56 protein-coding genes and 2 tRNA genes (2 of these 58 cut by a window edge) are annotated in these 55,927 nt (G+C 62.2%); 34 read left to right on the forward strand and 24 right to left on the reverse strand.

The features are described from left to right. From clpP to NR193_RS10825, 4 genes are all read left to right on the forward strand, one after another. On the forward strand, positions 1-191 hold the 3' portion of the coding sequence (gene clpP / locus NR193_RS10810; protein WP_256750838.1) for an ATP-dependent Clp endopeptidase proteolytic subunit ClpP. It extends 439 nt beyond the left edge of the window; 191 of the gene's 630 nt are visible here — the last part of the coding sequence; the start codon falls outside the window, past its left edge; it ends in the stop codon at positions 189-191. A 295-nt stretch (positions 192-486) separates the two neighbouring features. Further along, positions 487-1,761 (forward strand): ATP-dependent Clp protease ATP-binding subunit ClpX, encoded by a 1,275-nt coding sequence (clpX, locus tag NR193_RS10815; RefSeq protein WP_023759839.1) that lies wholly within the window; start codon positions 487-489, stop codon positions 1,759-1,761. Between the two features lie 306 nt (positions 1,762-2,067). Next, on the forward strand, positions 2,068-4,479 hold the full coding sequence (lon, locus tag NR193_RS10820; protein WP_256750839.1) for an endopeptidase La: 2,412 nt from the start codon (positions 2,068-2,070) through the stop codon (positions 4,477-4,479). Positions 4,480-4,675: 196 nt separating this feature from the next. Next, positions 4,676-4,948, forward strand: coding sequence for an HU family DNA-binding protein (locus NR193_RS10825; protein WP_023798342.1), 273 nt, complete (start codon positions 4,676-4,678; stop codon positions 4,946-4,948). Between the two features lie 88 nt (positions 4,949-5,036). Here NR193_RS10825 and NR193_RS10830 read toward each other — a convergent pair whose 3' ends face one another. Next, positions 5,037-6,059 carry an aldo/keto reductase gene (locus tag NR193_RS10830; protein WP_256750840.1) on the reverse strand — a complete coding sequence of 341 codons (1,023 nt, stop codon included), beginning with the start codon at positions 6,057-6,059 and terminating at the stop codon, positions 5,037-5,039. Positions 6,060-6,164: 105 nt separating this feature from the next. Between NR193_RS10830 and NR193_RS10835 the strand changes: the two genes are divergently transcribed. Together NR193_RS10835 and NR193_RS10840 are read left to right on the forward strand one after the other, a co-directional pair. Beyond that, on the forward strand, positions 6,165-6,791 hold the full coding sequence (locus NR193_RS10835) for an SIS domain-containing protein (RefSeq protein ID WP_256750841.1): 627 nt from the start codon (positions 6,165-6,167) through the stop codon (positions 6,789-6,791). 3 nt (positions 6,792-6,794) lie between these two features. Then, positions 6,795-7,538, forward strand: coding sequence for a creatininase family protein (locus NR193_RS10840; protein ID WP_256750842.1), 744 nt, complete (start codon positions 6,795-6,797; stop codon positions 7,536-7,538). Here NR193_RS10840 and NR193_RS10845 read toward each other — a convergent pair. The 4 genes from NR193_RS10845 to NR193_RS10860 form a co-directional block, all read right to left on the reverse strand. After that, entirely contained in the window at positions 7,535-7,849 is a 315-nt protein-coding gene (locus NR193_RS10845; RefSeq protein ID WP_256750843.1) for a hypothetical protein, read from the reverse strand. The genes NR193_RS10840 and NR193_RS10845 overlap by 4 nt on opposite strands. Further along, entirely contained in the window at positions 7,846-8,763 is a 918-nt protein-coding gene (locus NR193_RS10850) for a carbohydrate ABC transporter permease (RefSeq protein ID WP_091578215.1), read from the reverse strand. Before NR193_RS10850 ends, NR193_RS10845 begins: the two co-directional genes overlap by 4 nt. Positions 8,764-8,775: 12 nt before the next feature. Then, on the reverse strand, positions 8,776-9,897 hold the full coding sequence (locus tag NR193_RS10855; protein ID WP_256750844.1) for a carbohydrate ABC transporter permease: 1,122 nt from the start codon (positions 9,895-9,897) through the stop codon (positions 8,776-8,778). 96 nt (positions 9,898-9,993) lie between these two features. Continuing rightward, positions 9,994-11,658, reverse strand: a complete 1,665-nt coding sequence (locus NR193_RS10860; RefSeq protein WP_256750845.1) for an ABC transporter substrate-binding protein — start codon at positions 11,656-11,658, stop codon at positions 9,994-9,996. A 289-nt stretch (positions 11,659-11,947) separates the two neighbouring features. Between NR193_RS10860 and NR193_RS10865 the strand changes: the two genes are divergently transcribed. The 4 genes from NR193_RS10865 to NR193_RS10880 are packed head-to-tail and all read left to right on the forward strand — an operon-like array spanning position 11,948 to position 15,250. After that, positions 11,948-13,006, forward strand: a complete 1,059-nt coding sequence (locus NR193_RS10865; protein ID WP_256750846.1) for an ABC transporter ATP-binding protein — start codon at positions 11,948-11,950, stop codon at positions 13,004-13,006. Between the two features lie 27 nt (positions 13,007-13,033). Then, complete coding sequence (locus NR193_RS10870) at positions 13,034-13,486, forward strand: RbsD/FucU family protein (RefSeq protein WP_256750847.1); 453 nt, start codon at positions 13,034-13,036, stop codon at positions 13,484-13,486. A 4-nt stretch (positions 13,487-13,490) separates the two neighbouring features. Next, complete coding sequence (gene rbsK / locus NR193_RS10875; RefSeq protein WP_256750848.1) at positions 13,491-14,420, forward strand: ribokinase; 930 nt, start codon at positions 13,491-13,493, stop codon at positions 14,418-14,420. Positions 14,421-14,464: 44 nt separating this feature from the next. Then, positions 14,465-15,250: a hypothetical protein gene (locus NR193_RS10880; RefSeq protein ID WP_256750849.1), complete on the forward strand. Its 786-nt coding sequence runs from the start codon at positions 14,465-14,467 to the stop codon at positions 15,248-15,250. A gap of 193 nt (positions 15,251-15,443) precedes the next feature. Here the strand turns inward: NR193_RS10880 and NR193_RS10885 are convergent. Further along, positions 15,444-15,520, reverse strand: a tRNA-Asp gene (locus NR193_RS10885). A gap of 217 nt (positions 15,521-15,737) precedes the next feature. Here NR193_RS10885 and NR193_RS10890 point away from each other — a divergent pair. After that, positions 15,738-15,813: transfer RNA gene (locus NR193_RS10890), tRNA-Val, on the forward strand. Positions 15,814-15,844: 31 nt separating this feature from the next. Here the strand turns inward: NR193_RS10890 and NR193_RS10895 are convergent. The 6 genes from NR193_RS10895 to NR193_RS10920 form a co-directional block, all read right to left on the reverse strand. Continuing rightward, a complete protein-coding gene (locus tag NR193_RS10895; RefSeq protein ID WP_256750850.1) occupies positions 15,845-16,069 on the reverse strand; it encodes a hypothetical protein in 225 nt (74 codons plus the stop codon). 187 nt (positions 16,070-16,256) lie between these two features. Beyond that, a complete protein-coding gene (locus NR193_RS10900; RefSeq protein ID WP_256750851.1) occupies positions 16,257-17,027 on the reverse strand; it encodes an SDR family NAD(P)-dependent oxidoreductase in 771 nt (256 codons plus the stop codon). A 13-nt stretch (positions 17,028-17,040) separates the two neighbouring features. Continuing rightward, the gene (locus tag NR193_RS10905) at positions 17,041-18,036 is read right to left on the reverse strand and encodes an ABC transporter permease (RefSeq protein ID WP_256750852.1); all 996 of its coding nucleotides are present in this window, start codon (positions 18,034-18,036) and stop codon (positions 17,041-17,043) included. 126 nt (positions 18,037-18,162) lie between these two features. Beyond that, complete coding sequence (locus tag NR193_RS10910; protein ID WP_256750853.1) at positions 18,163-19,203, reverse strand: sugar ABC transporter substrate-binding protein; 1,041 nt, start codon at positions 19,201-19,203, stop codon at positions 18,163-18,165. Between the two features lie 39 nt (positions 19,204-19,242). Beyond that, entirely contained in the window at positions 19,243-20,007 is a 765-nt protein-coding gene (locus NR193_RS10915) for an ATP-binding cassette domain-containing protein (protein ID WP_256750854.1), read from the reverse strand. After that, positions 20,004-21,170 (reverse strand): ROK family transcriptional regulator, encoded by a 1,167-nt coding sequence (locus NR193_RS10920; RefSeq protein ID WP_256750855.1) that lies wholly within the window; start codon positions 21,168-21,170, stop codon positions 20,004-20,006. The genes NR193_RS10915 and NR193_RS10920 overlap by 4 nt, the downstream gene beginning before the upstream one ends. A gap of 215 nt (positions 21,171-21,385) precedes the next feature. On the opposite strand from NR193_RS10920, the gene NR193_RS10925 reads away from it, so the two are divergent. Beyond that, on the forward strand, positions 21,386-22,093 hold the full coding sequence (locus NR193_RS10925) for a class I SAM-dependent methyltransferase (RefSeq protein ID WP_256750856.1): 708 nt from the start codon (positions 21,386-21,388) through the stop codon (positions 22,091-22,093). 109 nt (positions 22,094-22,202) lie between these two features. Here NR193_RS10925 and NR193_RS10930 read toward each other — a convergent pair whose 3' ends face one another. Both NR193_RS10930 and NR193_RS10935 read right to left on the reverse strand, forming a co-directional pair. Then, positions 22,203-23,507, reverse strand: coding sequence for a M23 family metallopeptidase (locus NR193_RS10930; RefSeq protein ID WP_256750857.1), 1,305 nt, complete (start codon positions 23,505-23,507; stop codon positions 22,203-22,205). A 151-nt stretch (positions 23,508-23,658) separates the two neighbouring features. Then, positions 23,659-24,126, reverse strand: a complete 468-nt coding sequence (locus NR193_RS10935) for a peroxiredoxin (RefSeq protein WP_256750858.1) — start codon at positions 24,124-24,126, stop codon at positions 23,659-23,661. Between the two features lie 95 nt (positions 24,127-24,221). Here NR193_RS10935 and NR193_RS10940 point away from each other — a divergent pair, with 95 nt between their 5' ends. Further along, positions 24,222-27,602, forward strand: a complete 3,381-nt coding sequence (locus NR193_RS10940) for a DUF3971 domain-containing protein (protein WP_256750859.1) — start codon at positions 24,222-24,224, stop codon at positions 27,600-27,602. Positions 27,603-27,608: 6 nt separating this feature from the next. On the opposite strand, the gene tyrS is transcribed toward NR193_RS10940, so the two are convergent. After that, a complete protein-coding gene (tyrS, locus tag NR193_RS10945) occupies positions 27,609-28,862 on the reverse strand; it encodes a tyrosine--tRNA ligase (protein WP_256750860.1) in 1,254 nt (417 codons plus the stop codon). A gap of 144 nt (positions 28,863-29,006) precedes the next feature. Further along, entirely contained in the window at positions 29,007-29,198 is a 192-nt protein-coding gene (locus tag NR193_RS10950) for a hypothetical protein (RefSeq protein ID WP_256750861.1), read from the reverse strand. Here NR193_RS10950 and NR193_RS10955 point away from each other — a divergent pair. From NR193_RS10955 to NR193_RS10970, 4 genes are all read left to right on the forward strand, one after another. Next, positions 29,176-29,910 carry a glycosyltransferase family 2 protein gene (locus NR193_RS10955; protein ID WP_256750862.1) on the forward strand — a complete coding sequence of 245 codons (735 nt, stop codon included), beginning with the start codon at positions 29,176-29,178 and terminating at the stop codon, positions 29,908-29,910. The genes NR193_RS10950 and NR193_RS10955 overlap by 23 nt on opposite strands. Next, a complete protein-coding gene (locus NR193_RS10960) occupies positions 29,903-30,238 on the forward strand; it encodes a lipid-A-disaccharide synthase N-terminal domain-containing protein (protein ID WP_256750863.1) in 336 nt (111 codons plus the stop codon). Before NR193_RS10955 ends, NR193_RS10960 begins: the two co-directional genes overlap by 8 nt. 40 nt (positions 30,239-30,278) lie before the next feature. Next, complete coding sequence (locus NR193_RS10965; protein ID WP_256750864.1) at positions 30,279-31,928, forward strand: glycosyltransferase family 39 protein; 1,650 nt, start codon at positions 30,279-30,281, stop codon at positions 31,926-31,928. 111 nt (positions 31,929-32,039) lie between these two features. Next, on the forward strand, positions 32,040-32,792 hold the full coding sequence (locus NR193_RS10970) for a phosphatase PAP2 family protein (protein ID WP_256750865.1): 753 nt from the start codon (positions 32,040-32,042) through the stop codon (positions 32,790-32,792). A 20-nt stretch (positions 32,793-32,812) separates the two neighbouring features. On the opposite strand, the gene NR193_RS10975 is transcribed toward NR193_RS10970, so the two are convergent. Both NR193_RS10975 and NR193_RS10980 read right to left on the reverse strand, forming a co-directional pair. Beyond that, a complete protein-coding gene (locus tag NR193_RS10975) occupies positions 32,813-33,463 on the reverse strand; it encodes an FMN-binding negative transcriptional regulator (protein WP_256750866.1) in 651 nt (216 codons plus the stop codon). A gap of 21 nt (positions 33,464-33,484) precedes the next feature. Beyond that, positions 33,485-34,159, reverse strand: a complete 675-nt coding sequence (locus NR193_RS10980) for an alpha/beta hydrolase (RefSeq protein WP_091578247.1) — start codon at positions 34,157-34,159, stop codon at positions 33,485-33,487. 240 nt (positions 34,160-34,399) lie between these two features. Between NR193_RS10980 and NR193_RS10985 the strand changes: the two genes are divergently transcribed. The 8 genes from NR193_RS10985 to sufA all read left to right on the forward strand — a co-directional run bounded on the left by NR193_RS10985 (position 34,400) and on the right by sufA (position 41,988). Beyond that, positions 34,400-35,578, forward strand: a complete 1,179-nt coding sequence (locus NR193_RS10985) for a cysteine desulfurase family protein (RefSeq protein WP_256751023.1) — start codon at positions 34,400-34,402, stop codon at positions 35,576-35,578. A 188-nt stretch (positions 35,579-35,766) separates the two neighbouring features. Continuing rightward, on the forward strand, positions 35,767-37,284 hold the full coding sequence (gene sufB / locus NR193_RS10990) for a Fe-S cluster assembly protein SufB (RefSeq protein ID WP_256750867.1): 1,518 nt from the start codon (positions 35,767-35,769) through the stop codon (positions 37,282-37,284). 27 nt (positions 37,285-37,311) lie between these two features. Next, positions 37,312-38,067 (forward strand): Fe-S cluster assembly ATPase SufC, encoded by a 756-nt coding sequence (gene sufC, locus NR193_RS10995; RefSeq protein ID WP_056562278.1) that lies wholly within the window; start codon positions 37,312-37,314, stop codon positions 38,065-38,067. Positions 38,068-38,086: 19 nt separating this feature from the next. Next, entirely contained in the window at positions 38,087-39,355 is a 1,269-nt protein-coding gene (sufD, locus tag NR193_RS11000; RefSeq protein WP_256750868.1) for a Fe-S cluster assembly protein SufD, read from the forward strand. Positions 39,356-39,360: 5 nt separating this feature from the next. After that, complete coding sequence (locus NR193_RS11005; RefSeq protein ID WP_256750869.1) at positions 39,361-40,605, forward strand: cysteine desulfurase; 1,245 nt, start codon at positions 39,361-39,363, stop codon at positions 40,603-40,605. 5 nt (positions 40,606-40,610) lie between these two features. After that, positions 40,611-41,003, forward strand: coding sequence for an SUF system Fe-S cluster assembly protein (locus NR193_RS11010; protein ID WP_256750870.1), 393 nt, complete (start codon positions 40,611-40,613; stop codon positions 41,001-41,003). 18 nt (positions 41,004-41,021) lie between these two features. Next, positions 41,022-41,522 carry a DUF4375 domain-containing protein gene (locus NR193_RS11015; protein ID WP_256750871.1) on the forward strand — a complete coding sequence of 167 codons (501 nt, stop codon included), beginning with the start codon at positions 41,022-41,024 and terminating at the stop codon, positions 41,520-41,522. An 85-nt stretch (positions 41,523-41,607) separates the two neighbouring features. Then, the gene (sufA, locus tag NR193_RS11020; protein ID WP_256750872.1) at positions 41,608-41,988 is read left to right on the forward strand and encodes a Fe-S cluster assembly scaffold SufA; all 381 of its coding nucleotides are present in this window, start codon (positions 41,608-41,610) and stop codon (positions 41,986-41,988) included. 154 nt (positions 41,989-42,142) lie between these two features. Here the strand turns inward: sufA and NR193_RS11025 are convergent, their stop codons facing one another. Beyond that, complete coding sequence (locus NR193_RS11025) at positions 42,143-42,640, reverse strand: GFA family protein (RefSeq protein WP_256750873.1); 498 nt, start codon at positions 42,638-42,640, stop codon at positions 42,143-42,145. Between the two features lie 90 nt (positions 42,641-42,730). Here NR193_RS11025 and NR193_RS11030 point away from each other — a divergent pair, with 90 nt between their 5' ends. Continuing rightward, the gene (locus NR193_RS11030; protein ID WP_091578257.1) at positions 42,731-43,054 is read left to right on the forward strand and encodes a TfoX/Sxy family protein; all 324 of its coding nucleotides are present in this window, start codon (positions 42,731-42,733) and stop codon (positions 43,052-43,054) included. 11 nt (positions 43,055-43,065) lie between these two features. Here NR193_RS11030 and NR193_RS11035 read toward each other — a convergent pair whose 3' ends face one another. Both NR193_RS11035 and NR193_RS11040 read right to left on the reverse strand, forming a co-directional pair. After that, complete coding sequence (locus tag NR193_RS11035) at positions 43,066-43,983, reverse strand: pseudouridine-5'-phosphate glycosidase (protein WP_256750874.1); 918 nt, start codon at positions 43,981-43,983, stop codon at positions 43,066-43,068. A gap of 75 nt (positions 43,984-44,058) precedes the next feature. Further along, entirely contained in the window at positions 44,059-45,003 is a 945-nt protein-coding gene (locus tag NR193_RS11040) for a carbohydrate kinase family protein (RefSeq protein ID WP_256750875.1), read from the reverse strand. A 281-nt stretch (positions 45,004-45,284) separates the two neighbouring features. Here NR193_RS11040 and recA point away from each other — a divergent pair, with 281 nt between their 5' ends. Together recA and alaS are read left to right on the forward strand one after the other, a co-directional pair. Further along, positions 45,285-46,382 (forward strand): recombinase RecA, encoded by a 1,098-nt coding sequence (gene recA / locus NR193_RS11045; protein ID WP_010909075.1) that lies wholly within the window; start codon positions 45,285-45,287, stop codon positions 46,380-46,382. Positions 46,383-46,657: 275 nt separating this feature from the next. Continuing rightward, complete coding sequence (gene alaS, locus NR193_RS11050; protein WP_256750876.1) at positions 46,658-49,324, forward strand: alanine--tRNA ligase; 2,667 nt, start codon at positions 46,658-46,660, stop codon at positions 49,322-49,324. A 36-nt stretch (positions 49,325-49,360) separates the two neighbouring features. Here the strand turns inward: alaS and NR193_RS11055 are convergent, their stop codons facing one another. Both NR193_RS11055 and NR193_RS11060 read right to left on the reverse strand, forming a co-directional pair. Then, positions 49,361-49,987: a glutathione S-transferase family protein gene (locus NR193_RS11055; RefSeq protein ID WP_256750877.1), complete on the reverse strand. Its 627-nt coding sequence runs from the start codon at positions 49,985-49,987 to the stop codon at positions 49,361-49,363. 12 nt (positions 49,988-49,999) lie between these two features. Beyond that, positions 50,000-51,211, reverse strand: coding sequence for an NADP-dependent isocitrate dehydrogenase (locus NR193_RS11060; protein WP_256750878.1), 1,212 nt, complete (start codon positions 51,209-51,211; stop codon positions 50,000-50,002). Between the two features lie 216 nt (positions 51,212-51,427). On the opposite strand from NR193_RS11060, the gene NR193_RS11065 reads away from it, so the two are divergent. The 3 genes from NR193_RS11065 (at position 51,428) to NR193_RS11075 (ending at position 53,396) form a co-directional block, all read left to right on the forward strand. Then, the gene (locus tag NR193_RS11065; protein ID WP_256750879.1) at positions 51,428-52,348 is read left to right on the forward strand and encodes an RNA methyltransferase; all 921 of its coding nucleotides are present in this window, start codon (positions 51,428-51,430) and stop codon (positions 52,346-52,348) included. Further along, entirely contained in the window at positions 52,341-53,141 is an 801-nt protein-coding gene (gene murI, locus NR193_RS11070; protein WP_256750880.1) for a glutamate racemase, read from the forward strand. The genes NR193_RS11065 and murI overlap by 8 nt, the downstream gene beginning before the upstream one ends. A gap of 66 nt (positions 53,142-53,207) precedes the next feature. Continuing rightward, complete coding sequence (locus NR193_RS11075; protein WP_256750881.1) at positions 53,208-53,396, forward strand: DUF3008 family protein; 189 nt, start codon at positions 53,208-53,210, stop codon at positions 53,394-53,396. A gap of 148 nt (positions 53,397-53,544) precedes the next feature. Here the strand turns inward: NR193_RS11075 and NR193_RS11080 are convergent, their stop codons facing one another. Further along, the gene (locus tag NR193_RS11080; RefSeq protein ID WP_256750882.1) at positions 53,545-53,751 is read right to left on the reverse strand and encodes a hypothetical protein; all 207 of its coding nucleotides are present in this window, start codon (positions 53,749-53,751) and stop codon (positions 53,545-53,547) included. A 379-nt stretch (positions 53,752-54,130) separates the two neighbouring features. Here NR193_RS11080 and rpsD point away from each other — a divergent pair, with 379 nt between their 5' ends. The 3 genes from rpsD to NR193_RS11095 all read left to right on the forward strand — a co-directional run. Continuing rightward, positions 54,131-54,748 carry a 30S ribosomal protein S4 gene (gene rpsD, locus NR193_RS11085; protein ID WP_256750883.1) on the forward strand — a complete coding sequence of 206 codons (618 nt, stop codon included), beginning with the start codon at positions 54,131-54,133 and terminating at the stop codon, positions 54,746-54,748. Between the two features lie 131 nt (positions 54,749-54,879). Next, complete coding sequence (gene ttcA / locus NR193_RS11090) at positions 54,880-55,773, forward strand: tRNA 2-thiocytidine(32) synthetase TtcA (protein ID WP_256750884.1); 894 nt, start codon at positions 54,880-54,882, stop codon at positions 55,771-55,773. Beyond that, positions 55,763-55,927, forward strand: the start of a protein-coding gene (locus NR193_RS11095; RefSeq protein WP_256750885.1) for an inositol monophosphatase family protein. It continues 663 nt past the right edge of the window; 165 of the gene's 828 nt are visible here — the first part of the coding sequence; it begins with the start codon at positions 55,763-55,765; the stop codon falls past the right edge of the window. The genes ttcA and NR193_RS11095 overlap by 11 nt, the downstream gene beginning before the upstream one ends.

The raw sequence follows: 55,927 nt of genomic DNA on the forward strand, positions 1-55,927 counted from the left end.
ATGCCCAGGACATCATCAAGCTGAAGCGTCGCCTCAACGAGGTTTATGTCAAGCACACCGGCAAGAGCTACGAAGAGATCGAGAAGACGCTCGACCGCGACCATTTCATGACCGCCGACGAAGCCAAGGATTTCGGCCTCATCGACAAGGTCATTTCGTCGCGCGAGGCGGCTGAAGGAGCTGTGGCATAAGGGCTTGTTGGCAGTTGGATGGCACCATCACGCGCTTTTGGCGCGTCTTGCGGCATTTCGGCCACAATTGGCTGTTCCCTCGGCGGACAGGATTGCCTACGTTAAGGCTATGTTGAGTTTCGACGGCTTAGCTTCAGGCGGGGTTGTCGCGAATCATTGCCACGTTTTCTGATTTGTGTTTCGTACGGAATGCGTTGCGGGAGCCGGGATACTGGCGGCGGCGGATTCCCGCGATAGATAGAGTATGCGCCCTTTCAGCCAGACCATCGGCGGGCGGCCATGAAAGGACATGAAAATGAGCAAGGTCGGCAACAACAGCGGCGATTCCAAGAACACGCTTTATTGCTCGTTTTGCGGCAAAAGCCAGCACGAAGTGCGCAAGCTGATCGCCGGTCCGACGGTCTTCATCTGCGACGAGTGCGTCGAGCTCTGCATGGACATCATCCGCGAGGAGAACAAGACCTCGATGGTGAAGTCGCGCGAGGGTGTGCCGACACCGCAGGAGATCCTCAAGGTTCTCGACGACTATGTCATCGGCCAGCCCTACGCCAAGCGCGTGCTGTCGGTGGCGGTTCACAACCACTACAAGCGCCTCGCTCATGCCGGCAAGAACAACGATGTCGAACTGGCGAAGTCGAACATCCTGCTGATCGGCCCGACCGGTTGCGGCAAGACGCTGCTTGCGCAGACGCTGGCCCGCATCATCGACGTGCCGTTCACCATGGCTGACGCGACGACGCTGACCGAGGCCGGTTATGTCGGCGAGGATGTCGAAAACATCATCCTGAAGCTGTTGCAGTCGGCCGACTACAATGTCGAACGCGCCCAGCGCGGCATCGTCTACATCGACGAAATCGACAAGATTTCGCGCAAGTCCGACAATCCCTCGATCACCCGCGACGTGTCGGGCGAGGGCGTGCAGCAGGCGCTGTTGAAGATCATGGAAGGCACGGTCGCCTCCGTGCCGCCGCAGGGCGGCAGGAAGCATCCTCAGCAGGAGTTCCTGCAGGTCGACACCGCCAACATCCTGTTCATCTGCGGTGGCGCCTTCGCGGGCCTGGACAAGATCATTTCGGATCGCGGCAGAAAAACCTCGATTGGCTTCGGCGCCATCGTTGCTTCGCCCGAGGATCGCCGCACCGGCGATGTTTTCCGCCTGGTCGAGCCCGAGGATCTGCTGAAATTCGGTCTTATTCCTGAATTTGTCGGCCGTTTGCCGGTTCTGGCGACCCTTGAGGACCTTGACGAGCCGGCGCTGATCCAGATCCTGACCGAACCGAAGAATGCGCTGGTCAAGCAGTATCAGCGTCTGTTCGAGATGGAGAATGTCGACCTGACATTCCACGAGAACGCCTTGTCGGCGATCGCCAAGCGCGCCATCGAGCGCAAGACCGGCGCGCGTGGCCTGCGCTCGATCATGGAAGCGATCCTGCTCGACACGATGTTCGAACTTCCGGCGCTCGAAGGCGTGCGCGAAGTGGTGATTTCGGAAGAGGTGGTGACCGGCAGCGCCCGGCCGCTCTACATCTACTCCGAGCAGAAGGAAAAGAAGGGCAATGTCAGCGCCTGACATGAGCCTGCAGCGGAATTTTGAAACGGCGCCGCAAGGCGCCGTTTTGCTGTCGCGCAGGGTTTCGCGGCTGCGCGCGGTTTTGCCGTCGCAAATGTGTCACTTGCGGGCAAGTCGGAGGGGTGGATTTGTACCTGCCCCTTGATCTTTGTGGGTCGTGCATCCAACTAAACGGAGAAGGCCGAGGTGCCCGATTTCTGTGCTATAAAACTCCCGTCACAAACGGTGGTAGGCGGAACGATCCCCGGTCGTTAATATGAGATTCGCGGTTGGCCGATTGGCGATCGCGACATGAAAGGTTGGACAATGGCCAAAATATCCAAGGCTCCCAGCGACGGCGTCTTCGCGGTCCTCCCGTTGCGCGACATCGTGGTGTTCCCGCATATGATCGTTCCGCTCTTCGTCGGGCGTGAGAAGTCGATCAAGGCGCTGGAAGAGGTGATGGGTCAGGAAAAGCAGATCCTGCTTGCCACCCAGATGAATGCCGCCGACGACGATCCCGAGCCCGATGCCATCTTTGACATCGGCACGCTCGCCAATGTGCTGCAATTGCTGAAGCTGCCAGACGGCACCGTCAAGGTTCTGGTCGAGGGTGCCACGCGCGCGAAAATCGTCTCGTTCACCGACCGCCCCGACTTCCACGAGGCCCGTGCCACGGCGCTGGTCGAGCCGGAAGAGGAAGAGGTCGAGGTCGAGGCGCTGGCCCGTTCCGTCGTCACCGACTTCGAGAATTACGTCAAGCTGAACAAGAAGATCTCGCCTGAAGTGGTGGGTGCCGCCAGCCAGATCGACGACTATTCCAAGCTCGCCGACACGGTTGCCTCGCATCTCGCCATCAAGATCCCCGAGAAGCAGGAGATGCTGGCCACGCTCTCGGTCAAGGAGCGGCTGGAAAAGGCGATGGGCTTCATGGAAGCCGAAATCTCCGTCCTGCAGGTGGAGAAGCGCATCCGCTCGCGCGTCAAGCGCCAGATGGAGAAGACGCAGCGCGAGTACTACCTCAACGAGCAGATGAAGGCGATCCAGAAGGAGCTCGGCGAGGGCGAGGATGGCCGCGACGAGGCCGCCGAGATCGAGGCGCGCATCAAGAAGACCAAGCTCTCCAAGGAGGCCCGCGAAAAGGCGGAAGCCGAATTGAAGAAGCTGCGGACGATGTCGCCGATGTCGGCTGAATCGACCGTCGTGCGCAACTATCTCGACTGGATTCTGTCGATCCCGTGGGGCAAGAACTCCAAGGTCAAGCAGGACCTGGCCTTCGCGCAGAACGTGCTCGACACCGATCATTTCGGCCTCGACAAGGTTAAGGACCGCATTGTCGAGTACCTTGCCGTGCAAAGCCGCCAGAAGAAGCTGAAGGGGCCGATCCTGTGCCTCGTCGGCCCTCCCGGCGTCGGCAAGACCTCGCTCGGCAAGTCGATCGCCAAGGCGACGGGTCGCGAATTCATCCGCATGGCGCTGGGCGGCGTGCGTGACGAAGCCGAGATCCGCGGCCACCGGCGCACCTATATCGGCTCGATGCCCGGCAAGGTCATCCAGTCGATGAAGAAGGCGAAGAAGTCCAACCCGCTCTTCCTGCTCGACGAGATCGACAAGATGGGCCAGGATTTCCGTGGCGATCCGTCGTCGGCGCTGCTTGAGGTGCTCGATCCGGAACAGAACTCGACGTTCATGGACCATTATCTCGAGGTCGAATACGACCTGTCGAGCGTGATGTTCGTGACGACGGCGAATACGCTGAACATCCCTGCGCCCTTGATGGACCGCATGGAGATCATCCGTATCGCCGGCTACACCGAGGACGAGAAGATCGAAATCGCCAAGCGGCACCTGATGCCGAAGGTGGTCCGCGATCACGCGCTGCAACCGAAGGAATTCTCCGTCGGCGAGGACGCGATCCGCGCCATCATCCAGACCTACACCCGTGAAGCGGGCGTCAGAAGTCTGGAGCGCGAGCTGATGAAGCTCGGGCGCAAGGCGGTGACCGAGATCCTGAAGACGAAGAAGAAGACGGTCAACATCACGGCGGCGAACCTCGCCGATTACCTCGGTGTTCCACGCTTCCGCTTCGGTCAGGTCGAGGCTGACGATCAGGTCGGTGTCGTTACCGGGCTCGCCTGGACGGAAGTCGGCGGCGAATTGCTGACGGTCGAAGGCGTCATGATGCCCGGCAAGGGCCGCATGACGGTGACCGGCAACCTGCGCGACGTGATGAAGGAATCGATTTCGGCGGCGGCCTCTTATGTCCGCTCGCGCGCCATCGATTTCGGCATCGAACCGCCGCTGTTCGACAAGCGTGACATCCACGTCCACGTGCCGGAGGGTGCCACGCCCAAGGACGGACCGTCGGCTGGCGTTGCGATGGCGACAGCGATCGTCTCCGTGTTGACCGGCATTCCGGTCAAGGCCGATGTCGCCATGACCGGCGAGATCACGCTGCGCGGCAGGGTGCTGCCCATCGGCGGCCTCAAGGAGAAGCTGCTCGCCGCATTGCGCGGCGGCATCAAGAAGGTGCTGATCCCGGAAGACAACGCCAAGGATCTGGCGGAGATTCCGGACAACGTGAAAAACGGCATGGAAATCATTCCGGTCGCACGGGTCGGTGAGGTGTTGCGCCATGCGCTGGTGCGTATGCCGGAGCCGATCGAATGGGTCGAGCCCGTCAATCCGCCGGCCGCAACGGACAGCGCCGATGATGCCAGCAAGACGCTTGCGCATTAGTAAAAGCTAAAGTTGCAGCGCACAAACAGAGAGCCGGGCTTCATGCCCGGCTTTTTCATGTGAAAAACCCCGGAATTCCGGGCTTTTTCCGCTTTTTTCCCGGCTTTTCGACTTGGTTGCGGGAACGCTTCTTTCTAAAGTCCGTTTCCTGCCGGATGAGTCGTTAGTTCCGGTGTTCTCATGGAAGGGAATTTTTATGAACAAGAACGAACTGGTGTCCGCTGTCGCCGACGCCGCGAGCATTTCGAAGGGTGACGCGCAGTCGGCGGTCGATGCGGTATTTTCCGTGATCACCGGCGAACTGAAGAAGGGCGGCGATGTCCGGCTTGTCGGCTTTGGCAATTTCACCGTGTCAAAGCGTGCGGCCTCGACCGGCCGCAATCCGCAGACCGGTGCCGAAGTGCAGATCCCGGCACGCACCGTGCCGAAGTTCTCGGCCGGCAAGGGCCTCAAGGACGCAGTCAACTAAGCGTTTCTTTTCTTTTCAGAGACCAGAAAAGCCGGGCTTGCCCGGCTTTTCATTTTTGTGCCCTACGGCAACGCGAACGGTCGTCGGGTTATGCGGTCGGCGCCTCAGTGCGCATCAGGCCTTCCTTCTTGAGATCGGCCCAAAGCGCTGCCGGCAGTTTCGCGTCGAGCAGCGACCGGTTGCTCTCGACTTCGCTTGGCCGCTGGCCGCCGGGGATCACCGAGACGACCGACGGGTGCAGCAATGGGAATTGCAGCGCCGCCTCGATCAGCCGCACGTCGTGGCGCTTGCAGACGGCCTCGATGCGCGCCACGCGGTCAAGCACGTCCTGCGGCGCTTCGGTGTAGTTATAGTAGGCGCCCGGTTTCGGGCCCGTCGCCAGGATACCGGAATTGTAGGGACCGCCGAGAACGATGCCGATGCCGCGCGCCTGGCAAAGCGGCAGGAAGGATGTCAGCGCCTCCTGCTCCAGCAGCGTGTAGCGCCCGGCAAGCAGGAACAGGTCGAAGTCTCCGCGCTCGGCCAGCGTCTGACAGACCTGCCACTCATTGATGCCGCCGCCGAACGCCTTGATGACGCCCTGGTCGCGCAGGGACAGCAGCCCGTAATAGCCCGAGCGCATGAACTCCTCGATGCGCCGGTCGGACGCCTCCTTGCTGCCATGGGTGAAGATGTCGACATCATGCACGAAGAGGATGTCGATACGGTCGACACCAAGCCGCTCCAATGAGGCCTCGAACGAACGCATGACACCATCATAGCTGTAGTCGTACACCTCGCGGCGCGACGGCGTGTCGAAGAACTTGCCGATGCCGGTGCGCTCTTCGGGGGGACAGGCGCGCATGATGCGGCCGACCTTGCTCGACAACACATAGTCGTCGCGTTTCTTGGAGCGCAGGAAGGGGTTGAGCCGCGTTTCCGACAGGCCGAGCCCGTAGAGCGGCGCAGTGTCGTAGTAGCGGCAGCCGGTCGCCCAAGCGGCCTCCAGCGTGGCATTGGCGTCCTCGTCCGAGACGGCACGGTAGAGGTTGCCGAGCGGCGCCGTGCCGAAGCCGAGCTCGGTAAAGCTGATGCCGCCATTGCCGATGCGGTCGAAATGCCGTGTCTTCATGTCTTGCAGTTTTCCTGGGTTGATTTGTCTGACATGACACTATCATGCCGGTGGCCCGGCAAAAGCGTCGCGGAGCGTTGGACACGCATTTTCGACGTTGCTAGCATGAACGAAATCAAGCTGTTCGTGGGAAAATCCCGGGATGATTTTGAGGGCGGGTTTGCGGTGAGCGAGCAGAGCGAGAACCTCTTCGGGACCGCGCTCGGCGAACTGGGCAGCGTGTTGGCTCACATCGACGGGAGTCGCATCGACACGGCTTGCAAGATGCTGGCCGACGCCAGGCAGATCGTCGTCTATGGCTGCGGCCGCGAGGCCTTGCAGGTCAAGGGTTTTGCCATGCGGCTTTACCATCTCGGCCTGCCGGTCTCGGTGGTCGGCGACATGACCACGCCGCCCCTGGGGCCGGGTGATGTCTTCCTGGCCAGCTCCGGGCCTGGCGAGACATCGACCGTGCTGACCTTGATGGGGGTCGCGCACGGTGCCGGCGCGACCAACCTCCTGCTGACCGCCCAGGCCGAGAGCAGCGCGGCAAGACAGGCCGATTTCACGCTGCTCATCCCGGCGCAGACCATGGCCGACGACCAGGGTTCGCGGAAGACATCGGTCCTGCCGATGGGCTCGGTGTTCGAAGGCGCACTGTTCCTGCTGTTCGAGGTGATGGTGCTGAAGCTCAGGGATCTGACCGCGGCGACACCGGAAGCCATGCGCGCCCGCCACACCAACATGGAATAGATCATGCGCTACGAACTGATGCTGCCACACCAGATCCGCAAGGCGATCGCCGAGAACTGGCCGGTGGCACTGCCGCTCGGCGTGCTCGAATACCATGGCGAGCACATGGCCGTCGGCATGGACACGCTGGCCGTCGTCAAGACGCTGGATCTGCTCGAGAAGGAGAGGGAGATTGTCATCCTGCCGCCCTTCTACTACGGGGCGGCAAGCTATGCGGTGGCGCCGCCGGAAGGCAGTGGCTCGGTGCAGGTCGGTGGCAATGCGCTGGCGCCGTTCGCGGAGGAGCTGTTCTACAGCCTGCTGCGCATCGGTTTTCGCAACATCCACGCCATCATCCACCACCAGACCGAGAATTTCGCCGCCGGCATGCCGACCGATCTCGCCTTCAAGACCGCCGGCCGCCAGGCGATCTTCCGTTTCCTCGAGAAGCAGCGCGGCGAGGGCTGGTGGGGTTCGGAGGCGATGGCCGACTACTATTCCGGACACGCTGCGGGCGAAAACTTCTTCAACTGGGTGCAGGTGCATCCGCTGATGCCGGCGGCAATGAATGGCAAGTACCCGTTCGACCACGCCGGCATTGGCGAGACGTCATTGATGTTGGCGCTATGCCCCGAAGCTGTCGATGCCGCTCACTTCGCCGACAATACGGGCTGGTACACGGCGAGCGCCAAGGAGGCATCGGCTGAGCTTGGAGAAGAGGGCGTCGCCATGATCATGGATCACCTGCGTACGATCCTGAGGGGCTAACGGCTGATTTTCTGCCGCTCTGCCCGGTAGTCGGCGATCGACTTGTTCGGATCGCTTTTCTTTGCCACGGCCCAAATGAACGTGCCGCCGCCGGCAATGGCAAGGATGGCAAAGAGCGCGATGCCAAGTGGAAACAGCTTGGTGTAGAGCACGATCAGCAGCATGGAGAGGCCGCCTCCCACCATCGCCAGTACAAAGCCTGCGATGACGGCCTGGCCTTGCCAGGCGACGGGCATGACGCCTTTGCCGTAGCGGTCGTAACCCTGGTGGCCCACGCGGATGTTGCGCGCGAACCAGTATCCGGTCGTCACTTCACTGCCCCGGCAGTCATGCCCATGATCAGATAACGTTCCAGCGCGATACCGATAACGGCAAGTGGCGCTATTGCCGCGGTGGCCAGCGCTGCCATCGACCACCAGTTGATGCCTTGCGAGCCGGTCTGGCTCGCCACCATGACGGGAATTGTCTTGGCGTCGGTCGAAGTCAGAAGTGCGGCGAAGAAATACTCGTTCCAGCACAGCACCATCGCCAGGATGAAGGCGGCGACCATACCCGGCAACGCGATCGGCATGACGATGCGCAGGAACGCCCCCCAGATCGAAAGCCCGTCGACCAGTGCCGCTTCCTCGAGCTCGACCGGGATCGAGTTGAACTGGTCGCGCATGATCCAGATGACGATCGGCAGCACCATCAGCGTGTAGAGCAGGATCAGCCCGATGCGCGTGTCGAGCAGCCCGACCTCCCGGTAGAGCACCAGGAAGGGCAGCGCTAGCACCACTGGCGGCAGGATCAGCTGTGACAGGAAGAAGAACGAGATGTCCTCGTTCTTGAACCAGGCGAAGCGGTAGCGATAGCGGGTGAGCCCGTAGGCCGCCAGGCTGCCGATGACGATGGCGAGGCTCGACGCGCCGACCGAGGTAATGACCGAGTTCATGAAGCGCTTGAAGAACTCATCGCGCACCGTGGAGGTCTGGAAGATCGAATCCGGCGACAGGCCGAGCGAACGCCAGCCCTTCCAGTCCGGCTGGAAGTCGACGAAGGGGATCAGGTGCCCCTGGGTGACATCGACCGCGGATTTGAACGAGGTGGTTAGCGTCCAGTAGATCGGGAACAGGCAGATGAAGGCCCAGAACACCAGCGCGCCATAGATGAAGACGCGGCTGGTGATGAAGCTCGCTGGAGAGCGGATTTCGGAAACGGTGTATTCGGTGGTTTGAACGCTCATGATTCCCACCGCTCAGTTAACGTTGCGCACGAAGCGGTTGGCGAATTTCAGCAGCCAGGTCACGAACACGACGATGATGATCAGATAAGCCATCGCCAGCATGGTGCCGTAACCGACATTCGAGCGGTCGCGGTATTCGCGGTAGATGAAACTGGAGACGGAATCGGTGGCGCCACCGGGCCCGCCCGAGGTCACCGTGATGATGATGTCGGCCAACTTCAGCTTGAAGATGATGCGCAGGATGACCGCCGTCACCGACACCGGCAGCATCAGCGGAAAAGTGACCTGCCAGAAGGTCTGCCACGCATTGGCACCGTCGACTCGTGCCGCTTCGAGGATCTCACGCGACATCGCCTGCAGGCCGGCGAGCAGCATGATCATCATGAACGGGATGAAGGTCCACGCATCCAGCACCATGATTGAGATGCGGGCAATGATCGGATCCGAGAAGAAGGCCGGGTTTTCCCAGCCGAGATGGCGCGCCAGTGTTGCTGCCGGCCCGAAGCGGTATTCCATCAGCGATTTGCCGACCATCCACGACACCGCGACCGGTGACAGCATCAGCGGCATCAGGAACACGACGCGGAAGAACTTTCGCGCGCGGATCTGCGCGTTGAGCAACAGCGCCAATCCGAATGCAATCACATATTCGACCAGCACGGCGAGCACATAGAGCACCATGTTGAACAGCGCATTGCGATAGTACGGATCGCCCAGCATCTGCCAGAAATTGTCGAGCCCGTTGAACCTGCGGCCGCTGAAGGAGCTGAGATTCCAGTCGGTGAGGGCGATGTAGAAGCCGAACAGGGTCGGGAAGATCACCATGGCGATGGTGAACAGCAGCGCCGGCAACAGGAACAGCGCACGCTGGCCGTCTTCACCTCGTGTCAGCACCTGGCCGATGCCGATTGCCACGCCCCACAGCACGTAGGCGTAGACGACCGGGCGCCACGTCTCGAAGCCGATCGTGTCGACCTCGCTCTTGTAAAGGATCTGGACAAGGATCGTTGCCAGCAGGCCGAGCGTGGCAGCAGCCATCAACGTCCAGCCCAGCCGTTTGCGGGCCGGTGAAATCAGGTCGTAAGGGGCGGCGTCTGCCGGCCACTGGCTCGCGGTCGAAGTCTGGTCAGCCACAAATATCGCCCATCCAGGGGCTCCGCGATGAGACGGAGCCGGTCAGTTGTGGTCCGGCGGCCTTTGCCGCCGGACCACGGGTTCACGTAAACCAGCCTACATGCCGAGCGAAGCCTTGTAGAGCTTGACCTGCTTTTCACGGCCGATCTGGTCGGTCAGCTTCTCCCAGGCCGCGGCTATGGCGTCGGCGCCTTCCTGCGCTTTCATCTTGCCCGCGAAGGTGTTGGCCAGAATGTCCTCGGCGGCGCTGTAGTACTGGAAGATGCCGGGGATGCGTGGCTCGATCGCCGCGTTCGGATGATTGTAGGAGTCGCCTTCCGACTTGAGGTAGGAGGTGATGAAAGCCTCGTCGTAGCCTGCCGCCACCCATTCCGGAATGTCGAAATGGGAATTGCGGTAGGGCTGGAAGCCCGACGGATACATCGCCGTCCAGATCGACAGGTCCTTGCCGCCGAGATGGGCGGCGGCGGACCAGGCCGCCTTCTTCTTTTTCTCGTCGGCATCGACGCGCGCCATCACATAGACGCCCCAGCCGAGATAGGCGCAGTTCGGCGCGTAGTTCGGCCCGCTGGCGAGCTTGTCCCACTTGCCGGTCTTGGAATTGTAGACGTCGTCGGAACCGGGCAGGATCGAGAAGCCAGTGACATCGCCAATGACCGAGGAATCGTTGGTCTTGACGTTGGAGCCGATGTCGCCCCACCAGGGGATCATCGAACCGGTGCCGGCCAGGAACTGCTGGAAGCCGGTGGTGTTCGGGTCAGCGTTGATCTGGTCCGCCGGTTCGGAAGGCAAGGCGTCGATGACGTCCTGGATTGCCCGCACCCAGGCCGGGTTGTTGATGCGCGGCTTCATCGTGTCGGCGTCGAACAGCCAGGCCTTGTCATCGGGATGCTTAGCATAGGCGCTGGCGCGGCTGCCAAGGAAGTAGAAGCCGAACCCGCCCCAGGGCTTGGGCGCATCGAGATAGCCGTAGACATCCTGGCCCTTGAACTTCTTGCCCTTGAGGAATTTGGTGACCGCCTGGACCTGTTGCCAGGTCTTCGGCACGCCCCACTCGCCTTCTCCGCCGCCATCCTTCCACTGTTTGGCGAGGTCGGCGTCGGCGAACACGTCGGTGCGGTAGTTGAAATTGTGCGCGTCGCCGTCAATGGTCACGCGATACTGCTTGCCGTCCCAGGTGCCGACCGGAGGCTTGAGATAGTTGACCAGATCGTCGAAATCGATCTGCTTCTTGACCCAGTCGGGCATTTCCGACGTGAGGCCCTTGCCGCAGACATCGCCTTCGAACGGCGCGCCCATCTCGATGATGTCGAAATCGACGGTGCCGGTGGCGATCGATTGCTGCAGGCGGGCGTTGTAGTCGGCCTGCGCCAGATCGATCCAGCTAATCTTGGCGCCGGTATAGGCTTCCCATGGCTTCAGGAAGCCGCGGAACAGCACATTGTGCAGGTTCTGGTTGTTGAGACCCATGAAGGTCAGCTCGACGCCGGCGAATTCGCCTTCCTTGACGTTGGCCTTGGTTGCTTCCAGGCAAAGCTCGCCGACCTTCTGGAAGTCGGCGTCGGTCGGCTGACCCTTGCCGACACCGGGGATCTGCAGGATTTTCGTGCGAAGCTCGCTGGCGGCGGAGGCCGGACGCGTCAACGCGCCAAGTCCGACGCCGGATGCTGCTGCGATAGCGGCCATGCTGGCCGCGCCCTTCAGGATGTCGCGCCTTGTGGCACCGGCACGGGCCAGCTTTTCGTAAAGATCTGTTCTCATGGACTATTCCTCCCAGAATATCAGTGTGAATGGATGTGGTCATTGTCGGACGCTGGAGCACCAGCGATTTTCCCGGCTCGGAAACGAATTACGCAGGACCCCACCCTGCGTCGATTGGATGTTCCGATTGCGGATCGGCCACCGACTTTGGACCAGCACCCACCACTATTCTCACAACCAACTGCCGTGTCAACGAGGACAGGTTTTTATCTATAAGAGACCGACTTGCCCTGGCCGGTCGCGTTGGTTAGCTTCTGCGCCTAAGGCCAATGGAGCCGATGGGGGAGACATGGCGCAAGTCGCAATCAGCAAGGTGGCCAAGGCGTTCGGAACCGTCAAGGTTCTGCACGAGGTCAGCGTCGACATTGCCGACGGACAGTTCGTGGTGCTGGTCGGTCCCTCCGGTTGCGGCAAGTCCACGCTGCTCAGAATGGTGGCCGGGCTGGAGACCGTTTCCGGCGGCACGATCGCCATTGGCGACCGCGTCGTCAATCATCTGCCGCCGGCCAAGCGCGACATCGCCATGGTCTTCCAGAACTATGCGCTCTATCCGCACAAGACGGTCGAGCAGAACATGGCCTTTGCCCTCAAACTGCGCAAAACCGATCCGGCCGAGGTCGCCGAGCGGGTCAAGCGCGCCGCCGACATCCTCGACCTCAATCCCTATCTGAAACGCTATCCCCGGCAGCTCTCCGGTGGCCAGCGCCAGCGCGTGGCGATGGGGCGCGCCATCGTGCGCAATCCGCAGGTGTTCCTGTTCGACGAACCGCTGTCCAATCTCGACGCCAAGCTGCGCGTGCAGATGCGCACCGAGATCAAGGAGCTGCACCAGCGGCTGAAGACCACCACCATCTACGTCACCCACGATCAGATCGAGGCCATGACCATGGCCGACAAGATCGTCGTCATGCGCGACGGCCGCATCGAGCAGGTCGGCGCGCCGCTGGAACTGTTCGACCGGCCGGCCAATCTTTTCGTCGCCGGCTTCATCGGCTCACCGTCGATGAACCTGCTCAAGGGCGTCATGCGCAAAGGCGCTAAGCCCGGCGTCGAAATCGCCGGCACACTGTTCCCGGTTGCCGCCGACAATGCCGCGCAGGACGGCCAGGCCGTCGTCTATGGCGTGCGGCCGGAGCATCTGGAAATCCATCCCGATGGCGTGCCGGCGAAGATTTCGGTGGTCGAGCCGACCGGCTCGGAAACGCTGGTGTTCCTGCGCTTCGGCGAGGGCGAGATGGTGGCGCTGTTCCGTGAGCGCCACGACTTCAAGCCCGGCGACACGCTCAAGCTCAAGCCAAGGCTCGACCAGATCCATCTTTTCGACGCCGAGACCGGCAAGCGTCTCTGATCTCAAACGGACTTCACGAGGACTATCATGCTCAAAGGCATCAATCCGCTGCTCAATGCCGACGTGCTCCAGGCATTGCGGGCGATGGGCCACGGCGATGACCTGATCATCGCCGACACCAACTTCCCGTCCGACTCGGTGGCGAAGCAGACGGTGCACGGCAAGCTGCTGCGCATCGATGCGTCGGCCGCGGAGGTGGTCAGGGCCGTGCTGTCGCTCTATCCACTGGATACCTTTGTCGATGACTCCGCCGCGCGCATGGAAATCGTCGGCAAGCCGGACGAGATCCCGCCGGTGCAGAAGGAAGTGCAAAAGGAGATCGACAAGGCCGAAGGCAAGGCCTGGCCGATGATTTCCGTCGAGCGCTACGCCTTCTACGAGCGCGCCAAGCAGGCCTATTGCGTGATCCAGACAGGGGAACGCCGCTTCTATGGCTGCTTTGCCTTCCGCAAGGGCGTCGTGCCGCCGGATGCGGAGTAGCAGCATGGTCTCCGGCAAGCCCGTCGTCATCCTGGGCGTCTTTGTCGCCGACACTGCCTATCGCGCCGAGCGCCAGCCGCGCATGGGCGAAACGATCCTCGGCAACTCCTTCAAGCTCGGCCCTGGCGGCAAGGGGTCGAATCAGGCGGTCGCCGCCGGCAAGCTCGGCGCCGACATCACGTTCCTGACAAGGCTCGGGGTCGATGCCTTCGCCGACATGGCGAAGCGAACCTGGCAGGATGCCGGCGTCAAGAGCGCCGTCATCGATACGCCCGACAGCTACACGGGAGCGGCCTACATCTTCGTCGAGGAGACGACCGGCAACAACGCCATCATCGTCAGCCCCGGTGCGGCCATGCTGATCTCACCAGCCGATATCGAGGCCAATGCCGAGCTGATCCGCGCCGCCGGCGTGTTTGTCACGCAGCTCGAACAGCCGATCGATGCCGCCATGCGAGCACTGGAGATCGCGCGTGGGGCAGGGGTGACGACCATCCTCAATCCGGCCCCGGCGGCAAAGCTTCCCGACCGCATCTACACGCTGTGCGACTATGTCACGCCCAACGAGACGGAGACGGAGGAATTGACCGGCATGAAGGTCTCCTCGGTCGACGACGCGCGCCGCGCTGCGGACAAGCTGCTCCAAAAGGGCGTCGGCACGGTCATCGTCACGCTCGGTGACAAGGGCGCGCTTCTGCACACGAAGGATCGCTCCGACCATGTCCCCGCCATCAGCGCGGGGCCGGTCGTCGAGACCACGGGGGCGGGGGACGCCTTCAATGGCGGGCTCGCCGCAGCACTTTCGCGAGGGGTCGAGCCGCTGCAGGCGGTGCGCTTCGCTTGCGCCGTCGCCGGCATTTCGGTGACCCGCCCCGGCACCGCGCCGTCGATGCCGACGCTGCAGGAGGTCGAGGCGCTGCTCGACGAGAGCTGAGCTGGGAGCATCGCCACCTGGTATCACGCCTGTCAGGACAGCCTTTGGCCGACACCGCACCATCATCGAGACATGCCGGTGGCTTGACCGTCGATTTCGAAACCAACTGTTACGAGAACGACTGGCCGATCGTGCTCGGAAGACATTATCTGCGCGTCGTCCTGGACCGTTGCGCCTATCCGTTTTCCAGACGCCGCCTGATCATCAACAACGTCAGGAAGCGTCGTCCGGTGGAAGCCGCGGCCAAGGCGGCAATCGCCCGCGGCCATCTCGACGAGTATTTATTCGTGGAAGATAACGCCGATGCCGCGTTGGATTTTTTCCAGGTCGACAGGGCGTCCCTTGGCCGTGGATACCTGTATTCGATCAGTGAACTGGTCGGCATCCACGCCAGCACAGCCGACTATCTGCTCTACTACAAGGGCGACTCATACCCGAACCGTCGTCATCGGTGGATCGACCCTGCCATCCAGCTCATGGAAGGCAGGAGCGATCTTGTCGTCGCGAATCTATGTTGGAACGACAGGTTTGACGAAGCAAGATCGGAAAGTTTCGACCGGGCGGGCGAGTTCCTTGTCGGCTACGGTTTCTCGGATCAGTGCTTTCTGGCAAAGATGTCGGTCCTTCGTGCGCCCATCTACAATGAGCAGAATCCCGCATCCGCGCGATATCCGGACTATGCCGGTGATTCGTTCGAAAAGCGGGCCGATGCCTACATGCGCAATCACGAGGCGAAACGCCTGACGCATGGCAGTCAGAGCTATACGCATAAAAATGTCCCGAAAGGCGGAATGGCGAGAATTCTGCGGCGGCTCAGACCGTTCGCGTAGAGAGCCTCTGCTCGGCCCTGGCAGGAAATGGCGCGCGTGGCGGGCTCGATCCAAAAGCGGATTTGCAGACCGATCCATGAGTGCTCGAACTCAGATCCGGAAAGACCTGAGTTGCTTCACGAAAGAAGACGTTTTTTGACATTCAATGTCGACATTTCTCTGAAGCCAAGGGCTTGTTATCCCTTGAGAGAAATGGCGCGAGTGACGGGGCTCGAACCCGCGACCTCCGGCGTGACAGGCCGGCACTCTAACCAACTGAGCTACACCCGCGCATTGACGAGCACGTGTCAGCCGTGTTCGTCGTTGGGCCGCTGGATAAGGGGTTCGCCACCGGGTGTCAAGCGCGGCAGGACAGCATAACAGCAATCAGGAGAAGGTTTTTTGACAGCCGGCGTTTTGTTGGCAAAACCGGCCTCCAGGGAGGGCGTCCAGCGCTCATTTGGCCTTGCGAAGCTGGTCCTGACCGCTTAAAGGTCCGGCCCGGAGCGGGCGATTAGCTCAGTTGGTAGAGCGCTTCGTTTACACCGAAGATGTCGGCGGTTCGAGCCCGTCATCGCCCACCATTCCGGTCACATAATCCCATCCACCGCCGCGTCAATGGCGAAGCCTGCGGTGCGGGGTTGGCTGGCCATCGGCCGCCGCGTTACAAATCCGCCGCAGATCGGCATGGATGTTTTTGGAGTTCAGCAACTCGGCCGCTTCCGGGTAGCCCTCGGCTAGCAACGTGGCAACGATCTCGGCAGGCGAATGGTGGAAACCACCTTCCGCCAAAGCATGAGCCCGCTGGTAGATATGGCCGGTCCTGATCTCGTCTGTCATTCACAAGCACCTCCGTTGGTGAGCGCTTGGTGGACAACTGTTGAGATGTATCCGAGTTCCACGCAACTTTTGGGCGCGAATCTATCCGCTGATGCGCTGAGCGCCGGATCTTGCGCTTGACCTCGCGGCTCGTCTTCCTGCTCGCCGCCAGGAGACAACAGCCGGTCCGTTGCAGTCGGTGCAGCGATCAGGGCGGCAAGAGGCGAAAATCATTACCCTCAGGCAGCAATTGCCCGCCATCGACGACAATGGTCGTGCCAGTGATGTAGCTGGCATCGTCGGAGGCGAGGAACAGGAAGGCATTGGCGACGTCACGCGGGCTGCCAAGCCGGCCGAGAGGGATGGAGTCCTCCATGTTCTTGATATAGGCCGCGCCGCGGTGAAGCTCGATCGCTTCGGTGAGGATGTTGCCGGGCTCGACGCCGTTGACGGTGATGCCATAGCCGGAGAATTCGAGCGCGGCGGCACGGATGAAGCCGTTGATTCCGGCCTTGCTGGCGGAATAGTGGCCGTGGCCGGGGCTGGTCACGTGCGGGCCCGTGATGGATGAGGTGAAGAGCATGCGGCCGAAATGCTGCGCCTTCATCGGCACAAGCGCTGCGCGCGCGGCATTGAAAGTGCCGCGCAGATTGACCGCCATGACGCTATCCCAGTCGTCCGAGGTCGTGTTCTCTATCAGCTGCCAGGGATAGATGCCGGCATTCTGCACGATGATGTCGAGGCGGCCATGGTGCTTCAGCGCCGTCGCCACGGCGGCTTCTGCGTCACTCATCCGAGAGATATCGGTGCGGACGAAGGGGGCGCCGAGCTCGTCAGCGGTTGCTTGCCCGGCCTCGACTTCGTTGTCGGCGAGCACGAGCCTTGCCCCTTCTTCGGCAAAGCGCAGCGCGATGCCCTTGCCGATGCCGCGCGCGCTGCCGACGATCAGCGCGACCTTGTCTTTTAACCGGTTGGTCATGCGAGCCGTCCTGTCATGCGAGTCTTTGGCGAATGGTCTGCTTGAAAGCGTCGAGCAGCACGGCGGCCAGCACCAGCAGGCCATGGATCACCTGGGTGAAGTTGGCCGGCAGGCCCATGAGGTTGATCGCGGTGTTGATGGCCGAGAGCAGCAGCACGCCGGCATAGACGCCGGGCAGGGTGCCGACACCGCCTTTCAGGCTGACGCCGCCGATGACGACCGCGGCAAAGGCGTTGAACAGCAGGCCAACGCCGAGATTGGCGGTGGCGCCGGAGGTGCGGATGGCCAGCAGCCAGCCGGCGAGGCCGGCGATGGCGCCGGCGAGCACGAAGGCGATGATGAGATTGCGGTTCACGCGGATGCCGGCGCGGAAGGTTGCCGTCTCATTGCCGCCGATCATGATGAGATGCCGGCCGAACGGCGTCTTGGCCATGATCAGCGAGAAGACCACGAAACAGGCAATTGCTATCCAGGCCGTCAGCGGCAGGCCGGCGAGGCGCTGGATGCCGAACCAGCGGATTGCCGGTGCAAGGTCCTGCGCCGAGCGGCCGCCCGAAATGACCAGCACGAGGCCTCGCACCCAGATGTAGGAGGCCAGCGTGATGATGAAGGCGCTCATCTTCACCCTGACAACCAGATAGCCGTTGAAGGCGCCGATGAGGCCACCCACGGCAAGCGCCAGCAGCAGCGAAACCGGAACCATCAACCATTCCGGATGGAGCTGAACGCCAAGGCCAATGCCCGACGAACAGAACAGGATGCCGACCGCCATGGCGCTGAGTGCTGCCACCGATTCGACCGACAGGTCCATGTGACCGGCGATGATGACGAGCGCCAGGCCGATCGACATGACGCCGAGCACGCTTGAAGCCTCGATGATATTGGCGAAGATGCCGAGCTGGAAATAATTCGGGATGAAGATGGAAAAGACAACCAGCACGAACAGCAACATGAACCAGACGAGGTTGTCGAGGACGAACTCCAGGGCGTGGCGGGTGCGGGGGTTCATGGGCTGATCCGGCTGGCGCACGAACCCGAAAATCAAATTCGATCTTCGCAGGACCATGCGCAAATTGAAATTGCAGAGGATTGGCTCCGGACCGAGATGGCCCGGAGCGTTTTTGCGGGGATACTGCTATTCGACGGACTTGACGGTGTCCGTCGGCGGCTTCTGGTTGCCCCAGAAGGCCGGGTTGTCGACGTTTTCCTTGGTGATGGCAGCACCGGGGATCTTGATGTTCGGGCCCCAGGCTTCCTTGGTCACGGTCGATTTCAGGCCGAGCACGTCATATTCGCCGGGCTTGATCTCTTCTTTCTTGACGACCTTGTCCATGAACATGGCGACGGCCGCGGCCTGCGCGTAGAGCGGTTGCTCGACTTCGACGTTGAGCCAGCCCTTGCGGATCAGGTCGAGGCCGACCGGAGCGCCGTTCGAGCTCATCAGCATGACGTCGCCCGGCTTCTTGCCGGCGGCCTCGAGCGAGGCGACGGCAGCGACCGAGAGGTGCGCGGCATGGCTGAAGATCAGGTCGATATCGGGGTTCGCCAGCATCTGGTCGGCAACGATGGTGCCGGCGTTGCTGGCTTCCCATTGCATGGCCGGAAGCGAGATGATCTTGACGTCCGGAAACGCCTTCATCTTCTCCTCGAAACCCTTCTGGATGTCGAGCGTGTAGGGATCGCCGGGGTCGCCGAGCACCTGCAGGACCTTGCCCTTGACCGAGCCGTTCTTCGCTTTCAGAAGCTTCTCGGCCTGGTCGGCGGCTACGTAACCGATCTCCACCGTTCCCGCCACCGACGTGAAGTCGGAGGGGGTCGAGGTGATCTGGCGGTCGAACTCGACCACCGGGATGCCGGCTGCGCGCGCTGCTTCGATGGACGGTTTCAGCGCATTGAAGTCGACGGCGGCAAGGATGATCGCGGCCGGCTTCAGCGCGATGACGTCATTCATCTGCGATTGCTGGGCGTCGGTCTTGTTGTCGGCGTTCAGCGTCTTCACCTCATAGCCGACCTGCTTCACGAACAGCTCCAGAGCGCTCACCGAGCCGGTCTGAAACTCATCGAGCAATGTCGGGACCAAGTAATATACGGTTCCCTTGGACTGGGCGAATGCCGGCGTGAGCGTGGCAAAGGCCAGTGCCAGGATACCGAAGACAGCAAGAAGTATTCTCTTCATGTCGTTCGCTCCTGTTGAGCCGGACCCCTCTTTTGTCCCTCAGCCTACCGGTCCGGCACCGGCAAGCGTCTCACCGGTAATCATGTTGATCACCGCGTCGGGACTTGTTTTGTTGCGCGCGACATCGCCCGCCACGACGCCTTGCCGGATCACCACGATCCGGTCGGCGACCTGGAAGGCCTGCTGCATGATATGGGTGATGATGACGACGCCGATGCCCTGGCTCGCCACCTGGCGGATCATGTCGAGACCGCGCCGCGTCTGTTCGACACCGAGTGCGGCGAACGGTTCGTCGAGCAGCACCAGCTTGCCGCCCCAGTGGACGAAGCGGTTGAGCTCGATGGCTTGCCGCTGGCCGCCCGAAAGATGCTCGACATTGGTGCGCAGCGAAGGGATGCGGGTGCCGGCGGTGGCCAGCGCCTTTTCGACGACCGCCTCCATGGCGCCCTCATCGAGCACCGGAATGCCAAGAACCTTCCTGGTGATCTCGCGGCCCATGAAGAAATTGGCGACCACGTCGACATTGGTGCACAGCGAGAGGTCCTGGTAGACGGTTTCGATGCCCGCTTCCTTGGCTTCGGCGGGCGACCTGGCGAGGAACTCCTTGCCCTCGAACAACATGCGGCCGGAGGTCGGCTCCAGCCCGCCGGAGATGATCTTGACCAGTGTGGATTTGCCGGCGCCGTTGTCGCCCAGCAACGCCACGACCTCGCCCCGGCCGATCGAGAAGCTGATCCCCTTGAGCGCTTCGATCGCGCCATAGTTCTTGGTGACGTTGTCGAGGACCAGCAGCGGTTCGCTCATGCAGCAATCTCCCTGCTTTTGAGAAGGTCGCGCTCGCGCTCGCGTTCGGCAGCGAACATCTGCCCGAAGCGGGGCGACAGCACTCCGGAAACAGCAAGGGCGGCGGCACCGCGCAACACCGAATGCTGCCCGCCGCGCGCCACGACAATTCGAGGCGTCTTGCGGTCTTTGCGCGCGGAGACGGAGTTGTGCAGGCCCGCGGTCGAGCCAGCCAGCCGCTCGAGCAGTTCGGTGGACGCCAGCCCGCCCAGGATGATTGTTTCCGGGTCGAACAGATTCTCGATGATGGCGACGGCATTGTGGAAGACCGGAGCGACCTCCGCGACCCAATCGGCCTCGCTGCCGTTCCAGCGCCGGAGCGCTTCGAGCGAGAGGTATCTTTCGAGGCAGCCGCTGTTGCCGCAAGGGCAATTCTCGCCGCCGGGAACGACAGGAATATGCCCGATCTCGCCGGCATTTCCCCAGGCGCCACGCAACACGCTGCCGTCGTGAACCATGGCACCGCCAAGGCCGACGCCGAAATACAGGTAGTAGTATTCGGAGAATTGAGCCCCGAGGCCATAGAGGCGTTCGCCCATGGCCGCGGCCGCCATGTCGGTTTCAAAGAAGGCCGGTAGTCCGGTGGAAGCCGCCAGCCGCTCGCGCAGCGCCACGTCCTTCCAGCCGGTCATGGTGGTCGGACCGACAAAGCTCATGGATTCGACGCCGAATGGCCCGGGCAGGGCCATGCCAACTCCGAGAACCCGTCCTCCAGCCCGCAATCGGGTCAATTCGACCACCATGGCCCCGATCAGGTCGAAGGCGTGGTCCGGGGTCGCGTTGGGGGCCTCGCGGTAGCTGCTCTCGATCACGTCGCCGCTCAGATTGATCAAGGCGGCGTTGATTCCGAGCGGGGTGATGTGGGTGCCGACGGCATAGCCGCCGTCGGGATTGATCCGCAGGGTCGCCGGCGGCAGGCCACGCCCCTTTGGCTCTTCGCGCAGAGACAGGATGTAACCTTGCTCTTCGAGCTCGCGGACGATGGTCGATACCGTCTGGACGGTGAGCCCGACGCGCCTGGCAATCTCGCTGCGGGCGATTGGTCCATGAAGGCGGATGGACTCAAGCACGATACGCCGGTTGTAGGGCCGGCCGAATTCCTGATTGGTCCCCCGCAGTGCCATGACTTGCGCCCCTTTAGGAGAGGGCAGCTTCGCATCAGTTATTTATTCAGTCAAATGGAATTCAAAAATAATTCGCGCATCCTCGGCGCGACGGTCCGCAGCCGACGAGGCCATTGCGAACCGGTGCAGGACGGGGCCAAGGAAGGCAAAATCCACGGCGCTTGATTTTCTATCCCGCCTCACTCACAAGAGCACATTTGGTGGAGCGGCAAATAGTGTCGAAACTTACCAGTTTCCTGGAGAGACACGGTCTCAAACGAAAGCGCCAGCCATCAGTTGTTGTGCTTCCAGAACGACGTATGACGCAAATATTGCATGAGCGCTGCGTTATCGAGGGTGCTGATTTTGTGGCGCCGCACATGAACAATGCATTGCTTTTCAACGACCAAGGGCAAATACGAACTTACGCAATTGAGAAGGTGGCGAAGTCCGGGTTTCTGCTGGAATTTGGTGTCTTCGACGGGACAAGCATCAACCATTTTGCCGACAGGCTGACGGCGCGTGGCGACACGCGGCCAATCTTTGGATTTGATGCCTTTCTAGGCCTTCAAGAAAACTGGGCTGGAACTGACTTCCAAGCCAAGGGTCAGCAGTTCAACAGGGACGGCCTTGTGCCGAGGGTTCGGCAAAATGTGAGCCTGATGAAGGGCTGGATCGAAGATACGCTTCCAACGTTTCTCAAGCAGCACCAAGGCCCGATTGCTTTCATTCATGTTGACACGGACACCTATACGCCCTGCAAAGCTATTCTCACGCTCTGCAAGGATAGGCTCGTCAGCGGCAGCGTCATCCTGTTTGACGAACTGCTCTGCTACCCAGGATGGCGATTTGGAGAGTGGAAGGCGCTGAACGAGGTGTTGAAGCCAGAGCAATACACTTGGGCGGCCTTCGAAGAGCAGCGGGCCGCGCTTGTCATCAATTGATGGCAAGGGATGCTCTAACGACGTCGAACGTGTCAGTCCCGCCTGCTGGCGCGATCGATCACACCGGCCAAGGCTTTAAACCCCCGGCCTCGATCAGGGCTTGAGCGTCTCAGAGATACTGGGCGACCTTCTTGCCGACAGTCAGGAAGCGCAGGGGATCGATGGCTTCGCCATTGTGGCGGACTTCGTAATGCAGATGCGGGCCGGTCGAGCGACCGCTGCTGCCGGTCTTGCCGATGACGGCGCCGGCGTCCAGTTTCTCGCCGACGGTCACGTCGATCTCGCTGAGGTGCCCGTAACGCGTCGCAAAACCATTGCCGTGATCGACCTCCACCATGCGGCCATAGCCGCCGTTCCAACCGGCCTTGGTGACGACGCCGGGCGCCGTGACCTTGGCAGCCATGCCGATCGGGGCCCTGAAATCCATCCCGGAATGCAATGCGGCGGTGCCGAGGAGAGGATCGGTGCGAACGCCGAACGGGCTGGTGACCGAGTGGCCGGGGGCCGGATTGGCAAGCGGCAGCTGGCGCGCTTCCTTCTTGAGCTGGTCGAGCGTGTCCAGCGCCTCGTCCAGTTCCTTGACCTTGCTGTCGAAGATCATCGAACTGTCGAGCGGTATCAGCGGTCCGCCGACATCGCTGTTGCTCCTGCCGAAATCACTGTCGACCGGCAGGCCCGCCGCTACGAGCGCCTGGGTGATCGCGTCGGCGCTCTTGTAGGCATTGTCGGCAAGCGTGCTGATGCGGCTGAGCTGCTCGCTCTCGATGGATTTCAGCGACTGGTTGATCGACACGAACAGTTTGTCGGCGCGATCGGCGGCTGAATCGTTGGGCAGCGGATCGGAACGGGTCGACCACAGTGAGAACGGCCTTGTGTCGCCAGCGCCGGGATTGCCGCTCAGGCTGGCGACCGCGTAGTTTTGTACAGGCTGGTTGATGCTGCCGGTCACCTCGGCGGGTTTGTCCGGCTTCCCAACCGCCGGCGGATTTTCAGCTGGCGCCGTTCCGACTTCATTCTCTGCGCGTTCGAGCAGCGGGCCGAGGCGGCCATGGCGCTGGCTCAACTGGCTCTGGCGTTCGAGCAGTTCGCTGACCTTGGTTTCCATCAGCTGCTGGTCGAGCAACTGGCGACTGGTGATGCGGTCGACCTGGGCGCGAAGCGCCGAAATGCGATCTTCATAGGCCTGCTGCATGCGGGCCTGCCGCGCCGTGGTGGCGCCGATCAGGTCATCGCGCAGCACGAGGTAGGAGGTGGCCAGCAGGTAGCCGACGACGATGGCGGCCAGCGCTGAACCGAGAAATGCCGCGAGCCAGGGGCGGACCGTGAAGTGCCTGATCTCGTTGCCCCGGGCGATGATGACCGTATGGGGCTCCTTGCGCCTGCCGAAGACTGCGGACTGACCGGTTGCGTTCACGGGACCAAGCTTTCGTTACGACACCACGACTGCTTGATTACACATTATTAGGGTTAACAAAGCTTTGCGGGTGTCGGCTTGCCGTCGGCAATTGCCCGTCAGGCGGGCATAGGGTTGCGGTGAAGGCGCATCAGTCTTTGCCGGCAAGAACTCAAAGCGCGCGGACAGCCTCCAGCACGTCATCGGCATGGCCCTTGACCCGGACCTTGCGCCAGATCCTGGCGATCCGCCCATCACGGCCGATCAGGAACGTCGCACGCTCGACACCCATGTATTTTCGGCCATACATCGATTTCTCGACCCACAGATGATAGGCCTCGATGACCTTGCGCTCCTCATCGGCGGCAAGGTCGATGGTGAGATTGTATTTTGATTTGAACTTGTCGTGCTTCTTGGCGTTGTCAGGTGACAGGCCGATCACCACGGCACCAGCCTTTTCGAATTCGGGCTTCAGCTGCGAAAAGCTTATAGCCTCTTGCGTGCAGCTTGTTGTGTCGTCCTGCGGATAGAAATAGAGCACAACGGGCTTACCCGACAGTGCGGCAAGGCTGAGCGACCCGCCGCCGTCCCGCGGGAGATCGAATTGCGGCGCAAGATTACCTACGTCGAGGTCAGCCATACCAATGCCCTTGTTTGAGGTTACGCGCGAAGCCACACCGATATAGTGTCGAACGGGGATTCGTCCACGATCGAGTTCGTACAACGGAAAATTGCGTGGATCAGGAGCAACCGCAGCACGAGAAGATTCGGTTCAGGCGTGACGAGATCACCGACCTGGGGACTTTTCCGTCCGCGTGCCGCGTGCCGCCGCTCGGTCAGGCGTCGATCGGACGCGGCTTTCGCATCCTGGCAAGGGTGTTCGCCGGCGTCGCCAGCCTCGTGTTGTTGGCGGCTGTCGTTGTCTACCTGGTCGGTGTATCTGGCGTTGGCTCCGAGCGGCTTCGGGCGGAAGCGGAAACCGCCATTGAGAAACTGGCCGGCCTCGATGTCGATGTTTCGGTCGGACCGGCGCGCATCACCCTTGACGGATCGAGCTTCATTGCCCTGCAGGTCAGCGACGTCAGCCTGAAGACCGCCGACGGCAAGCCGATGGCGGATGCGGGCCGCGTGCGTTTCGGCGTGCGCCTGATACCGCTGTTGTGGGGGGATGTGCGGCTGACCAGCGCCAGGATATCCGATGCGCGCATCGTCGTGGCGGCGATGCCGGCCAGTGGCGACTGGTCCGCGGGCCTGCGCAACGAGGACGGCCTCATCGATCCGGAGAAACTGTCCGATGCGGTGTTCGGCGACATCCATCGCGCGCTCGACGCGGTGCGGGAAGATTCGCTGCGCCGGATCGATCTTCGCAACGTCGAATTCGTGCTGCCCGATACCGCAACGATCAAACGGGTCAAGATCATCGACGCCACCGTCGCGCAGTCGGGGCCTGGTGGCATGGAGTTTTCGTCACAGGCGGATGTCGACGGCAGGGTGGTTACCGTTGCAGCTTCCGCCACCCGCGATATCGCGGCCCACCGCGTGACGGGGCTGAATGCGAGCATCGATCTGGCGGATGCCGGTGACACCACGGCCGCTGCCGGCAAGCTGGGCGCGGTCGCACTGAAGCTGACAGGATCGGAAGGGAACGGCACGAATGCTTCACGCCTGACGGCCGCGCTGTCATCGACGGGGTCCGTGTTCGATCTTGACGCTCGTGGACTGCTGCCGGCAGATGTCAGTGTCGATGCGACGCTGGTTGCGGGCAGCAACAAGATCCAGGTGGACAGGCTGCTGCTGAAGACCGGCCGCTCGACATTCAATTTTGCCGGCTCGATAGGGCCGAAGCCGGCGACGGGGGCCACGGGTGAGGAGCCCTCCTATCGTTACGACCTGACCAGCGACGGTTCGACGTTGGCGCCATCGGAGTCGCCAGAGCCCGCGCTTGCTTTCCTGGCTCGAATTGCCGGCGTCTATCAGACCGTTAGCCATAGATTGGTGGCCGAGCAGATCGCGTTTCGTTCCGATTCCAGCGGCGAGGTGCTGGGAACCGCCGCCGTGGAGTTCGTCGACGGCAAGGCGCCTGGGATCAATCTCGCCTTCAACGTCCACAACATGCCGGTCTCCCACGTCAAGCAGCTTTGGCCGTGGTTTTCGGCGCGCAATGCGCGGCTGTGGGTGCTGGACAATCTGTTTGGCGGCCGCGTCGTCGACGCCAACCTTCAGTTCCATGTCGTGCCTGATCGCCTGGGCAATGGCGTGCCGCTTTCCGCCGACGAGGTGTTCGGCCGCTTCCAGATCGAAGGCTCGCGTTTCGACACGGCCGGCCGCATTCCGCCGATACGCGACGCGGTCGGCGTCGTTGCTTTCCGTGCCAATGATGTCGATATCGCGCTGACCTCGGGCACGGTCTTCATGCCCAGTGGCCGTACAGTCGCGGCCAGCAACGGAACGTTGACGGTCAAGGCGGCGAACCATCCACCGGTCATCGGCTCGCTCGACCTGGACGTCGAGGGCGAAGCGCCGGCAATCGCCGAACTCGCCTCGTATGAGCCGATCAACGCCATGCGCCATGTCGGCTTCCTGCCGGAAGACCTGTCCGGCAGCGTCACCGGTCACGTCAAGGCGGACATCCCGTTGCAGTCCGGTATCGACACCTCGAAGCTCGATTGGCTGGTGTCGCTCGACTACACGGGCCTTTCATTGGCCAAGCCTTTCGAGGGCCAGACCGTTGCGGATGCCGACGGCTCGATCACGATCGACCCCGAAAAGGCGGTGATCTCCGCCAAGGCAGCGCTGAACGGCATACCGGCCGAGCTCGATCTCATCGAGCCGCTGGAGGATGGCGGGCCGGCGCGCAGCCGCAAGGTGGCTCTGGTGCTCGACGACAAGGTCCGTGCCGCCGCGATGCCCGGCTTGACGCCGCTGCTTGCCGGGACGGTGAAGGTCGCCATCGACAAGAGCGGTACCGGCAACCAGAACGTCTCGGCCGATTTGACCAATGCCAGGTTGGACATTCCGTGGGCGGGCTGGAGCAAGGGGGCGGGGGTTCCCGCCAATGTCACATTCGTCATGACCAAGTCCGGCGACACCACGACGCTGTCCGACTTCAATCTCGACGGAAAGACTTTTTCCGTCGACGGCAGCGTTGTGCTGGTCAATGGCGCGCTGTCGTCGGCACGGTTCAGCAAGGTCGCCCTGAACAGGGGAGACGATGTCGCAGTGTCGGTGAAGCGATCGGGCAAGGGCTATGCGGTCGACGTCAATGGCAGCGTGCTGGATGCCCGTTCTCTCATCAAGCAGTTCACCTCGGACGTCGACACAGCGACCAAGACCACCGGTTCGGACGCCATTTCGGTCAGCGCCGACGTCGATCAGCTGATCGGTTTCCACGACGAGCAATTGTCCAACCTCAAGCTCGACTACAGCGCGGCCGGCTCGAGGGTGAACGGGCTGAAGGTCAGCGCCACGGCAAGTTCGGGTGCGGCCATAACCATCAACAACACGACCGGCGACGGCCGCCGCGCGCTCAACGTGCAGTCCGCGGATGCCGGCGCCATATTGAGGTTTCTCAACATCTACGAACACATGGAAGGCGGCTCGATCACGCTGGCGCTGGCGGGAGCAAGCGACGGTCCGATGAAGGGCAAGGTCGATACGACCAACTTCTTCGTCGTCAACGAACCGAAGCTGGCCTCCATCGTCTCGACGACGCCGGCCGGTGACAGCCGCAGTCTCAACCAGGCGGTCAAGGGCAATCTCGACACGTCGCGGGTGAAGTTCGAACGCGGCTATGCCGAGATCGACAAGGGCAGCGGCTACCTGAAACTGGCCAATGGCGTGCTGCGCGGTCCGCGCATAGGCACCACCTTCCAGGGGACGCTTTATGACCAGGATAACAACATGGACATGACCGGCACCTTCATGCCGGTCTATGGCCTCAACCGCATCTTCGGCGAATTGCCGATCGTCGGCGCGCTTCTCGGCAACGGCCGCGATCGCGGCCTGATCGGCGTCACCTACCGGCTCAAGGGCAACGCCAACAAGCCACTGCTGGACGTCAACCCGCTGTCCGTCATCGCGCCCGGGATATTCAGGTCAATCTTCGAATACCGGTAATCGACCTCAGGCCGGCCGCACGAGAATGTGTTTTTTCCTGCCGAGTGAAAGCTTTACGACGTTTTCCGGACTCAAATCCCTGGATGTCACCAGCTGGCGATCATCGCTGACAGGCCGATCGTTCAAGCGCACGGCACCACCTTGCACATGCCGCCGCGCTTCACCGTTCGACGCCGCCAGCCCGGCGGTTACCAGAAGCGACAGGATACCGACGCCGGCTTCGAGCTTGGCGTTTTCAACCTCGACGGTCGGCAACGATTCCGCGAGCGCGCCTTCCTCGAATGTCTTGCGCGCCGTCTCGCTGGCTCTTTCCGCCGCCTCGCGGCCGTGCAGCATGGCGGCGATTTCGGTGGCGAGCACCTTCTTCGCTTCGTTGATCTCGGATCCGCCGAGTTGCTCGAGGCGTGCGACTTCGGTCAAGGGCAGCGTCGTGTACAGTTTCAGGAACCGGCCGACGTCGGCATCCTCGGTGTTGCGCCAGTACTGCCAGAATTCGTAGGGGCTCAGCATTTCCGCATCGAGCCAGACCGCGCCCGAGGCCGACTTGCCCATCTTGGCGCCCGATGAGGTGGTGAGCAGCGGCGTGGTCAGCGCGTAGAGCTGAGCGTCCTCCATGCGACGGCCGAGGTCGATGCCGTTGATGATGTTGCCCCACTGGTCGGAGCCGCCCATCTGCAGGCGACAGCCAAGGCGCTTGTAGAGCTCGACGAAATCATAGGCCTGCAGGATCATGTAGTTGAATTCGAGGAACGACAGCGACTGTTCGCGATCGAGCCGGAGCTTGACGGAATCGAAGGCAAGCATGCGGTTGACGGAAAAGTGACGGCCGACGTCGCGCAGGAAATTGACGTAGTTGATCTCCATCAGCCAGTCGGCATTGTTGACCATGATCGCGTCATTCGGGCCGCTGCCGAATTTGAGGTAGGGCATGAAGTTGCGGCGGATGCCGGCAAGGTTGTCGTCGATATCCTGCGGGGTCAGCAGCTTGCGCGCCTCGTCCTTGAAGGACGGATCGCCGATCATCGAAGTGCCGCCACCCATCAGCGCGATCGGCCGGTGGCCGGTCTGCTGCAGCCAGTGCAGCATCATGATCTGGATCAGCGATCCGGCGTGCAGGCTCTTGGCGGTCGCGTCGAAGCCGATATAGGCCGTCACCGTCTCCTTGGCGAAGAGATTGTCGAGGCCGGCATCATCCGAAGTCTGGTGGATGAAACCGCGCTCGCTCATCGTGCGCAGGAAATCGGATTTGAAGGCGGACATTGTTTCTTTCCCGAAAGCGCCCGGCCGCTGCGGCTCTGGCGTGCATGAACGCGGGCGTTTAGCATCCAAGCGCGATCAGCAAAAGTGGAATCCGGTTTTGCGGCTGATTGCCCTTGCGCCAAGGATCGCGAGACGCCGAAGCGATCACCCGTTGTTGAAACGTTGCAGCGGGCCTTCCGGCACGAATGCTTGCTTCATCGTTTCGGCTGGCGTAATGAGGCGCCGCGCCAGAAGGTTCTTGCAGCCCACGACCTCGAACGGCACCGCACGGCATCCATCCAATGCCATATCCGACGACAGAGCCCGACGCGACATGCCGGACGCATTGATATCCATCGTCATTCCTTGCAGGAACGAGGCGGCAAACCTGCCGCTGCTGATCGATGAGATCGAGGCGGCGATGGCCGGCCGCGACTTCGAACTGATCATCGTCAATGACGGTTCGACCGACGAGACCGCTTCGGTGCTCGCCGAGCAGGCGGCAATTCGCCCGTTTCCGCTGCGGGAATTGCGACACCGGAAATCCGCCGGCCAGAGCCTTTCGGTGCGTTCGGGCGCCTGGGCGGCGCGCGGCAGCATCGTCGCCACGATCGACGGCGATGGCCAGAACGATCCGCAATACATTCCCGTGCTGGTCGATGCCTTGCGGCAGGCCGGGCCCGAATTCGGCGCCGCGCAGGGGCAGCGCCTCAAGCGCCGTGACAGCAAGGTCAAGCAACTGGCGTCGCGTTTCGCCAACTGGCTGAGAAACGCCATCCTCCATGACGAGACGCGCGACACCGGCTGCGGCCTGAAGGCGGTCCATACCGATATCCTGCGCAAACTGCCGTTCTTCGACGGCACCCATCGCTTCGTTCCGGCGCTGGTCATCCAGGAGGGCTACCGTATCGTGCATTGCGACGTCGTCGATCGTTCGCGCAGGCACGGCAAGTCGAATTACGGGATTTTCGATCGCGGCCTGCAGGGCGCGCTCGATCTCGGCGGTGTCTGGTGGCTGCGCCGCAGGCGGCGCAGAATGCCCAAAGTAGAGGAAATCAGGCATGGGTAACGTGCTTCAGGAATTGGTGACCTGGCTTCACCAGGTTTTCATCAAGCAGTTCGATGCGTGGATCCTGCTCGGCTTCATCGCCCAGTTCTTCTTCACCATGCGCTTCGTCGTGCAGTGGCTCGCCTCGGAAAAGGCCAAGCGCAGCGTCGTGCCGGTCGCCTTCTGGTTCTTCTCGCTGTTCGGCGGCGGCCTGCTTCTGATCTACGCTATCCAGCGTCAGGATCCGGTGTTCATCGCCGGCCAGGCCATGGGCATGTTCATCTATATCCGTAATCTCTGGCTGATCGCCAATGAGCGCAAGGCGGCGGCGATGACCAAGGTCGATTGAGCGGCCTGGGCACGTCGAAAATGGTCAGAGAGGCTGAAGCATGGCGTTGAACAGGAACTACATCCTTCTCTTCCTGTTCAGCCTGGTGATGACGGTTTCCGGGCTGGCGTCGATGCCGCCGATCGACCGTGATGAACCGCGTTTCGTCCAGGCCACCAAGCAGATGGTCGAGACCGGCGACTATGTCGACATCCGCTTTCAGGACGCCTCGCGCTACCAGAAGCCGATCGGTATCTATTGGCTGCAATCCGCGGCCGTGATGCTGAGCGGCGAGGGCGCCGAAGCGCCGATCTGGGTCTATCGCACCGTCTCGGCGCTCGGCATTGCCATTGCGGTGCTGGCGATCGCCTGGACCGGCACCAATCTTTTCGGTGCCAATGCCGGTATCGCCGCCGGCCTGGTCATGGCCGCGATCTTCGCCACCGCCTTCGAGGGCCGCGACGCCAAGACCGATGCGATGCTGCTGGCCTGCTGCGTGGTGGCGCAAGGCGCGCTGGCGCAGATCTATCTGACGTCGCGCCGGAACGAACCTGTCGCCGGCCATCTGTGGTGGATGTTCTGGATAGCGCAGGGTGCTGCGATCCTCGTCAAGGGACCGATTGCGCCGCTGCTGTCGGCGCTCACCATTGCGGTGCTGTTTGCCTTCGAGCGCGACGGGCGCTGGCTGGCGAAGCTCAGAGTGGGGCGTGGCCTGGCCCTCGTCGTGCTGATCGTGCTGCCCTGGCTTGCCCTGATCACCTGGAAAAGCCATGGCGCTTTCCTGCAACAGGCCGTTGGCAAGGACATGCTTGGCAAGGTCGCGTCGGGCGAGGAATCGCACGGCCTGCCGCCCGGCTTCTACATGCTGACCTACTCGCTGTTCATGTGGCCTTTCGGTCTGATCGCGGTTGGTGCCGGGCTCCAGGCGCTCAACCGGTTGCGCGACGATCCCCGGCTGCGTTTCTGCCTTGCCTGGTACATCCCATTCTGGCTGGTGTTCGAACTCATTCCGACAAAGCTGCCGCACTATGTCCTGCCGGCCTACCCCGGCATGGCGCTGCTGATCGGCTGGCTGCTGACCTTGTCGCCGCAGGATGCTAATGCACCGCTCAGACGCTGGCAAGATTGGCTGTGGTGGTCGACCGCATTCGGTCTGGTCGTGGTCAGCCTCGGCCTGGCCGTGGTGGGCGTGGGCGCGCCGATCTACCTCACCGGCTCCTTCTCATGGTGGAGCATTCCGGCGGCCGCCGCAGCGCTCGGCGCCGGCTACTTCGCCTTTTCGCGGCGGTTGCAGGTGCCGCTTCGCCGCATTGCCGCCGTCGCGGTCTGTGCGGGCATCACCTATGCCTTGTTGTTCGGCGTCATTGCGCCCTCGCTGAAGCCGATCTGGCTGAGCCCGGCGATCGAGGCGGCGGTCCGCGCCAACAGGCCTTGCGACACCACCGTGCTCGCCTCGGCGGGGTATCACGAGCCGAGCCTGGTGTTCCTTGTCGGCACGAAAACGGTTCTGACCGATGTCGATGGCGTCGCCAGGCATCTGCTTGCCGACCCTGCCTGCGCGTTGGCGCTGGCACAGGTCGGCGATGAGCAGAAACTGAATGGCCTGCTGGCGGCACAAGGCAAATCCGCGAACCGCGTTGCCCGGATCGACGGGCTCAACTATTCGTCGGGAGACAAACTGTCGCTCGGCCTTTACCGTGTGGTCCAATGACGGCTGTTCGATGATAGGGTCGAATTTCCTATGCTCGTGAAATCGCGCCCTTCTGTTTCCCGCGGGCTCCTCGGCGTGGGGCGCCGATCCCTGGACAATTTTCGCGATACGATGCAGATAGCAAGCAAGCGCTTTGCTGTTCGGCCCGCCAGCTACCCGAACATACTGTGGCCGGTCTGGGGCCTGGTCTGGGTCTTTCTGACGGCGGCAGCGTTTGTTCGCCTCGACACCCCGGCGGGGATGCTTCGCGACCAGTGGTCGCCAAGGTTCGTCCACCTGGCCGATTTTTTCACGCAGTTCGGCCTGGGTGGCTGGTATCTCATTCCATCAGCGCTTCTGCTCGTCGCCGCGAACCTGACGGACTGGCGAAGCCTTTCGAGGCGTTCGCTGATGCTGGCCTACAACTGGACCTGCCTGGCATTTCTGGTGCTGAGCGCCGTCGGTCTGTCCGGCCTGACCGTCAATGTGCTGAAATACGCCATCGGCCGGGCCCGCCCGCTCTATTTCCACGATTTTGGCGTTCTGTCCCTGCACCCTTTCGCCTTTGATGCGCGCTTCGCCGGCTTTCCGTCCGGCCATGCCACGACAATGGGCGCCGTGTTCGGGGTTGCCCTGCTTCTGTTTCCGCGCCGCTGGTACATCGCCTTGGCGATCACCGCTTGCATCGCGTCGACGCGGGTCTTTGTCGGCGCACACTATCCCAGCGACACCGTCGCCGGCTTCGGCCTTGGATGCGCCTTCGCGCTGGCCAGCGGGCTGGTCTTTGCCCGGCTTGGCTTCATCTTTCGTCCGACAGGGTCGGGATTGCCGGTCCGCAAGGAGACGTTTTGGCTGATTGGCCCGCCCAGGAAGACGGCTGCCTGAGCGCTCGGATTTGCCGAAGCCTAGTTGCCGCCGAGACCGCCGTAGGATCTCACCAGGCTGGCCATATCGGGTAAGCGGTGGTCTTCGCTTTCCAGCCCTTGGGCAACGCCGGCGCGATCGGCGACCGGCCGGTTCTGGCTGACCTTCCACTTGCCGTGGATTTCGCTGATCTCGATTTCCAGCCCGATGATGCCCTTGATCTGCGACTGGATGAAGGGCGCCGGCGCGTCGGTCACTGCCCAGGGGGCCTCGCGAGCGCCTTCCTGGGAGGCAGTCAGATCGGCAATCTGCTGCGCCAGCCAGTCCTGGTCATCCATCACTTTGACGGTGCCGCGCACCTGCACGATGGCATAGTTCCAGGTCGGAACCACCTTGCCGGTCTCGCGCTTGGTCTCGTACCAGGACGGCGTCACATAGGCATCGCTGCCCTGGAAGACGATCAGCACCGGCGAGGCCGGATTGTCGGCCAACAGGCGCCATTGTGGATTGGCCCTGGCCAGATGTGCGCGCAGCCTGCCGTTGGGCGGCACGTCGGCGTCGAGCAGGAACGGAATGGCATTGGCGACCGGGCCGTCAGGCCCGTTGGAAATCAGCAGGCCCAGCGGATGCGCCCGGATCAGCCCGTGCAGGACATCCGGCCGCGTTTCCTTGAAATGAGGAGGCTCGTACATCTTCCGTCGCTTCTTCCTGGTCTATCTCAGCCGCTTCGGCCGCGGATCGGACAATTCGCCGGCGAGCCGGCGGTCGAGATAGTCCGCGCATTCCTCGAGCAGCAGGTCGGCGTCGTTGGCGAAGAAGTGGTTGGCACCGGGCAAGGTCTTCTGCGTGATGGTGATGCCCTTTTGTGTGTGCAGCTTGTCGACCAGGCCTTGCACGTCCTTCGGCGGCGCCACCTTGTCGGCATCGCCATGAATGATCAGGCCCGATGACGGGCAGGGCGCCAGGAACGAGAAGTCATAGGTGTTGGGCTGCGGCGCGATCGAGATAAAGCCCTCGATCTCCGGCCGGCGCATCAGCAACTGCATGCCGATCCACGAGCCGAACGAATAACCGGCGACCCAGCAGCTTTTGGAATCCGGATGCAGCGACTGCACCCAGTCGAGTGCCGCGGCGGCATCAGACAACTCGCCGGTGCCGTGATCGAATTCGCCCTGGCTGCGGCCGATGCCGCGGAAATTGAAGCGAAGCGTGGTGAAATCCCGCTTCTGGAACATATAGAAGAGGTCGTAGACGATCTTGTTGTTCATCGTGCCGCCAAATTGCGGATGCGGGTGCAGGATGATGGCAATCGGCGCGCTCTTTTCCTTGGAGGGCTGGTAGCGTCCCTCCAGACGGCCGGCAGGACCGGTGAAAATGACCTCAGGCATGAAATACTCCACTTAGGTAATACGAATGCGCGGCGCCCGGAACGTATCTTCCTCTGGCCTTGACGCAGGGCGAGCGTCTTCTTAGAAGCTAGTTTAGAATTGTTCAAAACTGAGTAGCCAAACGTCGAGCCCGGCCACTCGCGCCGCAAGCCGCGTAAATAGGACGGCTCGCCTTGGAATTTCAAGGAAATAACGCCATACGACGGCGGAATGGCTTCTGACGGGACCAACTGGACGAAAATGGCCGGACTACGCGCCTATCTCGACTACAATGCCAGTGCGCCGCTGCTTGCGGTGGCGCGCGAGGCTATGGTCGCGGCGCTTGATGTCGCCGCCAACCCGTCGTCGGTCCACGCCGAGGGGCGTGCTGCACGACGCCTGATCGAGACTGCAAGGCGTGATGTCGCAGCGCTGGTCAACGCCAAGGCCGAGCATGTCGTGTTCACCTCCGGCGCGACGGAGGCCGCCTCGACGCTGCTGACACCCGACTGGCGGATGGGACGCGGCACGGTGCGCATGAGCCGGCTCTACGTGTCCGAGGCCGATCATCCATGCCTGTTGAATGGCGGGCGCTTCCCGGCAGCGCAGGTGACGCGGATTGGCGTTGACGCCAACGGCATCGCCGACCTCGCGGCCCTGGCCGCGGCGCTTGCCGCGCATGACAAGGCCGATGGCCTGCCGCTGGTTGCCATCCATGCCGCCAACAACGAGACCGGGGTGATCCAGCCGATCGATCGGATTGCCGGGATCGTCAAGGCGGCGGGCGGCATTCTCGTCGTAGACGCCGTTCAGGCCGCGGGGCGCGTTCCGATCGATATGTCAGCGGGTTACGCCGACTATCTTGTTTTGTCTTCGCACAAGATCGGTGGTCCCAAGGGGGCCGGCGCCATCGTCGCCGCCTCCGATCTGATGATGCCGAAGCCGCTGATCAGTGGCGGTGGCCAGGAAAAGGGCCATCGCGGCGGCACGGAAAACCTCGCCGCCATCGCTGGTTTTGGCGCGGCCGCGCGCGAGGCTCAGACCGGATTGCCGGCCATGGATGCGATTGGGCATCGCCGCGACGAGATCGAAGCCATCGTGAAAATGCTGGTGCCGGACGTGGAAATCTTCGGAACCGGCGCGCCAAGGCTTGCCAACACGACATTCTTCGCTATTGCGGGCGTCAAGGCCGAAACCGCGCAGATCGCCTTCGATCTGGCCGGTGTGGCTCTGTCTGCCGGCTCCGCCTGCTCGTCGGGCAAGGTAGGGCCAAGCCATGTGCTGAAGGCCATGGGATATGGTGACAGCCTTGGCGCCTTGCGCGTGTCGATCGGTTCAGCGACGGGCGCTGAGGACATCGAACTGTTCCGCACCGCGTTGGCGGGGATCGCCGCGCGGCAAGCCGCCAGGGAAAAGGCGGACAGGGAAAAGGCCGCATGAGCGGCCAGGGATAGACAGGCTTCACGGCCTGGTAGAGCCGTGCGTTTCATGCTGGCCGGGTGAATTTCCGGTCGAAACGCACTATATGGAACTTACGCTGCCACGGACTGCCCTTTGGGTGTTCGTTTTGGCGGTGCCATAGTTTGAAAACTGCCGGGCCTTGACCCCGGCGTGGATGGAGAACGCTTATGCCTGCTGTGCAGGAGACGATCGATCGAGTCCGCAAGATCGATGTCGACCAGTATAAATATGGATTCCAGACCGAAATCGCGATGGACAAGGCCCCGAAGGGGCTGAGCGAAGACATCATCCGTTTCATTTCGGCCAAGAAGGACGAACCGTCCTGGATGCTGGAATGGCGTCTGGAAGCCTATCGCCGCTGGCTGACGCTTGACGAGCCGACCTGGGCGCGCGTCCATTATCCCAAGATCGATTTCCAGGACATCTACTTCTATGCGGCGCCCAAGAGCACGCCCGGCCCGACCTCGCTCAGCGATGTCGATCCCGAACTGCTGAAGGTCTATGAGAAGCTCGGCATTCCGCTGAGGGAGCAGGAAATCCTCGCCGGCGTGCAGAAGACCGACGCCTCGGAACTCGAGGAAGTCAGCGACAATGTCTACAAATCGGGCCGTGTCGCTGTCGACGCGGTGTTCGATTCCGTCTCCGTCGTCACCACCTTCAAGAAGGAGCTGGCGCAGGCCGGCGTCATCTTCTGCTCGATCTCGGAAGCTATTCGCGAGCATCCGGAACTGGTGAAGAAGTATCTCGGTTCGGTCGTGCCGACTTCCGACAACTACTACGCCACGCTGAATTCGGCTGTGTTTACCGACGGGTCCTTCGTCTTCGTGCCCAAGGGCGTACGCTGCCCGATGGAACTGTCGACCTATTTCCGCATGAACGAGAAGAACACCGGCCAGTTCGAACGCACGCTGATCATTGCCGAGGAGGGGGCCTACGTCTCCTATCTCGAAGGCTGCACGGCGCCGCAGCGCGACGAGAACCAGCTTCACGCCGCCGTGGTCGAACTGGTGGCGCTCGACGACGCCGAGATCAAATATTCGACGGTGCAGAACTGGTACCCCGGCGACGCCGAGGGCAAGGGTGGCATCTACAATTTCGTCACCAAGCGCGGCGACTGCCGTGGCGACCGTTCCAAGATCTCGTGGACGCAGGTCGAGACCGGCTCGGCCATCACCTGGAAATACCCGAGCTGTATCTTGCGCGGCGACGATTCCAGCGGCGAGTTCTATTCGATCGCCGTGTCGAACGGCTATCAGCAGGTCGATAGCGGCACCAAGATGATCCATCTCGGCAAGAACACGTCGAGCCGCATCATCTCCAAGGGCATCGCCGCCGGCTTCTCGCAGAACACTTATCGCGGCCAGGTTTCGGCGCACCGCAAGGCGACCAACGCCCGCAACTTCACCAACTGCGACAGTCTGCTGATCGGCGACCAGTGCGGCGCGCACACCGTGCCCTACATGGAAGCCAAGAATTCGACGGCGCAGTTCGAGCACGAAGCGACGACCTCGAAGATTTCCGAGGACCAGAAGTTCTACGTCATGCAGCGTGGCATTCCCGAGGAAGAGGCGATCGCGCTGATCGTCAACGGCTTCGTCAAGGACGTCATCCAGCAACTGCCGATGGAATTCGCGGTCGAAGCGCAGAAGCTGATCGGCATCTCGCTCGAGGGCTCGGTCGGCTGACCGGACAGATATTCAGGAAACAAAAGAATGCTTGAGATCAGAAACCTGCACGCCCGCATCGTCGATGACGGCACCGAAATCATCCGCGGCTTGAACCTGACGGTGAAAGCCGGCGAGGTCGCCGCCATCATGGGTCCGAACGGCTCGGGCAAATCGACGCTGTCCTACATCCTCGCCGGGCGCGAGGACTATGAGGTGACCGAGGGCGACATCCTCTACAATGGCCAGTCGATCCTCGAAATGGACCCGGCCGAGCGCGCGACTTCCGGAATCTTCCTCGCCTTCCAGTATCCGATGGAGATACCGGGCGTTGCGACCATGGAATTCTTGAAGGTTGCGATGAACGAGCAGCGCAAGGCGCGTGGCGAAGAGCCGCTGAAGATTCCGGAATTCCTGAAGCGCGTGAAAGAAGCCGCCGCCTCGCTCAGCATGGACATGGCGATGCTGAAGCGGCCGCTCAATGTCGGCTTCTCCGGCGGCGAGAAGAAGCGCGCCGAGATCCTGCAGATGAAGCTGCTGGAGCCGAAATTGTGCGTGCTCGACGAAACCGATTCCGGCCTCGACATCGACGCGCTGAAGATCGTTTCCGACGGCGTCAATGCGCTGCGGGCGCCTGACCGGGCGTTCCTGGTCATCACCCACTACCAGCGCCTGCTCGAACACATCGTGCCGGATAGCGTGCACGTGCTCTACAAGGGCCAGGTCATCAAGTCCGGCGACAAGTCGCTGGCGCTCGACCTCGAAGCCAATGGCTATGCCGGAGTGATCGGCGAAGCCGCTTGAGATGCCAGAGGCGAAGCTGATGAATATGCACACACAACCGCAGCGGACACCGGCCGAGACGGCGTTGATCGACGCCTTCGGCGACCGGCTGTCGCTGCTGCCGGGCGACGGCGCGGTGATGCTGAAGCGCGACGACGCCATCGAAGCGATCAAGCACGGCCTGCCGACGCGGCGCGTCGAATCCTGGCACTACACGGACCTGCGCCGGCTGCTGAATGCGGTGCCGGACTTCGATCCAGCCGCGGCGGTCAAGGCCATTGCTCCAATCGTGGAAGGCTCGGCCGTATTGGCCGTCCTGAACGGCGTATCGAGCACGAAGGTGCCGGCCGTTGAGGGCGTTACCGTGCAGCGCCTGTCGGAAAAGCTGATCGATGGCAGCATCGCGCCTGGGCTCGATCCCTATGGCAGCGACGATGCCATCGGCGCTTTGAACACCGCTTTCGTTGCCGATGGTTATTTTGTCGACATCGCCGATGGCGCCGAACTGGACAAGCCGATCGAATTGCAGAATCTGCAGGCCGGTGGCCAGACGCATGTGCGCCTGCCGGTGCGTGTCGGCGCTGGCGCCAAGGCAATCATCGTCGAGCGTCAGACGGGTGACGGGGCGGCTCTGGTCAGCTCGGTCAGCCAGCTGGTGCTCGGCGAGGGCGCCGAGGTGACGTGGCTGATCGTCCAGGAGCAGCCGGAAACGGCGACGCATCTGGCGCAGTTCAAGGCTCATATCGGCAAGAATGCCAAGCTGACGCTGTTCGTCATGAATGCCGGCGGCAAGCTCGTGCGCCAGGAGGTCATGGTCAAGACCACCGGCGAGGGCGCGGATTTCAAGCTGCGTGGTATCAACTTGCTTGCAGGCGACACCCATAGCGACGTGACCATGGTGCTCGACCACACCGTGCCGCACACGACCTCGACGGAAGTGATCCGCAACGTGGTGACCGGCAAGGCGCGCGGCGTCTTCCAAGGCCGCATCAACGTCCATCAATATGCGCAGAAGACCAATGCCAAGATGGCCTGCAACACGCTCCTGTTGTCGGACGACGGCGAGTTCTCGACCAAGCCCGAACTTGAAATCTTCGCCGACGACGTCGTCTGCGGCCATGGTGCGACGGTGACCGAAATAGACCACGACCACCTGTTCTACCTGATGGCGCGCGGCATCGACGAGAAGAGCGCGCGCGGCCTTCTGGTCAAGGCGTTTGTCGCCGAGGTGATCGAGGAATTGGACGACGAGACGATTGTCGAGGCGCTCGAAGCGCGGCTTGACGACTGGTTCGTGGCACACGGATGATTCTGATGAACGCTCCAGGCAAGATCGGAGATTTCTACGACGTCGAGGCGATCCGCCGCGACTTCCCGATCCTGTCGCGGGAAGTCTATGGCAAGCCGCTGGTCTATCTCGACAACGGCGCCTCGGCGCAGAAGCCGCAGGTGGTGCTGGATACAATTCAGCACGCCTACAGCCAGGAATATGCCAACGTCCACCGCGGCCTGCATTTCTTGTCCAATGCCGCGACCGATGCCTATGAAAAGGCGCGCGAGACGGTGCGTCGTTTCCTCAACGCGCCGAGCACCGACAATATCGTCTTCACCTCGAACACGACGTCGGCGATCAACACGGTCGCCTATGGCTATGGCATGCCCAACATCGGCGAGGGCGACGAGATCGTGCTGTCGATCATGGAGCACCACTCCAACATCGTGCCGTGGCATTTCATCCGCGAGCGGCAGGGCGCCAGGCTGGTCTGGGTGCCGGTCGACGATCTCGGGGTCTTCCACATCGAGGAATTCGAGAAGCGGCTGACCGACCGCACCAAGCTTGTCGCCATCACGCAGATGTCGAATGCCTTGGGCACGGTGACGCCGATCAAGGAGATCGTGCGTATTGCGCATGCGCGCGGCATTCCGGTGCTGGTCGACGGCAGCCAGAGCGCCGTGCACATGCCGATCGACGTGCAGGATCTCGATTGCGATTTCTTCGTCTTCACCGGCCACAAGGTCTACGGTCCGTCCGGCATCGGCGTGCTCTACGGCAAGAAGGACATTCTCCTGGGCATGCGACCGTTCATGGGTGGTGGCGAGATGATCGAGGAAGTGACGGAAGACATCGTCACCTACAACGAGCCCCCGCACCGCTTCGAGGCCGGCACGCCGCCAATCGTGCAGGCTATCGGGCTGGGCGCGGCACTCGACTATATGGAAAAGATCGGCCGCGAGCGCATTGCCGCACACGAGGAAGACCTCAAGACCTATGCCCACGAGCGCCTTCGCGCCATCAATTCGCTGCGCATTTTCGGCGACGCACCGGGCAAGGGGGCGATCATTTCCTTTGAGTTGCAGGGCATTCATGCCCATGACGTGTCGATGGTGATAGACAGGCAAGGCGTTGCAGTGCGCGCGGGCACCCATTGCGCCCAGCCGCTGTTGAAACGTTTTGGCGTAACCTCCACATGCAGGGCATCGTTCGGCATGTATAATACCAGGGCCGAAGTCGACGCTTTGGCAGAAGCGCTCGAAAAAGCGCGAAAGTTCTTCGGGTGACGATCATGGACGACGCTAGCCATACCACCGAGACCGCACCGGAAGCGGCCATCAACCCGCTGGTTTCCGCTTCGGCCATTCCCGCCGACGAATTGGCGCGGCTGACCGACGACATCGTCTCGGCGCTGAAGACCGTCTACGACCCGGAAATCCCGGCCGACATCTACGAACTTGGCCTTATCTACAAGATCGACATCGAGGACGACCGCTCGGTCAAGATCGACATGACGCTGACCGCGCCCGGCTGCCCTGTCGCTGGCGAAATGCCCGGCTGGGTGGAAAACGCCGTCGGCGCGGTCGAAGGTGTTTCCGGCGTCGAGGTCAACATGACCTTCGACCCGCCCTGGTCGCCCGACCGCATGTCAGAAGAGGCACAGGTGGCGGTGGGTTGGTATTGAGGCAGTAAGGCGAGCCGGATGTTCGACAGATCTTCGCCCGGTGCCCCGAGTGGAGGCGACATTCCGGCTTCGGCGAGGGTGGTCGAGGTTTGGGGCGCACCGGTTCTAGACGTTCTCGATGAACCGGCGAAGTATCACAGCGTTATTGGTGCAATGCCTTCCGCGATCAGGAACGTCATCTGCGTCGAGTTGCTAAGCTGGCAGGTCCTCAACGGCGGCTTCAGGCAGTATTTTTGGAATTCCTATGGGATAACGGCGCAAGGGGCCATTCAAGGTTTCCGAGTCATGGGCCTTGACGTGCATGCAGAATTGACGCGCCGGGCCTGCGCTTTGCTGGGCGAATGTTTTCCCGAAGAGCGTTTGGCGAGAATGGAAATCGTGGGTGAAGTTGGTGGCAGCGGCATAGATTTTGACGCCTTGGATAACGCGTTCTATGCCTTGGAGGAAAATGAACGGGAGTCGTCTGAAGCCGCGCTCGATGCATACGCTACGGCAGCGCTGCATGGGCAATGGCAATAAAGACCTTGCAGCGTGACGCCAATATAACCATTTTGATTTAGGAATGATCCACGGGCCTTGAACCTGTGCGAAAGTGGAGAATGACATGGGACGCTTCGCCGTCATCACGATGACCGAAAAGGCCGCCGACCGGGTGCGCGAGATCGTCGCCACCCGCGACAACGCGCATGGCATTCGCCTCGGCATCAAGAAGGGCGGCTGCGCCGGCATGGAATACACGGTCGATCTGGTCACCGAGCCCAACACCAAGGACGACCATATCGAGCGCGACGGCGCCCATGTCTACGTCGCGCCTGAAGCAGTGCTTTTCCTGTTCGGCACCGAGATGGACTTCGAGCAGACGACGCTGCGCACCGGTTTCACCTTCCACAACCCGAACCAGAGTTCGGCCTGCGGCTGCGGCGAATCCGTCGAACTGAAGCCGGCTGATTTGAAGGCGCTGGCAGAGGCGCGGGCGTCGGCCTGATCTGTCCTTCGCCCCGTTTACGGGGAGAAGGTGTCACGAAGTGACGGATGAGGGGCAGCGCCAGCGTATCCGAATTCGCATCACACTTTCCAAAGTCTGCGCCGCCCCTCATGTGCCTGCCGGCATCTTCTCCCCGTAAATGGGGCGAAGAACTCTACTCCACCCACATTCCCGTCCGTTTGTGCCAGTCGGCGATCGATTCCTCGGGATAGACGTCAAATGCCTTGTCGCCCTTGCCGACATCTGGCTCGACCCAGTTCGCCTTGTACTTCAGCATCAGATGCACCTTGCTCGGAGGCTTCGGCAAGTCACTGTCGATCGCCGAGGCGAAGGGATGGACCAACTCCGGCCAGGTCGGATCGTAGAGCCACAGTGCCGATCCGCATTTCCTGCAGAAATTCCGCTCGCCTGACGAGACTTCGCACTGCGGATGCTCGTCATCCTCGATCTCGGCTCGATAAACGCCGAGATTGCGCTTGCCGGTGATTTTCAGCGTTTCGTAGTCGGCGCCGAGATTGATGGCGAAGCCGCCACCACCCTGTTGCTTGCGGCAGATCGAGCAATAGCAGAGCATAAACGGCACCGGTGTGTGGCTCTCGACCTCGAAACGCACGGCGTTGCACCGGCAGGACCCTTTGAGCAGAAGCGGCATGAAAAACTCCGACGAATTTCGTTCTCAACCTGTCAGCATGGTTTTGGTTGCGGCGATGACAATGCCAGATGCCGATGTCATGATCGCGGCATGGACAATGAACGCATAGCCGAACTTTTCGAAGGCCTTGGCCCGGTCAGCATCCGAAAACTGTTCGGCGGCAAAGGCATCTATTTTGACGGCGTCATCGTCGCCATCGTGCTGCGCGGCGAATTGATGCTGAAGGCCGACGAGCAAAGCGCCCCCGCCTTCGAAGCCGCCGGTTGCAAGCAATGGACCTATACCGGCTCGCGGCACGGCAAGCTGGTCTCCATGCCCTACTGGAGCATTCCCGACAGCGCCTTCGACGATCCGGACGAGATGGCGGTATGGGCGCGCCGCGCCCATGAGGCGGGACGGCGCGCCGGCAAGTAGCTGCGTGGAAACTACAATGCCCTGGCGATCTTCGCCGCCAGTCGTGCATTGTTTTCGACCAGGGCGATGTTGGTCTTGAGGCTCCTGCCGCCGGTCAGTTCGAGGATTTTCGAGAGCAGGAATGGCGTCACCGCCTTGCCGGTCACGTTGAGAGCCTCGGCTGCCTTCTGCGCGGCTTCGATATAGCCGGCCATCTCCTCGGCCGGGATCTCTTGGTTTTCGGGCACCGGGTTCGCGATCAGCATGCCGCCGCCGAGCCCGAGCGCTTGCCGTGTCTGGTAGAAATGCGCGATGTCTTCCGGCTTGTACAAGGTCAACGGCGCGCGGAACGGCGAATGCCGTGACCAGAAGGCTGGCATCGTCTCGCAGCCATGGCCGACCACCGGCACGCCGCGCGTCTCCAGCACTTCCAGCGTCTTTTCGATGTCGAGGATGGCCTTGGCGCCGGCCGATACGACGATGACTGGCGTGCGCGCCAACTCGTCGAGATCGGCGGAAATGTCAAAACTCTTTTCGGCGCCCTTGTGCACGCCGCCGATGCCGCCGGTGGCGAACACCTTGATGCCGACCATATGCGCAGCGATCATTGTGGCGGCGACCGTGGTGCCGCCGGTGCGCCCTTGCGCGACGGCAAAGCCGAGGTCGGCGCGCGACAGCTTCATGGCATCGCCGGTCATGGCGAGCGATTCGCGCTCACCGTCCGAAAGCCCGATCTTGATGCGGCCGGCAACCACGGCGATCGTCGCCGGCACGGCGCCGCCATCGGTGATGATCTTTTCGACGTCCGCCGCCATCGCGCCATTGTCGGGGTAGGGCATGCCGTGGGTGATGATGGTGCTTTCCAGCGCCACCACCGGCCGGCCAGCAGCCAAGGCTTGCGCCACCGGCGCATGAATATCGATGAAGGGGCGGGCGGTCTCTGGGGTCATCTTGATCTCCAACCCGGAGTGCGGCGATCCATCGGGACGCGCGAGCGGCACTCCGGCACTATGAATTTGCCGGTCTCATGCCACTTCCTGCGCATCCGGCACAAGAGCCAGCGCCTCTGAGAAGGTCGCCGCAGTGAAATCGGGAACGGCGTCGGCGCTTTCGATGGCCAGCGTCGCCGCTGCGACGCCCTCGCGCAACGCCCCGCGCAACGGCGTGCCGCGCAGCAGGGCAGCGACGGTTGCGCCCGCCAGCGCATCGCCGGCGCCGGTGACATCCGTCACCTTCCTGGGCGCGGGCGGCATGACGGCAAAGGTGCCATCCTGGTCGAAACCCAGCACCGGGCCGCCGCCCGCCGTCACCACCGCGCTGGAAAGGCCGGCGCGTTTCAGGCCATCAACGATGTCTTGCCGGGACGCCGTACCGTCCAGGCCAGCCAAGGCGACGGCTTCGCGCTGGTTCATGAAGACGACAGCCAGACGGCCGAGGACCGATTTCAAGCGCACGATCTTGGCCGGCGAAATGGCGATGGCGAACACGGGCTTGCCGGCGGCAAGCAAAACCAGCCGTTCCAGTGCCGCCGAAGGCAGATTGGCGTCGCACAGAATGGCATCGGCGGCCGCGATCACCTCTCGCACCTTGGAACGACGAATCTGCTTGGGAAACGCCAGGTCATAGAGGGCCATGTCGGCAAAACCGACGATCAGTTCGCCATCGCGGTCGATCAGCGCCGTGTAGCTCGGCGTCGTCCGATCGAGGAACACGGCGGACAGGTCGGCGATGCCTGCTTCCGCGATGGCTCGCGAGACGGTATCGGCGGCGGCATCGCCGCCACGCAGCGACAGCAGCGAGGCGGAGACTCCGCGCCGCACCAGACTGCGCAATGCGTTGAAGACGCCGCCGCCGACATCCTCGCGCATCGTGCCCGGATTGGAGGCGGCGGGCACGTAAGCGCCCGAAACCTGGCCGCGCCGGTCGATATGGGCACCGCCCACCGCCAGAATTCTTGGAGATTTCACCATGCCGGCGATATGACCTTTGTTATTCCAGCCGCACAAGCGCTAGGCTGCGTGATGGAGCTTCGCATGCAAGGCAGCGATTCGGCGGATCGAAACAACCGAGCTGCCTGGCCCAATGCGCGACGCATTCCTGCTCGAGTTCCTGGGACGAAAAAAGAACAAATCTGGATATCGGTTGTTTTTCAGATATTTGAGGCCTCTTGCCAAACGAGAACAAAAAAGGTACAAAATGGCAGGGATTACGGATTGTCCGGCCTTCATTGACGACCAAGGGGTGATGTATCATGGCTCAGAATTCTTTGCGGCTGGTAGAGGACAAAGCGGTGGACAAATCAAAGGCTCTTGATGCGGCGCTGTCGCAAATCGAGCGGGCTTTCGGCAAGGGCTCGATCATGCGGCTCGGCGCGAACGAGCAGGTCGTCGAGATCGAAACGGTGCCGACCGGCTCGCTTGGCCTCGACATCGCGCTTGGCGTCGGTGGCCTGCCGCGCGGCCGTATCATCGAGATCTACGGGCCGGAAAGCTCGGGCAAGACGACGCTCGCCCTGCACACTGTGGCGGAAGCGCAGAAGAAGGGCGGCATCTGCGCCTTCGTCGATGCCGAGCATGCGCTGGACCCGGTCTATGCGCGCAAGCTGGGCGTCGATCTCGAGAACCTTCTGATCTCGCAGCCCGACACCGGTGAGCAGGCGCTGGAAATCTGCGACACGCTGGTGCGTTCCGGCGCCATCGACGTGCTGGTGGTCGATTCGGTCGCGGCGCTGACGCCTCGCGCTGAAATCGAAGGCGAGATGGGCGATTCGCTGCCCGGCCTGCAGGCCCGGCTGATGAGCCAGGCGCTGCGCAAGCTGACGGCATCGATCTCGCGCTCCAACACCATGGTCATCTTCATCAACCAGATCCGCATGAAGATCGGCGTCATGTTCGGTTCGCCCGAGACCACGACCGGCGGCAACGCGCTGAAATTCTATGCTTCGGTGCGCCTCGACATCCGCCGCATTGGCTCGGTCAAGGACCGCGACGAGGTCGTCGGCAACCAGACCCGCGTCAAGGTGGTCAAGAACAAGCTGGCGCCGCCCTTCAAGGTGGTCGAGTTCGACATCATGTATGGCGAGGGCGTGTCCAAGACCGGCGAACTGGTCGATCTTGGCGTCAAGGCCGGCGTTGTCGAGAAGTCGGGCGCCTGGTTCTCCTACAATTCGCAGCGTCTCGGCCAGGGTCGCGAGAATGCAAAACTGTTCCTGCGCGACAATCCCGACACGGCGCGTGAGATCGAACTGGCGCTCAGGCAGAATGCCGGGCTGATCGCCGAGAAATTCCTCGAGAATGGTGGCTCCGAGGGCGGTGACGACGGTTTCGAGGATGAAGCCGGCGCGATGTAGGACGAGCATGGCCCGTCAGGGCTCCAGCCTGAGTTCGCGTACCCCAGTTTGAGTTTGCGTATCATGCGTTTCGAACCGCCGGCCCCTGGGTCGGCGGTTTTGCGTTTTGGCGATCAGCCAAGCCGGTCCGGACACTCGGCAAGGCCGCGATTTGGACCAATTCCGTGTTTCTGGACAGGCTGCGGTGCGAACGTTAAAAGGCCAAGTCCATCTTCCAAGGACAAAGTCTATTTTCCGCCGGGCCGACCGGCGGTTCTCTCGAAAAGGCAGCATTCATGAGTGGCGTGAACGATATCCGGTCGACATTTCTCGACTATTTCCGCAAGGAGGGTCACGAGATCGTCGCGTCGAGCCCGCTGGTGCCGCGCAACGATCCGACGCTGATGTTCACCAACGCCGGCATGGTGCAGTTCAAGAACGTCTTCACCGGCCTTGAGAAGCGGCCCTATTCGCGCGCCTCGACCGCCCAGAAGAGCGTTCGCGCCGGTGGCAAGCACAACGACCTCGACAATGTCGGCTATACCGCGCGCCATCTGACCTTCTTCGAGATGCTCGGCAATTTCTCCTTCGGCGACTACTTCAAGGAGCGTGCGATCGAGCTGGCCTGGAACCTGATCACCAAGGAATTCGGGTTGAACAAGGACAAGCTGCTGGTCACTGTCTATCATACGGACGACGAAGCGGCCGGCTTCTGGAAGAAGATCGCCGGTTTTTCCGACGATCGCATCATTCGCATTGCGACCTCGGACAATTTCTGGGCGATGGGCGACACCGGACCGTGCGGGCCGTGCTCGGAAATCTTCATTGACCGGGGCGAGCACATCTGGGGCGGCCCTCCCGGCAGTCCGGAGGAGGACGGTGATCGTTTCCTCGAATTCTGGAACCTGGTGTTCATGCAATATGAGCAGGTGACGAAGGAGGAGCGCATCGATCTGCCGCGCCCGTCGATCGACACCGGCATGGGCCTGGAGCGCATGGCGTCTATCCTGCAAGGGGTGGAAAGCGTCTTCGAAACCGATCTGTTCCGTCATCTGATCGATGCGGCGTCGTCGGCGATCGGGCATGGTCCCGACAAGGAGACCGTTGCGTCGTTCCGCGTCATCGCGGACCATCTGCGCTCGTCCTCTTTCCTGGTGGCCGACGGCGTGCTGCCGTCGAACGAAGGCCGTGGCTATGTCCTGCGCCGCATCATGCGGCGCGCCATGCGCCATGCGCAGTTGCTTGGCTCCCGTGATCCGCTGATGTGGCGCCTGGTGCCGGCGCTGGTGCGCGAGATGGGCCAGGCGTATCCGGAACTGGTGCGCGGCGAACAGTTGATCACCGAGACGCTGAAGCTCGAGGAAACCAGGTTCCGCAAGACGCTGGTGCGGGGCCTCGGCCTGCTTTCGGAGGCTACGGAAAAGCTGAATGCCGGCGACATGCTGGATGGCGAAACGGCCTTCAAGCTCTACGACACTTACGGATTCCCGCTCGATCTGACGCAGGATGCGCTGCGCCAGCGCAACATCTCGGTCAATCTTGCCGGCTTCACCGATGCGATGGAGCGGCAGAGGGCCGAGGCGCGCGCTCATTGGGCAGGCTCCGGCGACGCGGCCACCGAGAGGGTCTGGTTCCCGGTGCGCGAGCAGGCGGGCGCCACCGAGTTCCTCGGCTACGAGACCGAGCAGGCGGAAGGCCTCATCCAGGCCCTTGTCAGGGACGGCAAGACCGTCGATAGCGCCACCAAGGGCGAGGCGGTTGCCGTGGTCGTCAACCAGACACCGTTCTATGGCGAGTCCGGTGGCCAGATGGGCGACACCGGCGTCATTTCGGGCGAAGGCTTCTCGATCGATATCTCCGATACGCAGAAGAAGGCGGATGGGCTGTTCGTCCATATCGGCAAGGTGGCCAGCGGTACGGCCAAGACCGGCGCGGCCGTCGAGTTGAAAGTCGACCATGCGCGCCGCACCAGACTGCGCGCCAACCATTCGGCGACGCATCTGATCCACGAGGCGCTACGCGAGGTGCTCGGCAGCCATGTCGCGCAGAAGGGCTCGCTGGTCGCGCCAGAGCGCCTGCGCTTCGACATTTCGCACAACAAGCCAATCTCGGCCGAGGAACTCGAAGAAGTCGAGCGCATGGCCAACGAGATCGTCGTGCAGAACAGCCCGGTGTCCACGCGCCTGATGTCGGTCGACGACGCCATCGCCGAAGGCGCCATGGCGCTGTTCGGTGAGAAGTACGGCGATGAAGTGCGTGTCGTGTCGATGGGCACCGGCCTGCATGGCGCCAAGGCGAACCGGCCCTATTCGGTCGAGCTCTGCGGCGGCACGCATGTCAGGGCGACCGGCGATATCGGTCTGGTGCGTGTCGTGTCGGACAGCGCGGTTGCCGCCGGCGTGCGCCGCATCGAGGCATTGACCGGGGAGGCCGCACGCAAGCATCTCGACGAGCAGGATCGGCGCCTGAAGACTGTTGCCGCGACGCTGAAGATTTCGCCGGCCGACGTGCCGGCGCGTGTCGAGGCGCTGCTCGACGAGCGCAAGAAGCTCGAGAAGGAACTGACCGAGGCGCGCAAGAAACTGGCGCTGGGCGGTGGTGCCGCGGCGGGCGCTCCGTCGGAAAACGAGACCGTGGCAGGCGTCGGTTTCCTCGGCAAGGCGGTTTCCGGCGTCTCGCCAAAGGATTTGAAGCCGTTGGCTGATGCCGGCAAGACGTCTCTCGGCTCCGGCGTCGTCGTCTTCGTCGGCGCTGGCGAAGACAACAAGGCGAGCGTCGTGGTCGCTGTCACCGACGATCTTGTCGGCCGCTTCAGCGCCGTCGATCTGGTGCGCGTGGCCTCCGCCGCATTGGGCGGGCAGGGCGGCGGCGGGCGGCCTGACATGGCCCAGGCCGGCGGTCCCGATGCGTCGAAGGCCAACGACGCGATTGCGGCTGTGAAGGCGGCGCTCGAAGCCGCCTGATCAGATAGCAAGGGTCCAACGACCGGGCCTTTGCCGTCAGTCGGCCTTCTGCGTGCGGGCAAAGCTCGGCCGTGCCGCGATGCGGGCCCACCAGCCCTGGATCTCGGGAAATTCGGCCAGCAGCTTTTGCCCGTCCGAAACCTTGACGAAATAGCCGATGATCGGCGCCGCATGCAGATCGGCCAGCGTCAGCTGGTCGCCCAGCAACCATGGTCCCGGCGCTTTCAGCGAGGAGAGCGCCTGCAGGGCCGTGCTTGCCTGTGAAAGCCCGCCGGCGATCAGGGCCTCGTCGGGCGCCTCTTTCTCCAGCCGCTCGACGGCGACATCCCAGACCATGGATCGGTAGGCATAGGCGTCGAGCATGCCGATGATCTGGTTCATCATTGCGCGTGCACGCGGGTCCTTCGGCTGCAACGCCGGGCCGTCAAACGCGTCGTCGACATATCTGGCAATCGCGCTCGTCTCGAAAAGGCGGAAGCCGTCATGCTCGAAGGCCGGGATGCGGCCGAACGGGTGATGCTCGAAATACCAGGCAGGAACGCCCCCGGCGGCAAAGACATCGACCGGCACGAGCTCGTAGTCGATGCCTTTCTCCGCGAGCACGAGGCGGACGATGCGCACATAGACGCTGTAGTCCGCCCCGTAGACGATGGGCTTGCCCATCTTGTTTGCCTGTCAGGCCATCGCCTTCTGCAAATTCTCGTCGATCTTGTCGAGGAAACCGGTGGTCGACAGCCAGGGCTGGTCGGGGCCGATCAGCAGCGACAGGTCCTTGGTCATGAAGCCGGACTCGACTGTCTGGATGCAGACCTTTTCCAGCGTCTCGGCAAAGCGCTTCAGCTCGGCATTGTCGTCGAGCTTGGCGCGGTGAGCCAGGCCGCGTGTCCAGGCGAAGATCGAGGCGATCGAATTGGTCGAGGTTTCCTCGCCCTTCTGGTGCTGGCGATAGTGGCGGGTGACGGTGCCGTGCGCGGCTTCGGCCTCCACCGTCTTGCCGTCCGGCGTCATCAGCACCGAGGTCATCAGGCCGAGCGACCCAAACCCTTGCGCCACGGTGTCGGACTGGACGTCGCCGTCATAGTTCTTGCAGGCCCAGACATAGCCGCCCGACCATTTCAGGCTGGACGCCACCATGTCGTCGATCAGACGATGCTCGTACCAGAGCTTGCGCGCCTTGAACTCGGCCTCGAACTCGGCCTCGTAGACTTCCTGGAAAATGTCCTTGAAGCGGCCGTCATAGGCCTTGAGGATGGTGTTCTTGGTCGACAGATAGACCGGGTAGCTGCGCAGCAGGCCGTAGTTCAGCGAGGCGCGGGCGAATTCGCGGATCGACTCGTCGAGGTTGTACATGGCCATGGCGACACCAGCGCCGGGCGCGTCGTACACCTCATGCTCGATCACCTTGCCGTCCTCGCCGACGAACTTGATCGTCAGCTTGCCCTTGCCGGGGAAGCGGAAATCGGTGGCGCGATACTGGTCGCCGAAGGCGTGACGGCCGACGATGATCGGCTTGGTCCAGCCAGGCACCAGGCGCGGCACGTTTTTCATGATGATCGGCTCGCGGAAGATGGTGCCGCCGAGGATGTTGCGGATGGTCCCGTTCGGCGACTTCCACATCTTCTTCAGCTTGAATTCCTCGACGCGCTGCTCGTCGGGCGTGATCGTCGCGCATTTCACGCCGACGCCGTATTTCTTGATGGCGTTGGCCGAATCGATGGTGACCTGGTCGTTGGTGGCGTCACGATGCTCGATGCTGAGGTCGTAATATTCGAGCTTGAGGTCGAGATAAGGGTGGATCAGCTTGTCCTTGATGAACTGCCAGATGATGCGGGTCATCTCGTCGCCGTCGAGTTCGACGACCGGGTTCGCCACCTTGATCTTCGCCATGGAAAGAATGCCTCGTTGCTGGGATATGGGACGGCCTTGCCCGCATGGCGTTCGGCCGGGGATGCCCGCCCGTATATCAAAGCGTTTTTGGCCGCGCAAACGGCGATCGGTCACGAATGTGGGGCCGTGGCCGCTATCATTTGCGAATGCTTCATTTTCGCGGCCGAATGTGGCAGGGGACGCTGAAATGCCGCAAACAGCAGTTCATTGACAATCATGCCAGCCACCGAAGACACCACCACCACTCCCGCCGCCGGTCCGGCCATCATCCTGGTCGAGCCGCAACTCGGCGAGAACATCGGCATGGTCGCACGGGCCATGGCCAATTTCGGCTTGGTCGAGCTGCGGCTGGTCAACCCACGCGACGGTTGGCCGAGCGAGAAGGCGCGCGCGGCCGCCAGCCGCGCCGACCATGTCATCGATGCGGTGAAGGTCTACGACGATCTGGCCTCGGCGCTTGCCGACCTGAACTTCGTTTTCGCCACCACCGCCAGGCAGCGCGACGGCTTCAAATCCGTGCGCGGCCCGGTGGAAGCGGGCAGGGTGCTCCGGGCCCGTCACGGTATGGGGCAGCGCACCGGCATCCTGTTCGGCCGCGAGCGCTTCGGCCTCTACAATGACGAGGTTGGCCTTGCCGACGAGATCGTCACTTTCCCGGTCGATCCTGATTTCTCCTCGCTCAACATCGCCCAGGCGGCGTTGCTGATGTCCTACGAGTGGATGAAGTCCGGCCTCGAGGACGAGACAAAGACCAATTTCTCCGGCCCAGACATGAAGCCGGCAAGCAAGGAAGAGTTGCACGGCCTGTTCGCCTATCTGGAAGGTGCGCTCGAAGCGCGCGGTTATTTCCGGCCGGCGCCGAAGAAGCCGAAGATGGTCGACAATCTGCGCGCCGTGCTGACGCGCGCCGGCTTTGCCGAACCGGAGCTCAAGGTGCTGCGCGGCATCATCTCGTCGCTGGACAGGTTCTCGCCAGCGATGCCACGCGGTGACGGGTCTCCTGGCGACGATCCAAGGCGATTGCCCGCGGCAGCCGCGCGCGCCCGCAAGGCGGAAGCGGGTCGACCGGTGCCCGACGCCAATGGCGACGACAATGACACGCCGCCGCTCGGCGGCAGGGGAACCGACAATGACTGAGCGGCCGATCCTGATGTTCGATTCCGGCATTGGCGGGCTCACTGTGCTGCGCGAGGCGCGCGTCCTGATGCCCGACCGCCGCTTCATCTATGTCGCTGATGATGCTGCCTTCCCCTATGGCGCCTGGGAAGAGCCGGCGCTGAGAACGCACATCCTCGAACTGTTCGCTAAACTGCTCGACCGGTTTACGCCGGCCATTTCGGTCATCGCCTGCAACACCGCCTCGACGCTGGTGATCGATGCGCTACGCGAGAGATTTCCCGAGCATCCTTTCGTCGGCATGGTGCCGGCGATCAAGCCGGCGGCGGAACGCACGCGTTCCGGGCTGGTTTCGGTGCTGGCGACGCCCGGCACGGTGAAGCGCCAGTATACGCGGGACCTGATCAGCAAATGGGCGCAGAAGTGCCACGTCCGTCTGGTCGGCAGCGACAATCTGGCGGGATTGGCCGAGATCTACATGCGCGAGGGTTTCGTCGACGAAGAGGCGGTGCGCGCCGAGATTGCACCATGCTTCGTCGAACATGATGCGTTGCGTACCGATATCGTCGTGCTCGCCTGCACGCACTATCCCTTTCTGGCCAATCGCATGCGCAAGACGGCGCCCTGGCCGGTCGATTGGCTCGACCCGGCTGAAGCGATTGCGCGTCGCGCGCTTTCGCTTCTCGCGGACATCGATCCGACCAGTCGTGGCGAGATGCTGCCGGAAGGCCCCGACCTTGCTGTCTTCACATCCAAAAGGACCGATTTCCCGACCCGTCGCCTGATGCAGGGGTTCGGGCTGGCGATGTCCTGATCCTCGAAGGGAACATCAGGGCGACCGTTGCGTTTTTCTCCTGAAGCAAAAACGGGAGAACCGATCATGCCTGCCACCTCGAAAGCCCAGCAAATGGCCGCCGGTGCCGCACTTTCCGCAAAGCGCGGCGAGACGAAAAAGAGCGAGCTCAAAGGCGCGTCCCGGGAAATGTTCGAATCGATGAGTGAAAAGCAACTCGAGGAGTTCGCCGAGACGAAGCGCAAGGGACTGCCTGAAAAGAAACCGAAGCACTAGGACAGACGATCGGGCCTCGTGGTGGATATTCAGGTCATCCACGAGAACACGGTCAGAGAAGACAGAGAGAAGACGGGTCAGAATCAAAGCCCGCGGCCACAACCGCGGGCTTTGAATGATATGTCGGGCGTCTAAGCCGGAGTACGAGTTACCAGCGCGCCCAGCAGCGCCGCACCTTGTAGCGGATAACGTGTCTGTGGCCATGCCGCCAGACCACCTTCTTCTTCACCACCACGCGGCAAACCTGATGATGCCGGTGTCCTCGCCAATGTCTGGCTTCAGCCGGCTCCGGTGCAACCGCCATCGATCCGGCCAACACCGCCGCGCCTGCCAACGTAAGGAAGAACTTCTTCATGCGACTACAGTCTCCTCTAGCTCCAGTCCCTTCCTGATGCCGCTGGCGCAACCGCCTACCGCCACATCCGGCACTGCATCAACATGGGAAACGCTATATCGTTGCCTTGCCCAACGCCAGGCACAAGCTTGACACCGGTTAAAACTCGGTTTAACCAGCCGCCAACGCCGGGCAGCGATGTCCGGTGTTTGTTTTGTATACGCAAGATCAGTGAGCCTTATCCGTTTCTGATCCTGTTTGAAATGACGTGTCCCGTGGGTTTTCCGCCGCGTTGCGTGGGAAGACCCTGTCAGGTCTCGAAAACGGAGGCCAGAGGAGGGCGCGTTTCCTTCACCCGGACCATGAGGTTCCGGGTGTGTTGTTTTGAAAAGGGAATGCGATGAGCAAGCGCGAATCCGCGAAGTACAAGATCGACCGCCGTCTCGGCGAAAACATCTGGGGCCGCCCGAAGTCCCCGGTCAACAAGCGTGAATACGGCCCCGGCCAGCATGGCCAGCGCCGCAAGGGCAAGCTTTCCGATTTCGGCCTGCAGCTGCGCGCCAAGCAGAAGCTGAAGGGCCACTATGGCGACGTCTCGGAAAAGCAGTTCCGCAAGGTTTATGAAGAGGCCGATCGCCGCAAGGGCGACACCTCGGAGAACCTGATCGGCCTGCTCGAATCGCGTCTCGACGCGGTCGTCTACCGCGCCAAGTTCGTGCCGACCATTTTCGCCGCCCGTCAGTTCGTCAACCACGGCCACGTCAACGTCAACGGCAAGCGCGTCAACATCGGCTCGTACCGCTGCAAGCCGGGCGATGTCGTCGAAGTACGCGAGAAGTCGAAGCAGCTGGTGATCGTGCTGGAGGCAGTCGGCCTCGCCGAGCGCGACGTGCCGGACTACATTGACGCCGACCACAACAAGATGGTCGCGACCTTCGCGCGCATCCCTGGCCTGGCCGACGTTCCGTTCGCCGTGCAGATGGAACCGAACCTGGTCGTCGAATTCTATTCGCGTTGATCGAACGCATTTTACGACACCAAGAAAAGGCCGCCCTTCGAGGCGGCCTTTTCTTTGTCTGCCATGTCCGCTAATTCCGGGCGCAGCGACGTGCCGGACATTCGTCGCCCGAGGATTTTGGAACTGACGCCATGAACATGCTGCCAGACGCCGAATCGCTTGAATCAGGAACCGAAATCGAAGGTGGCTTTCATCCGCTGTTCGCCGATGTGCCGTCCTCTGTCGAATTCAACAAATTGCGCAAGCGGCTGCTGCGGCTTACGCGCCAGGCGATCGAGGATTTCGCGATGGTCAAGCCGGGGCAGCGTTGGCTGGTCGCGCTGTCGGGTGGCAAGGATTCCTACGGGCTGCTTGCCGTGCTGCTGGACCTCAAATGGCGCGGGCTGCTGCCGGTCGACTTGTTGGCCTGCAATCTCGACCAGGGCCAGCCGAATTTCCCCAAACACATCCTGCCCGACTATCTCGATAGATACGCCATCCCGCATCGCATCGAATATCAGGACACCTATTCCGTCGTCACCGACAAGCTGCCCGAGGGCAGCACCTATTGTTCGCTGTGTTCGCGGCTCCGGCGCGGCCATCTTTATCGCATCGCGCGCGAGGAAGGATGCTCGGCGCTGGTGCTCGGCCACCATCGCGAGGACATTCTCGAAACCTTCTTCATGAATCTGTTCCATGGCGGCCGTCTCGCCGCCATGCCACCAAAGCTGCTCAACGACGAGGGCGACGTCATGGTGCTGCGGCCACTGAGCTACTGCGCCGAAACCGACCTCGAAAAATTCGCCGCGGCGATGCGGTTCCCGATCATCCCTTGCGACCTCTGTGGCAGCCAGGAAGGTCTGCAGCGCAACGCCATGAAGGCGATGCTCGAGGATATCGAAAAGCGCATGCCCGGCCGCAAGGATACGATGCTGCGCGCGCTGTCCAACAGCAGGCCATCGCATCTGCTCGACAGAAGACTGTTCGATTTCGCAGCGCTCAATGAGACCCTCACCACCAGGCAAGACATTTCCGATGATATTTGACGACACCGCGATCGACTGGCTGGCCGGCATTCTGGCAGAGGCAGCCCAGACCGAGATCATGCCGCGCTTTCGCCGGCTGGGCGACGGCGATATCAGGCAGAAGACATCCGCCGCCGACCTGGTGACGGAGGCCGACGTCAATGCCGAGCGGCTC

The organism is Mesorhizobium sp. Mes31, assembly GCF_024519675.1.
Taxonomy (GTDB): domain Bacteria; phylum Pseudomonadota; class Alphaproteobacteria; order Rhizobiales; family Rhizobiaceae; genus Mesorhizobium.

Excerpts from the sequence above, each read along its gene's own strand:
- clpX (WP_023759839.1), top strand. The coding sequence starts at position 487 with ATGAGCAAGGTCGGCAACAACAGCGGCGATTCCAAGAACACGCTTTAT.
- lon (WP_256750839.1), top strand. The coding sequence starts at position 2,068 with ATGGCCAAAATATCCAAGGCTCCCAGCGACGGCGTCTTCGCGGTCCTC.
- NR193_RS10825 (WP_023798342.1), top strand. The coding sequence starts at position 4,676 with ATGAACAAGAACGAACTGGTGTCCGCTGTCGCCGACGCCGCGAGCATT.
- NR193_RS10830 (WP_256750840.1), bottom strand. The coding sequence starts at position 6,059 with ATGAAGACACGGCATTTCGACCGCATCGGCAATGGCGGCATCAGCTTT.
- NR193_RS10835 (WP_256750841.1), top strand. The coding sequence starts at position 6,165 with ATGAACGAAATCAAGCTGTTCGTGGGAAAATCCCGGGATGATTTTGAG.
- NR193_RS10840 (WP_256750842.1), top strand. The coding sequence starts at position 6,795 with ATGCGCTACGAACTGATGCTGCCACACCAGATCCGCAAGGCGATCGCC.
- NR193_RS10850 (WP_091578215.1), bottom strand. The coding sequence starts at position 8,763 with ATGAGCGTTCAAACCACCGAATACACCGTTTCCGAAATCCGCTCTCCA.
- NR193_RS10860 (WP_256750845.1), bottom strand. The coding sequence starts at position 11,658 with ATGAGAACAGATCTTTACGAAAAGCTGGCCCGTGCCGGTGCCACAAGG.
- NR193_RS10865 (WP_256750846.1), top strand. The coding sequence starts at position 11,948 with ATGGCGCAAGTCGCAATCAGCAAGGTGGCCAAGGCGTTCGGAACCGTC.
- NR193_RS10870 (WP_256750847.1), top strand. The coding sequence starts at position 13,034 with ATGCTCAAAGGCATCAATCCGCTGCTCAATGCCGACGTGCTCCAGGCA.
- rbsK (WP_256750848.1), top strand. The coding sequence starts at position 13,491 with ATGGTCTCCGGCAAGCCCGTCGTCATCCTGGGCGTCTTTGTCGCCGAC.
- NR193_RS10895 (WP_256750850.1), bottom strand. The coding sequence starts at position 16,069 with ATGACAGACGAGATCAGGACCGGCCATATCTACCAGCGGGCTCATGCT.
- NR193_RS10900 (WP_256750851.1), bottom strand. The coding sequence starts at position 17,027 with ATGACCAACCGGTTAAAAGACAAGGTCGCGCTGATCGTCGGCAGCGCG.
- NR193_RS10905 (WP_256750852.1), bottom strand. The coding sequence starts at position 18,036 with ATGAACCCCCGCACCCGCCACGCCCTGGAGTTCGTCCTCGACAACCTC.
- NR193_RS10910 (WP_256750853.1), bottom strand. The coding sequence starts at position 19,203 with ATGAAGAGAATACTTCTTGCTGTCTTCGGTATCCTGGCACTGGCCTTT.
- NR193_RS10915 (WP_256750854.1), bottom strand. The coding sequence starts at position 20,007 with ATGAGCGAACCGCTGCTGGTCCTCGACAACGTCACCAAGAACTATGGC.
- NR193_RS10920 (WP_256750855.1), bottom strand. The coding sequence starts at position 21,170 with ATGGCACTGCGGGGGACCAATCAGGAATTCGGCCGGCCCTACAACCGG.
- NR193_RS10935 (WP_256750858.1), bottom strand. The coding sequence starts at position 24,126 with ATGGCTGACCTCGACGTAGGTAATCTTGCGCCGCAATTCGATCTCCCG.
- tyrS (WP_256750860.1), bottom strand. The coding sequence starts at position 28,862 with ATGTCCGCCTTCAAATCCGATTTCCTGCGCACGATGAGCGAGCGCGGT.
- NR193_RS10955 (WP_256750862.1), top strand. The coding sequence starts at position 29,176 with ATGCCGGACGCATTGATATCCATCGTCATTCCTTGCAGGAACGAGGCG.
- NR193_RS10950 (WP_256750861.1), bottom strand. The coding sequence starts at position 29,198 with ATGGATATCAATGCGTCCGGCATGTCGCGTCGGGCTCTGTCGTCGGAT.
- NR193_RS10960 (WP_256750863.1), top strand. The coding sequence starts at position 29,903 with ATGGGTAACGTGCTTCAGGAATTGGTGACCTGGCTTCACCAGGTTTTC.
- NR193_RS10965 (WP_256750864.1), top strand. The coding sequence starts at position 30,279 with ATGGCGTTGAACAGGAACTACATCCTTCTCTTCCTGTTCAGCCTGGTG.
- NR193_RS10970 (WP_256750865.1), top strand. The coding sequence starts at position 32,040 with ATGCAGATAGCAAGCAAGCGCTTTGCTGTTCGGCCCGCCAGCTACCCG.
- NR193_RS10975 (WP_256750866.1), bottom strand. The coding sequence starts at position 33,463 with ATGTACGAGCCTCCTCATTTCAAGGAAACGCGGCCGGATGTCCTGCAC.
- NR193_RS10980 (WP_091578247.1), bottom strand. The coding sequence starts at position 34,159 with ATGCCTGAGGTCATTTTCACCGGTCCTGCCGGCCGTCTGGAGGGACGC.
- NR193_RS10985 (WP_256751023.1), top strand. The coding sequence starts at position 34,400 with ATGGCCGGACTACGCGCCTATCTCGACTACAATGCCAGTGCGCCGCTG.
- sufB (WP_256750867.1), top strand. The coding sequence starts at position 35,767 with ATGCCTGCTGTGCAGGAGACGATCGATCGAGTCCGCAAGATCGATGTC.
- sufC (WP_056562278.1), top strand. The coding sequence starts at position 37,312 with ATGCTTGAGATCAGAAACCTGCACGCCCGCATCGTCGATGACGGCACC.
- sufD (WP_256750868.1), top strand. The coding sequence starts at position 38,087 with ATGAATATGCACACACAACCGCAGCGGACACCGGCCGAGACGGCGTTG.
- NR193_RS11005 (WP_256750869.1), top strand. The coding sequence starts at position 39,361 with ATGAACGCTCCAGGCAAGATCGGAGATTTCTACGACGTCGAGGCGATC.
- NR193_RS11010 (WP_256750870.1), top strand. The coding sequence starts at position 40,611 with ATGGACGACGCTAGCCATACCACCGAGACCGCACCGGAAGCGGCCATC.
- NR193_RS11015 (WP_256750871.1), top strand. The coding sequence starts at position 41,022 with ATGTTCGACAGATCTTCGCCCGGTGCCCCGAGTGGAGGCGACATTCCG.
- sufA (WP_256750872.1), top strand. The coding sequence starts at position 41,608 with ATGGGACGCTTCGCCGTCATCACGATGACCGAAAAGGCCGCCGACCGG.
- NR193_RS11025 (WP_256750873.1), bottom strand. The coding sequence starts at position 42,640 with ATGCCGCTTCTGCTCAAAGGGTCCTGCCGGTGCAACGCCGTGCGTTTC.
- NR193_RS11030 (WP_091578257.1), top strand. The coding sequence starts at position 42,731 with ATGGACAATGAACGCATAGCCGAACTTTTCGAAGGCCTTGGCCCGGTC.
- NR193_RS11035 (WP_256750874.1), bottom strand. The coding sequence starts at position 43,983 with ATGACCCCAGAGACCGCCCGCCCCTTCATCGATATTCATGCGCCGGTG.
- NR193_RS11040 (WP_256750875.1), bottom strand. The coding sequence starts at position 45,003 with ATGGTGAAATCTCCAAGAATTCTGGCGGTGGGCGGTGCCCATATCGAC.
- recA (WP_010909075.1), top strand. The coding sequence starts at position 45,285 with ATGGCTCAGAATTCTTTGCGGCTGGTAGAGGACAAAGCGGTGGACAAA.
- alaS (WP_256750876.1), top strand. The coding sequence starts at position 46,658 with ATGAGTGGCGTGAACGATATCCGGTCGACATTTCTCGACTATTTCCGC.
- NR193_RS11055 (WP_256750877.1), bottom strand. The coding sequence starts at position 49,987 with ATGGGCAAGCCCATCGTCTACGGGGCGGACTACAGCGTCTATGTGCGC.
- NR193_RS11060 (WP_256750878.1), bottom strand. The coding sequence starts at position 51,211 with ATGGCGAAGATCAAGGTGGCGAACCCGGTCGTCGAACTCGACGGCGAC.
- NR193_RS11065 (WP_256750879.1), top strand. The coding sequence starts at position 51,428 with ATGCCAGCCACCGAAGACACCACCACCACTCCCGCCGCCGGTCCGGCC.
- murI (WP_256750880.1), top strand. The coding sequence starts at position 52,341 with ATGACTGAGCGGCCGATCCTGATGTTCGATTCCGGCATTGGCGGGCTC.
- NR193_RS11075 (WP_256750881.1), top strand. The coding sequence starts at position 53,208 with ATGCCTGCCACCTCGAAAGCCCAGCAAATGGCCGCCGGTGCCGCACTT.
- NR193_RS11080 (WP_256750882.1), bottom strand. The coding sequence starts at position 53,751 with ATGAAGAAGTTCTTCCTTACGTTGGCAGGCGCGGCGGTGTTGGCCGGA.
- rpsD (WP_256750883.1), top strand. The coding sequence starts at position 54,131 with ATGAGCAAGCGCGAATCCGCGAAGTACAAGATCGACCGCCGTCTCGGC.
- ttcA (WP_256750884.1), top strand. The coding sequence starts at position 54,880 with ATGAACATGCTGCCAGACGCCGAATCGCTTGAATCAGGAACCGAAATC.